At 59.0% G+C, this 55,961-nt stretch carries 53 protein-coding genes (2 of these 53 only partly in view); 30 read left to right on the top strand and 23 right to left on the bottom strand.

Going from position 1 to position 55,961, the window contains the following annotated elements:
- A protein-coding gene (locus ACQZ6D_RS06505; protein WP_003513625.1) for a sugar kinase crosses the window boundary here: on the bottom strand, positions 1-246 show its 5' end (the start). Its footprint begins 675 nt before the window's first position; 246 of the gene's 921 nt are visible here — the first part of the coding sequence; its start codon is at positions 244-246; its stop codon lies off the left edge, out of view.
- Between the two features lie 155 nt (positions 247-401).
- On the opposite strand from ACQZ6D_RS06505, the gene bglA reads away from it, so the two are divergent.
- The 3 genes from bglA (at position 402) to ACQZ6D_RS06490 (ending at position 3,450) form a co-directional block, all read left to right on the top strand.
- On the top strand, positions 402-2,066 hold the full coding sequence (bglA, locus tag ACQZ6D_RS06500) for a beta-galactosidase BglA (RefSeq protein WP_065687128.1): 1,665 nt from the start codon (positions 402-404) through the stop codon (positions 2,064-2,066).
- A complete protein-coding gene (gene aac(6') / locus ACQZ6D_RS06495) occupies positions 2,063-2,518 on the top strand; it encodes an aminoglycoside 6'-N-acetyltransferase (protein ID WP_065702289.1) in 456 nt (151 codons plus the stop codon). Before bglA ends, aac(6') begins: the two co-directional genes overlap by 4 nt.
- A gap of 377 nt (positions 2,519-2,895) precedes the next feature.
- A complete protein-coding gene (locus ACQZ6D_RS06490) occupies positions 2,896-3,450 on the top strand; it encodes a hypothetical protein (protein ID WP_026330763.1) in 555 nt (184 codons plus the stop codon).
- Positions 3,451-3,519: 69 nt separating this feature from the next.
- On the opposite strand, the gene ade is transcribed toward ACQZ6D_RS06490, so the two are convergent.
- Complete coding sequence (gene ade / locus ACQZ6D_RS06485; RefSeq protein ID WP_019565181.1) at positions 3,520-5,214, bottom strand: adenine deaminase; 1,695 nt, start codon at positions 5,212-5,214, stop codon at positions 3,520-3,522.
- A 277-nt stretch (positions 5,215-5,491) separates the two neighbouring features.
- Here ade and ACQZ6D_RS06480 point away from each other — a divergent pair, with 277 nt between their 5' ends.
- Entirely contained in the window at positions 5,492-6,436 is a 945-nt protein-coding gene (locus ACQZ6D_RS06480; RefSeq protein ID WP_065702290.1) for an HD-GYP domain-containing protein, read from the top strand.
- A 76-nt stretch (positions 6,437-6,512) separates the two neighbouring features.
- Here ACQZ6D_RS06480 and ACQZ6D_RS06475 read toward each other — a convergent pair whose 3' ends face one another.
- The gene (locus ACQZ6D_RS06475; protein ID WP_003513614.1) at positions 6,513-8,702 is read right to left on the bottom strand and encodes an anthranilate synthase; all 2,190 of its coding nucleotides are present in this window, start codon (positions 8,700-8,702) and stop codon (positions 6,513-6,515) included.
- 282 nt (positions 8,703-8,984) lie between these two features.
- Here ACQZ6D_RS06475 and ACQZ6D_RS06470 point away from each other — a divergent pair, with 282 nt between their 5' ends.
- Positions 8,985-9,881 carry an extensin-like domain-containing protein gene (locus tag ACQZ6D_RS06470; RefSeq protein ID WP_065702291.1) on the top strand — a complete coding sequence of 299 codons (897 nt, stop codon included), beginning with the start codon at positions 8,985-8,987 and terminating at the stop codon, positions 9,879-9,881.
- 55 nt (positions 9,882-9,936) lie between these two features.
- On the opposite strand, the gene ACQZ6D_RS06465 is transcribed toward ACQZ6D_RS06470, so the two are convergent.
- Complete coding sequence (locus tag ACQZ6D_RS06465; protein ID WP_065662203.1) at positions 9,937-12,177, bottom strand: TonB-dependent hemoglobin/transferrin/lactoferrin family receptor; 2,241 nt, start codon at positions 12,175-12,177, stop codon at positions 9,937-9,939.
- Positions 12,178-12,535: 358 nt separating this feature from the next.
- Between ACQZ6D_RS06465 and ACQZ6D_RS06460 the strand changes: the two genes are divergently transcribed.
- Positions 12,536-13,057 (top strand): TIGR00645 family protein, encoded by a 522-nt coding sequence (locus ACQZ6D_RS06460; protein ID WP_013636634.1) that lies wholly within the window; start codon positions 12,536-12,538, stop codon positions 13,055-13,057.
- Between the two features lie 100 nt (positions 13,058-13,157).
- Positions 13,158-13,874 (top strand): helix-turn-helix transcriptional regulator, encoded by a 717-nt coding sequence (locus ACQZ6D_RS06455; RefSeq protein ID WP_013636633.1) that lies wholly within the window; start codon positions 13,158-13,160, stop codon positions 13,872-13,874.
- 26 nt (positions 13,875-13,900) lie between these two features.
- Here ACQZ6D_RS06455 and ACQZ6D_RS06450 read toward each other — a convergent pair whose 3' ends face one another.
- The 3 genes from ACQZ6D_RS06450 to ACQZ6D_RS06440 form a co-directional block, all read right to left on the bottom strand.
- Positions 13,901-15,058 (bottom strand): DUF2333 family protein, encoded by a 1,158-nt coding sequence (locus ACQZ6D_RS06450; RefSeq protein WP_013636632.1) that lies wholly within the window; start codon positions 15,056-15,058, stop codon positions 13,901-13,903.
- Positions 15,059-15,296: 238 nt separating this feature from the next.
- Complete coding sequence (locus ACQZ6D_RS06445) at positions 15,297-15,749, bottom strand: pseudoazurin (RefSeq protein ID WP_065702292.1); 453 nt, start codon at positions 15,747-15,749, stop codon at positions 15,297-15,299.
- 114 nt (positions 15,750-15,863) lie between these two features.
- The gene (locus ACQZ6D_RS06440; protein ID WP_003513599.1) at positions 15,864-16,445 is read right to left on the bottom strand and encodes a thymidine kinase; all 582 of its coding nucleotides are present in this window, start codon (positions 16,443-16,445) and stop codon (positions 15,864-15,866) included.
- Positions 16,446-16,732: 287 nt separating this feature from the next.
- Here ACQZ6D_RS06440 and ACQZ6D_RS06435 point away from each other — a divergent pair, with 287 nt between their 5' ends.
- The 4 genes from ACQZ6D_RS06435 to ACQZ6D_RS06420 all read left to right on the top strand — a co-directional run bounded on the left by ACQZ6D_RS06435 (position 16,733) and on the right by ACQZ6D_RS06420 (position 20,667).
- Positions 16,733-17,635 (top strand): choline ABC transporter substrate-binding protein, encoded by a 903-nt coding sequence (locus ACQZ6D_RS06435; protein ID WP_233283658.1) that lies wholly within the window; start codon positions 16,733-16,735, stop codon positions 17,633-17,635.
- A 292-nt stretch (positions 17,636-17,927) separates the two neighbouring features.
- On the top strand, positions 17,928-18,779 hold the full coding sequence (choW, locus tag ACQZ6D_RS06430; protein ID WP_003513593.1) for a choline ABC transporter permease subunit: 852 nt from the start codon (positions 17,928-17,930) through the stop codon (positions 18,777-18,779).
- Positions 18,776-19,822, top strand: coding sequence for a choline ABC transporter ATP-binding protein (gene choV, locus ACQZ6D_RS06425; protein ID WP_065702293.1), 1,047 nt, complete (start codon positions 18,776-18,778; stop codon positions 19,820-19,822). Before choW ends, choV begins: the two co-directional genes overlap by 4 nt.
- A 521-nt stretch (positions 19,823-20,343) precedes the next feature.
- Complete coding sequence (locus ACQZ6D_RS06420; RefSeq protein ID WP_003513586.1) at positions 20,344-20,667, top strand: ArsR/SmtB family transcription factor; 324 nt, start codon at positions 20,344-20,346, stop codon at positions 20,665-20,667.
- 119 nt (positions 20,668-20,786) lie between these two features.
- On the opposite strand, the gene ACQZ6D_RS06415 is transcribed toward ACQZ6D_RS06420, so the two are convergent.
- The gene (locus ACQZ6D_RS06415; protein WP_065702294.1) at positions 20,787-21,962 is read right to left on the bottom strand and encodes a DUF3095 domain-containing protein; all 1,176 of its coding nucleotides are present in this window, start codon (positions 21,960-21,962) and stop codon (positions 20,787-20,789) included.
- Between the two features lie 287 nt (positions 21,963-22,249).
- Between ACQZ6D_RS06415 and ACQZ6D_RS06410 the strand changes: the two genes are divergently transcribed.
- The 4 genes from ACQZ6D_RS06410 (at position 22,250) to queF (ending at position 25,395) form a co-directional block, all read left to right on the top strand.
- On the top strand, positions 22,250-23,356 hold the full coding sequence (locus tag ACQZ6D_RS06410) for a branched-chain amino acid ABC transporter substrate-binding protein (RefSeq protein WP_003513582.1): 1,107 nt from the start codon (positions 22,250-22,252) through the stop codon (positions 23,354-23,356).
- Positions 23,357-23,425: 69 nt separating this feature from the next.
- A complete protein-coding gene (locus tag ACQZ6D_RS06405; RefSeq protein ID WP_065659137.1) occupies positions 23,426-23,854 on the top strand; it encodes a glyoxalase superfamily protein in 429 nt (142 codons plus the stop codon).
- A gap of 156 nt (positions 23,855-24,010) precedes the next feature.
- Complete coding sequence (locus tag ACQZ6D_RS06400; RefSeq protein ID WP_065702295.1) at positions 24,011-24,913, top strand: cation diffusion facilitator family transporter; 903 nt, start codon at positions 24,011-24,013, stop codon at positions 24,911-24,913.
- A 17-nt stretch (positions 24,914-24,930) separates the two neighbouring features.
- Complete coding sequence (gene queF, locus ACQZ6D_RS06395) at positions 24,931-25,395, top strand: preQ(1) synthase (protein WP_013636627.1); 465 nt, start codon at positions 24,931-24,933, stop codon at positions 25,393-25,395.
- Positions 25,396-25,420: 25 nt separating this feature from the next.
- Here queF and ACQZ6D_RS06390 read toward each other — a convergent pair whose 3' ends face one another.
- Both ACQZ6D_RS06390 and ACQZ6D_RS06385 read right to left on the bottom strand, forming a co-directional pair.
- Entirely contained in the window at positions 25,421-26,176 is a 756-nt protein-coding gene (locus ACQZ6D_RS06390; protein ID WP_038491837.1) for a DUF2076 domain-containing protein, read from the bottom strand.
- Between the two features lie 100 nt (positions 26,177-26,276).
- Positions 26,277-26,867 (bottom strand): HupE/UreJ family protein, encoded by a 591-nt coding sequence (locus ACQZ6D_RS06385; RefSeq protein WP_003513569.1) that lies wholly within the window; start codon positions 26,865-26,867, stop codon positions 26,277-26,279.
- 233 nt (positions 26,868-27,100) lie between these two features.
- Here ACQZ6D_RS06385 and ACQZ6D_RS06380 point away from each other — a divergent pair, with 233 nt between their 5' ends.
- Positions 27,101-27,682 (top strand): ATP-dependent Clp protease proteolytic subunit, encoded by a 582-nt coding sequence (locus tag ACQZ6D_RS06380; RefSeq protein ID WP_003513567.1) that lies wholly within the window; start codon positions 27,101-27,103, stop codon positions 27,680-27,682.
- 116 nt (positions 27,683-27,798) lie between these two features.
- Here ACQZ6D_RS06380 and ACQZ6D_RS06375 read toward each other — a convergent pair whose 3' ends face one another.
- Positions 27,799-28,047 carry a pentapeptide MXKDX repeat protein gene (locus ACQZ6D_RS06375; protein WP_003513561.1) on the bottom strand — a complete coding sequence of 83 codons (249 nt, stop codon included), beginning with the start codon at positions 28,045-28,047 and terminating at the stop codon, positions 27,799-27,801.
- Between the two features lie 218 nt (positions 28,048-28,265).
- Here ACQZ6D_RS06375 and ACQZ6D_RS06370 point away from each other — a divergent pair, with 218 nt between their 5' ends.
- The 4 genes from ACQZ6D_RS06370 to leuA all read left to right on the top strand — a co-directional run bounded on the left by ACQZ6D_RS06370 (position 28,266) and on the right by leuA (position 32,707).
- Complete coding sequence (locus ACQZ6D_RS06370) at positions 28,266-28,781, top strand: sigma-70 family RNA polymerase sigma factor (RefSeq protein WP_065702529.1); 516 nt, start codon at positions 28,266-28,268, stop codon at positions 28,779-28,781.
- The gene (locus tag ACQZ6D_RS06365; RefSeq protein ID WP_019565192.1) at positions 28,778-29,422 is read left to right on the top strand and encodes an NrsF family protein; all 645 of its coding nucleotides are present in this window, start codon (positions 28,778-28,780) and stop codon (positions 29,420-29,422) included. The genes ACQZ6D_RS06370 and ACQZ6D_RS06365 overlap by 4 nt, the downstream gene beginning before the upstream one ends.
- 88 nt (positions 29,423-29,510) lie before the next feature.
- Positions 29,511-30,698 (top strand): benzoate/H(+) symporter BenE family transporter, encoded by a 1,188-nt coding sequence (locus ACQZ6D_RS06360; RefSeq protein WP_025594186.1) that lies wholly within the window; start codon positions 29,511-29,513, stop codon positions 30,696-30,698.
- A 299-nt stretch (positions 30,699-30,997) separates the two neighbouring features.
- A complete protein-coding gene (gene leuA, locus ACQZ6D_RS06355) occupies positions 30,998-32,707 on the top strand; it encodes a 2-isopropylmalate synthase (RefSeq protein ID WP_065702296.1) in 1,710 nt (569 codons plus the stop codon).
- A 209-nt stretch (positions 32,708-32,916) separates the two neighbouring features.
- Here the strand turns inward: leuA and ACQZ6D_RS06350 are convergent, their stop codons facing one another.
- Complete coding sequence (locus tag ACQZ6D_RS06350; RefSeq protein ID WP_013636620.1) at positions 32,917-33,867, bottom strand: metallophosphoesterase family protein; 951 nt, start codon at positions 33,865-33,867, stop codon at positions 32,917-32,919.
- A gap of 66 nt (positions 33,868-33,933) precedes the next feature.
- On the opposite strand from ACQZ6D_RS06350, the gene ACQZ6D_RS06345 reads away from it, so the two are divergent.
- A complete protein-coding gene (locus ACQZ6D_RS06345) occupies positions 33,934-34,425 on the top strand; it encodes an NUDIX domain-containing protein (protein WP_013636619.1) in 492 nt (163 codons plus the stop codon).
- A gap of 17 nt (positions 34,426-34,442) precedes the next feature.
- On the opposite strand, the gene ACQZ6D_RS06340 is transcribed toward ACQZ6D_RS06345, so the two are convergent.
- Positions 34,443-35,435 carry a glutathione S-transferase family protein gene (locus ACQZ6D_RS06340; protein WP_065702297.1) on the bottom strand — a complete coding sequence of 331 codons (993 nt, stop codon included), beginning with the start codon at positions 35,433-35,435 and terminating at the stop codon, positions 34,443-34,445.
- Between the two features lie 296 nt (positions 35,436-35,731).
- On the opposite strand from ACQZ6D_RS06340, the gene ACQZ6D_RS06335 reads away from it, so the two are divergent.
- On the top strand, positions 35,732-36,301 hold the full coding sequence (locus ACQZ6D_RS06335; RefSeq protein WP_013636617.1) for a GNAT family N-acetyltransferase: 570 nt from the start codon (positions 35,732-35,734) through the stop codon (positions 36,299-36,301).
- Positions 36,302-36,543: 242 nt separating this feature from the next.
- Positions 36,544-37,857: an MFS transporter gene (locus ACQZ6D_RS06330; RefSeq protein WP_065659143.1), complete on the top strand. Its 1,314-nt coding sequence runs from the start codon at positions 36,544-36,546 to the stop codon at positions 37,855-37,857.
- Positions 37,858-37,890: 33 nt separating this feature from the next.
- Here the strand turns inward: ACQZ6D_RS06330 and ACQZ6D_RS06325 are convergent, their stop codons facing one another.
- From ACQZ6D_RS06325 to ACQZ6D_RS06305, 5 genes are all read right to left on the bottom strand, one after another.
- Positions 37,891-38,304, bottom strand: a complete 414-nt coding sequence (locus ACQZ6D_RS06325) for a GNAT family N-acetyltransferase (RefSeq protein ID WP_065659144.1) — start codon at positions 38,302-38,304, stop codon at positions 37,891-37,893.
- 87 nt (positions 38,305-38,391) lie between these two features.
- Entirely contained in the window at positions 38,392-40,479 is a 2,088-nt protein-coding gene (locus ACQZ6D_RS06320) for a membrane protein (protein WP_019565198.1), read from the bottom strand.
- Between the two features lies 1 nt (position 40,480).
- Positions 40,481-43,291 carry a DUF4159 domain-containing protein gene (locus ACQZ6D_RS06315; RefSeq protein ID WP_448729737.1) on the bottom strand — a complete coding sequence of 937 codons (2,811 nt, stop codon included), beginning with the start codon at positions 43,289-43,291 and terminating at the stop codon, positions 40,481-40,483.
- Positions 43,288-44,202, bottom strand: a complete 915-nt coding sequence (locus tag ACQZ6D_RS06310; protein WP_003513542.1) for a DUF58 domain-containing protein — start codon at positions 44,200-44,202, stop codon at positions 43,288-43,290. The genes ACQZ6D_RS06315 and ACQZ6D_RS06310 overlap by 4 nt, the downstream gene beginning before the upstream one ends.
- A 111-nt stretch (positions 44,203-44,313) precedes the next feature.
- Complete coding sequence (locus ACQZ6D_RS06305) at positions 44,314-45,324, bottom strand: AAA family ATPase (RefSeq protein ID WP_003513541.1); 1,011 nt, start codon at positions 45,322-45,324, stop codon at positions 44,314-44,316.
- A 175-nt stretch (positions 45,325-45,499) separates the two neighbouring features.
- Between ACQZ6D_RS06305 and ACQZ6D_RS06300 the strand changes: the two genes are divergently transcribed.
- Genes ACQZ6D_RS06300 through ACQZ6D_RS06290 form a run of 3 tightly spaced genes read left to right on the top strand, consistent with a single transcriptional unit; the run spans position 45,500 to position 48,017 of the window.
- Complete coding sequence (locus ACQZ6D_RS06300) at positions 45,500-46,129, top strand: DUF1285 domain-containing protein (protein ID WP_065702301.1); 630 nt, start codon at positions 45,500-45,502, stop codon at positions 46,127-46,129.
- A complete protein-coding gene (locus ACQZ6D_RS06295) occupies positions 46,126-46,764 on the top strand; it encodes an NUDIX hydrolase (RefSeq protein WP_065702302.1) in 639 nt (212 codons plus the stop codon). Before ACQZ6D_RS06300 ends, ACQZ6D_RS06295 begins: the two co-directional genes overlap by 4 nt.
- Positions 46,761-48,017: a CCA tRNA nucleotidyltransferase gene (locus tag ACQZ6D_RS06290; RefSeq protein WP_065702303.1), complete on the top strand. Its 1,257-nt coding sequence runs from the start codon at positions 46,761-46,763 to the stop codon at positions 48,015-48,017. The genes ACQZ6D_RS06295 and ACQZ6D_RS06290 overlap by 4 nt, the downstream gene beginning before the upstream one ends.
- Positions 48,018-48,043: 26 nt before the next feature.
- Here ACQZ6D_RS06290 and ACQZ6D_RS06285 read toward each other — a convergent pair whose 3' ends face one another.
- The 3 genes from ACQZ6D_RS06285 to hemF all read right to left on the bottom strand — a co-directional run bounded on the left by ACQZ6D_RS06285 (position 48,044) and on the right by hemF (position 49,650).
- Positions 48,044-48,229 carry a DUF1059 domain-containing protein gene (locus ACQZ6D_RS06285; protein ID WP_003513537.1) on the bottom strand — a complete coding sequence of 62 codons (186 nt, stop codon included), beginning with the start codon at positions 48,227-48,229 and terminating at the stop codon, positions 48,044-48,046.
- A gap of 120 nt (positions 48,230-48,349) precedes the next feature.
- Positions 48,350-48,616 (bottom strand): hypothetical protein, encoded by a 267-nt coding sequence (locus tag ACQZ6D_RS06280; RefSeq protein ID WP_003513532.1) that lies wholly within the window; start codon positions 48,614-48,616, stop codon positions 48,350-48,352.
- Between the two features lie 122 nt (positions 48,617-48,738).
- The gene (gene hemF, locus ACQZ6D_RS06275) at positions 48,739-49,650 is read right to left on the bottom strand and encodes an oxygen-dependent coproporphyrinogen oxidase (RefSeq protein ID WP_111803779.1); all 912 of its coding nucleotides are present in this window, start codon (positions 49,648-49,650) and stop codon (positions 48,739-48,741) included.
- 129 nt (positions 49,651-49,779) lie between these two features.
- Between hemF and ACQZ6D_RS06270 the strand changes: the two genes are divergently transcribed.
- The gene (locus tag ACQZ6D_RS06270) at positions 49,780-50,055 is read left to right on the top strand and encodes a hypothetical protein (RefSeq protein WP_013636608.1); all 276 of its coding nucleotides are present in this window, start codon (positions 49,780-49,782) and stop codon (positions 50,053-50,055) included.
- 3 nt (positions 50,056-50,058) lie between these two features.
- Here the strand turns inward: ACQZ6D_RS06270 and ACQZ6D_RS06265 are convergent, their stop codons facing one another.
- Positions 50,059-51,711 carry a Na/Pi cotransporter family protein gene (locus ACQZ6D_RS06265; RefSeq protein ID WP_065662220.1) on the bottom strand — a complete coding sequence of 551 codons (1,653 nt, stop codon included), beginning with the start codon at positions 51,709-51,711 and terminating at the stop codon, positions 50,059-50,061.
- Between the two features lie 172 nt (positions 51,712-51,883).
- Positions 51,884-52,357: a tRNA (cytidine(34)-2'-O)-methyltransferase gene (locus tag ACQZ6D_RS06260; RefSeq protein WP_003513525.1), complete on the bottom strand. Its 474-nt coding sequence runs from the start codon at positions 52,355-52,357 to the stop codon at positions 51,884-51,886.
- 225 nt (positions 52,358-52,582) lie between these two features.
- Between ACQZ6D_RS06260 and ACQZ6D_RS06255 the strand changes: the two genes are divergently transcribed.
- The 3 genes from ACQZ6D_RS06255 to ACQZ6D_RS06245 form a co-directional block, all read left to right on the top strand.
- Positions 52,583-52,738, top strand: coding sequence for a hypothetical protein (locus ACQZ6D_RS06255; protein ID WP_162995199.1), 156 nt, complete (start codon positions 52,583-52,585; stop codon positions 52,736-52,738).
- A gap of 383 nt (positions 52,739-53,121) precedes the next feature.
- Positions 53,122-54,972: an ABC transporter ATP-binding protein gene (locus ACQZ6D_RS06250; RefSeq protein ID WP_065702305.1), complete on the top strand. Its 1,851-nt coding sequence runs from the start codon at positions 53,122-53,124 to the stop codon at positions 54,970-54,972.
- 253 nt (positions 54,973-55,225) lie between these two features.
- Positions 55,226-55,961: the 5' portion of an ABC transporter ATP-binding protein gene (locus ACQZ6D_RS06245; protein ID WP_003513518.1), read on the top strand. It continues 1,241 nt past the right edge of the window; only the first 736 of its 1,977 coding nucleotides appear in the window; it begins with the start codon at positions 55,226-55,228; its stop codon lies beyond the right edge, outside the window.

Genomic DNA, 55,961 nt, shown 5'->3' with positions numbered 1-55,961 from the left:
GCCCTTGATGCGGCGGATTTTTTCCGTGCCGATACCGGCATCTGCAATGAAGGCCAGCATGTCCTGCGAAAGAGGATCGTCGCCGAGTGCCGTGAAATAATCGACGGACCAGTCTTCTGGCAGACAGGCACGTGCATACCATGCCGTATTGAAGGTATCACCGGCAAAACCCTTGCGCAGCAGCCCGTTTCCGGCCTGCGACAGTTCCACCATACATTCGCCAATCGACAGAAACCGTCCGCCCACGCCGTCATCCTCCACTTACTTTACCTTCGGGATTACGACGACAGGAGGTGCCTGACAAGCCCGCTTCGAGGTGATTTTGGGCATTTGCGAAGTTCCGGTTTACGCAGGGACAGCTGCTTTATATTCTCGGACCAACCCTCATCAGGAGATCGCTCATGCCGACAACCCATGCCCCGGTCCACAAATCCCAAGCGCAATCGGACTGGTGGAAGGGGGCGGTGATCTATCAGGTATATCCGCGATCCTTTCAGGATACGACCGGGGACGGTTACGGCGATCTTGCCGGGGTGACGAAGCGGCTGTCCTACATCGCCTCGCTCGGCGTCGATGCCATCTGGCTCTCGCCTTTCTTCACCTCCCCCATGGCCGATATGGGCTATGACGTTTCCGATTATTGCAATGTCGATCCGATGTTCGGCACGCTTGCCGATTTCGATGCATTGATGGCCGAGGCGCACCGGCTGGGGCTGAAAGTCATCATCGACCAGGTGATTTCGCATACATCCGATAAGCATCCCTGGTTCGTGGACAGCCGTGCAAGCCGCATCAACAGCAAGGCGGACTGGTATGTCTGGGCCAATCCCAAACCGGATGGCACGGCGCCCACCAACTGGCTTTCCGTGTTCGGCGGGCCGGCATGGGAATGGGATGGCGTGCGCAAGCAATATTACATGCACAGCTTTCTCGCCTCGCAGCCGGATCTCAATTTTCACAATCCGGATGTTCTGGATGCGCTTCTGGAAACCGTACGGTTCTGGCTCGATCGCGGCGTGGACGGTTTTCGTCTCGATACCGTCAATCACTATTTCCACGACAAGCTGTTGCGCGACAACCCGCCGCTTTTGGACGACGAAAGCTTTGGCCTCGATGCGTCCGACGTCAATCCTTACGGCATGCAGGATCATCTCTACGACAAGACGCGGCCAGAAAACGTGGCCTTCCTCCAGCGCTTCCGCGCGCTTCTCGATGAATATGAGGGCCGCGCCACCGTGGGCGAGGTGGGGGACGGCGCACGCTCGCTGAAGACGGTCGCGGCCTACACATCCGGCAATGACAAACTCAACATGTGCTATACCTTCGATCTGCTTGGCCCGGATTTCAGCGCAAAACACCTGCGGGGCTCGGTCGAGACCTTTGGCAAGGTGGTGACGGATGGCTGGGTTTGCTGGGCCTTTTCCAACCACGATGTGGTGCGCCATCTGAGCCGGTTTTCCGAAGGCTCCGAGGAGCAGACGCAGGTTGCGAAGCTCGCCATCTGCGTTCTCGCCAGCCTGCGCGGCTCGATATGTCTGTATCAGGGTGAGGAGCTGGGCCTGACCGAGGCCGAACTGGCCTTCGAGGATTTGCGTGACCCCTACGGCATTCGCTTCTGGCCCGCCTTCAAGGGGCGTGACGGGTGCCGCACGCCGATGGTGTGGGAAACCGGCAAGCCGAATGCGGGTTTTTCAAGCGCGGAAAAGCCGTGGCTGCCGGTGCCCTATGCCCACGCCATGCAGGCGGCGGATGCGCAGGAGCGCAAGCCGGACTCGGTTCTTAACCACTACCGCGCGGTCTTGTCCTTCCGCAAAACCCATGGAGCATTGCGCGACGGCGATATGGACTTCATCAAGACCAATCTCGATGTGCTGGCCTTCACGCGCCACAAGGGTGACGAAAAACTACTTTTCGTTTTCAACCTGACCCGTGAGGCGGTGGAATTTCCTGTCCCGAAGGGTATGGAGGTCACGGATATCCTGCCGATGCCAAGTTTTGAGCCGCTGTTCGACGCCGGGATCGTGAAGCTTGAGGGGTTGGACGTGTTTTGCGGGGTCGTCGCTTGAGCCTGCAATTTTCCATCAGGCACGCCGCAGCATCTCTGGATGACTGGTCCCTTTTGCGCCACCGTTTATGGCCCGATGCCTCTGTTGCCGAACACAGGGCGGAATTGCAGAACCTTTCCGACAACGACGCCGGTTTCATTGCCTATGATCTGGTCGGAATGGCCATCGGTTTTGCCGACGTCAGCCTCCGGCGTGATTATGTCAACGGATGCGATACCTCGCCTATTGCGTTTCTGGAAGGCGTTTATGTGGAAGAAGAATTCCGCGGTCAGGGCGTTGCTGCGGCATTGATCGCCGAGGTCACCCGCTGGGCGATCAGCCGGGGCGTGAGCGAGCTTGCCTCCGATGCCGATATTGCCAATGTCGATTCACACCGCATGCACGCGGCGCTGGGGTTTGAGGAGACCGAACGGGTGGTTTATTTCCGCAAGCTGCTGCCATCGCATTCATGACTTGCCGATGCTGTAAGTCAGCCGATTTAGCAATCCGTCCGTTTCGCCTTGTCTGAGCCGGTGTTTTTTATGCGGACGTCGCTCGGCTCTTTTATGATCATTCCGGGAGCTTGCGCCACGCTGGACTTGGTGACGCGATGCAAATTGCCCATAGGCGATAGTACATATTTTCATACTAATTAATGTATTAATTTATTTAAAAATATGAAAATTTGAATTAATTTATGTAATTCATCATTTTTAATCTAATAAAAACGAAATATTCTGTTCATTTTTATTTCTTATGAATTTGGCGAGCTTTGCGCAAGTTTGGATTATTATTGACTGAATAGTTATATATTTTCGGATAATAACTATAAAGCGAAGTAGGGATTGTCATGTCCGTTTCGATCAAGAATTCGAGTCAACTTACCACCGCTAGTTCCGCATCCTCACGTTCCAAGGTTCAGACTGCCCCCGCGACATCCATCAGAAGCGTTTTCGCTTCCGGACAATCGTCAGTCCGCGCATCCACAACGAATGCAACGCCAAAAATGTCGTCAATCGAATATCTCGCGTCATCAGGCTTTATGCGAAATCTGAAGGTCAAGCTTTCGACAGCGGGGGACGACCCGGCGCAATACCTGCGTTCCCAATCGATGATGAGTGCTCTTGCGGGCGGGCGCTTGCAGATCTCGGACCCCACGCAGGGCAAATCTATAAGCGCATGGGATCCGAGTCAGAAAAACGCCAGGTCGACAACTGCTACGGATATCGCCAAGACCAACTGGGCGGATTTCCTGAACTCGCAGCTCAAACGTAACGAAAGCGGCCTTCTTTCCAAGGATGCAAGTGGCAGCTATGTCGACAAGACGACTGGCAACCACGCCTATTTTGGCAGGGTCGCGGGCAAATATTACTACGTGACCTGGCCTGCAGAAACGAAAACCTGAGACGGCTCGCGCCGTCTCAGAAACGCGGCATAAGTAGATTACGCTGTTTCCGGCCGATAAACTCCATCGTCAGATCAGTGCAAACCGATCCACATCCACCATGCCCATGTCGGAAATCTTCAGGTGCGGGATGACGGGTAGCGGCAGGAAAGCCACCTGCAGGAAAGGCTCCTCGAGCGTCGTGCCGAGCGCATAGGCTGCCTTTCGCAGGGTGTGGAGCGTGTCTCGCACCGTTTCGTAAGGTTCGAGGCTCATCAACCCGGCCACCGGGAGCGCAATCTCGCCCGTCACCTTGCCGTCTTCGACTACCACAAAACCGCCCTTGATTTCGCCGAGCCGGTTGGCGGCCAGCGCCATGTCGTCCTCGTTAACGCCGACAACGCAGATATTGTGGCTGTCATGACCGACAGTGGAGGCGATGGCACCCTTCTTCAGCCCGAAGCCCTGCACGAAGCCGTTGGCGTGGTTGCCGTTCTTGCCATGGCGCTCGATGACGGCGACCTTGATGATGTCGTTTGCGAGATCGACAGTCGTCTGGTTGCCGTCCGTCGGCAGCGTGTAGCGGCGATGTTCGGTGATGATCTTGCCGGGGAGCACGCCCATCACCGGGGTCTCGCCTTGCGCGACCGGCACGCCGAAATGGGCGGCGAGCACGGGTCTTGCCTTGACGCTGTCAAGACCGACGGGCGCGACCGGCTTGCGGGTGGCAAACAGCGCGTCATCGACGATACGGCCGCCGGAGAAGACCATGCCGGCCTTGCAGTTCTGCAAGGTATCGATCACCACGAGGTCGGCGCGCCAGCCCGGTGCGATAAGACCGCGATCGCGCAGGCCGAAGGCCTTTGCGGCGGAAATCGAGGCGGCGCGGTAGATGGCGAGCGGTTCCACGCCGTTGGCGATTGCCGTGCGGATCATATAATCGAGATGACCCTGTTCGGCGATGTCGAGTGGGTTGCGGTCATCGGTGCAAAGCGCAAGATAAGGCGACAGACGCTCGGTGATAACAGGCATCAGGGCGTGCAGGTCTTTTGAGACCGAGCCTTCGCGCACGAGAATATGCATGCCCTTGCGGATCTTTTCCAAAGCCTCGGCAGCACTGGTGCACTCATGTTCGGTGCGGATGCCGGCTGCCAGATATCCGTTCAGCGCCGTTCCCGACAGAAGCGGCGCGTGTCCGTCGATATGCTGTCCCTGAAAGGCTTCGAGTTTTGCCATGCATACCGGGTCTTTGTGGATGACACCCGGAAAATTCATGAATTCGGCAAGGCCGATAACCTTCGGATGATCACGGAACGGCAGCAGTTTTTCGATCGGCAGATCGGCGCCCGAGGTTTCCAGATGGGTTGCGGGCACGCAGGACGAGAGCTGCACGCGGATGTCCATGATGGTTTCCATGGAACTGTCCAGGAAGAACCGAAGCCCCTCCGCGCCCAGAACATTGGCGATCTCATGCGGGTCGCAGATGGCGGTGGTAACGCCGTAGGGCAGAACGCAGCGATCGAATTCGTGCGGCGTGACCAGCGATGATTCGATGTGGAGATGGGTATCGATGAAACCTGGAACGACGATTTTCCCCGAAATGTCGATTTCCCTGCGACCCTTGTAGCTTTCGCAAGTTCCAACGATGGTATCGCCGCATATGGCGATGTCGGAGGCAACAAGTTCTCCAGTTACGAGGTCGAAGAATCGTCCGCCCTTGAGAACTATATCTGCCGGTTCACGGCCCGTACCCTGATCGATGCGCGTTTCAAGTTTCGAATTCATGCGGCTTTTCTTCGGCTCCTGGTTTACGTCGTTCGCGAGAATTTTCAGTATTTACATTCTTAGGTTGTTTCTTGGCTTAATCGAATTGATTCTTTGCGTTTTAAATATATCCAGAGTAAAAAATTTTCATATTCGTGCTATCTTATGTTTAAGTTCCAAAATTGAACAATGTTAGGAATGCGTAACTTACCCTTGGAGGGATACCGGTTGGTTCCCGGTCTTTTCAGCAATTGCCAGCGGAGGTTACCATTCCCGGGAAGGAAAATAAAAGCGTCTGATGCTCAAACGAATTTCTACCCAGCAATTGACGGTTGGCATGTTTATCGAAGCGGTCGAGGGAGCGCTTTCGAACAGCGAATTTTTGCAGCGATATCGATTTCTTCTGCGCCATGAAGAGTTGATGCGTCAATTGAAATTGAGCGGCGCTGAAAGCATCATCATCAATACGGCCAAGGGAAACGATATCGAGGGTAGGCCGTACTCTGGAACCGTCCCGCCGCGATTAAACAATGGCCCCGAAACCATGGCTGCCATCACCCATGCCGTGCGCTCCGCCGCCGATGCCATTGCCGAGACATTTGCCGTTGCCGAAGCCGGTGGCTGCGTGTCGCTCAAGGGCATGACAGCGGCGGCCGGCAAGATTTCCGATGCGGTCCAGTCGAACCCGGCGATTTTCATCGGCGTTACCCGGTTGAAGTCGAAGGACGAGACGACCTTCGTGCATTTGGTTTCCGTCAGCGGGTTGATGATCCATTTTGGCAATTATCTCGGGCTGGACAAGGAAACGGTCGATCTGCTCGGCATCAGCGGCCTGCTGCACGATATAGGCAAGGTGGAAATTCCTTCGTCGATCCTCAACAAGGCGGAAGGGTTAAGCGCCACCGAGCGGGAAATCATCAATCTTCATCCAACGTTCGGCCGGGATATCTTGTCGCGCAACGAGCAGATGCCGGCCATGGTTCTGGATGTCTGCTTCAATCATCACGAGCGCATTGATGGCGGCGGTTATCCCAGCGGCTGCGCCGGAAACGAGATCAGTCTTCACGCGCGCATTGCGGCGATCTGCGATGTCTATGACGCCGTAACCTCGGTTCGGCCCTACAAGAAGCCGTGGACGGCAAACGAAGCGCTGACGTGGATGTTGCGCCGGGAAGGCCACTTCGACATGCAACTTTTGAAGAAATTCGCGCTGTGCATTTCCACATCGCTGCCGCGTAGCTAGGCAGCAGGCGATCTCGAAGTCGCGATGTTTGAGGCTTGCCCGACGGCGCCGAAGTGACGCCGCCGATGCAGGATGTTTACGCCGCCTTGGTTTTCGCCTTGCGGGTGAGATGCACCACGACGTTCTCGATCATGCGCATGCCGGCATCCTGGCCGAGAGTCATGATCGATTCCGGGTGGAACTGAACGGCGGCTACCGGTTCCTTGGCGTGTTCGATGCCCATGATCGTGCCGTCTTCACTTTCCGCGGTGATGATGAAATCACGCGGAAGGGTGGAAGGGTCGGCGAAGATCGAGTGGTAGCGACCCACGGTCACTTCCTTGCCGAGACCGGAGAAGACCAGGCCTGGCTCCAGCACGCGGATGCGTGAGGGCTTGCCGTGCATTGGTACCGCAAGTTGACGAAGTTCGCCGCCATAGGCTTCCGCCAGCGCCTGAAGACCGAGGCACACGCCGAAGATTGGCAACTCGCGGGCGCGGGCGGCCTTGATCGTCGCCTTGCAGTCGAAATCCGTCGGGCTGCCCGGTCCGGGCGAGAGCACGACGAGATCGGGCTGGAAGCGGTCGAAGACCTCCGCTGCAACCGGCGTTCTGACGGTGGAAACCGTGGCGCCCGTCTGGCGGAAATAATTCGCCAGCGTGTGCACGAAACTGTCTTCGTGATCGACCAGCAGGATCTTGACGCCGGTGCCCACCTTGGCGGCATCGCGCTTGGTGGCGGCGGAGTTTGTGGCTTTTGCATCGCGAATGGCCGCGATCATGGCGGATGCCTTCAGTTCGGTTTCGGCTTCTTCTTCCTGCGGATTGGAATCATTGAGAAGCGTCGCACCGGCGCGGACTTCCGCGATGCCATCCTTGATACGGATGGTGCGCAGCGTAAGCCCGGTATTCATGTCGCCGTTGAAACCGACCATGCCGATTGCACCGCCATACCAGGCGCGCGGGCTCTTTTCATGGCTTTCAATGAAGCGCATGGCCCAGAGCTTCGGTGCGCCGGTGACGGTGACGGCCCAGGCGTGGCTGAGGAAGCCATCGAAGGCATCCATGTCGTCGCGCAGACGGCCCTCGATGTGGTCGACCGTGTGGATGAGGCGCGAATACATCTCGATCTGGCGGCGGCCGATGACCTTCACCGAACCCGGCTCGCAAACGCGGCTCTTGTCATTGCGGTCCACATCCGAGCACATGGTCAGTTCGGACTCGTCCTTCTTCGAATTCAGCAGCTTCAGGATCTGCTCGCTGTCGGCAATCGGGTCGTCGCCACGCTTGATGGTGCCTGAAATCGGGCAGGTCTCAATGCGACGGCCGGAGACTCGCACGAACATTTCCGGCGAAGCACCGACCAGATATTCCTGATGACCGAGATTGATGAAGAAGGAATAGGGCGAGGGGTTGATCGCCTTCAGGCGGCGGGAGATCGCCGATGGATTGCTTTCGCAGCGCTCCATGAACTTCTGGCCGGGAACGACCTCGAACAGATCGCCGCGTCGGAAGCTTTCCTTGGCCTTCACCACCAGCTCGGAATATTCGCCGGGACGGTGATCGCCCTTGGGCGGGATCGTGTCGGTGGTCTTGAAGGGATCGGGCGCGATCTCTGAGGACTTGCCGTCCGTCGTTACACCGTCCTTCTCGAAATCGTAACGGTCGATCCAGGCCTTGGCGGAATAATGGTCCACGACGAGAATTTCGTCGGGCAGATACAGCACCATGTCGCGCTGGTCTTCCGGGCGCGCGAGCGAAAGCTTGATCGCGTCGAACTGGAAAGCGAGATCGTAACCGAAGGCGCCGAACAGGCCGATGGCCGAATCCGCATTCGAATAGAACAGGTCGACGATGGCGCGCAGCGCCGTGAAGACGGTCGGGATTTTCGAGCGTTCTTCTTCTGTAAAGACGCGGTCCGGCTCGTTGACCGTGAGGTCGAGACGGCGGACGGAGGATGCGCCCAGCGTCAGATCGGGTGTCGCCTTCAGCTTTTCGGTGATGAAGTCGAGCAGCACTTCGCCGCGACCGTTATAGGCTTCGATCCACATCTGGCGACCGAAGCAAGAAATGCCGAGCGGCGGATCGATGATGGCCGTATCCCAGCGCGTGTAGCGGCCCGGATATTCGTAGTTGGACGAGAAAACCGCGCCGCGATGGGCATCGAGCTTTTCGATGTAGTTGTCGATGGCGCTGGCATATTCGGCGGCGCGACGCTTTCGGCTGACCTTTATGCCGCCTTTCGTCTCGTAGGTTTCCGCTCCGTCATCCTGAATGATCGTTACCATTTCTTTCGCACTTCCCGTTTTTCAGGCCCGATGACAGGCGGCAGAATAACAAAAAAGCCGCCTGAAAATTCGGGCGGCTTGGACTTTGTCTGAAGACATGACTGGTCAAGGCCGCGTAAAGCTGCTCCACCACCAGTTAGCAATGTTCATAGACACGATGTTCATGGGAAAATTGTTAGCCTGCACAATTCGCCTTGGCAAGCGGATTCCGGCGACGGAATGAACCTTACCGGCGCGAGTTGCGTTCCTGTCCTGCCGAAACAGTCAGGAGTGCCCCGGAAAATGCTTCATCGCCTGTGTCTTCTGATGACGAGTCTCGCCCTTATTTCCGCTTCCGAACCGCCGCCACAGGTGCCGGTGCCACAGCCGAAGCCTGGCGAACAGCAAGCACCTGCCACAACGGAAAAGCCGGCCGATAAGGGCGCGCAAACGCCCGAAGACACACCGAAACCGACCCCCAAGCCGCAAACGCCTGAAGAAGGAAAATCCGGCGCGGAAGTGAAGGGTGCCGAGGACAAGAAGAAAGACGACAAGGGGCAAAACGGCGGTGAGACGGTAGCTCCGGCTGTCGAAGCAACGAAACCCGAGGAAAAACCGCCGGAGCCTGTGAAGCCGGAAGACCCGGCAGAGCTTCAGGCCTGCCTTGGCGCGTTGAAGGAAATCGGCGCGGAATTCAAAGAGCTCGAGCCGATCCGCGACGAAGAGCAGGGGTGCGGTATCGAAGCGCCGATCGAGCTTTCCGTGGTGCTGCCGGGCATCAAGCTTGAACCATCTGGCACCATGCGCTGCGAAACCGCCCTTGCGCTATCGCGCTGGACAAAGGAGATGATGCTGCCGGCTGCGGCTCTCGCCCTGCCGGACAAAAAGGTAACGGCGATTGCCAATGCCTCGACCTATATTTGCCGCAACCGCAACAGTGCCGAAACCGGCAAGATTTCCGAACATGCCAAGGGCAATGCTGTCGATATTTCCACCATCGCCTTTGACAAGGGCGATCCGCTGGTGATGAAGCCGCGCGGCGAGGATGGAACGGTGGAAGGTGCCTTCCAGCGGACGATTACAGCCGCCGCCTGCCTGTTCTTCCGAACCGTTCTTTCCCCCGGCAGCGACGCGACCCATCAGGATCACCTGCATCTCGACGTGCTGGAGCGAAAGGGAGGTTATCTCTACTGCCGCTGATAAAAAAGGGGCGACCCGAAGGCCGCCCCGACTGGAGATGATGTTCCGACCGGGTTTAGAATTTCTGGGTCAGAGAGATTTTGAAGGTGCGTCCCGCTTCCGTATAGAAGTCGACAGGCTGGTTGACGGTGCTGACGGCATTGGGGTTGACGTCACGAACGCCGACGGCGTTCCAGTATTGCTTGTCGAACAGGTTGTAGACGCCGGCCTGAATACGCAGGCCCTTGGTCTGTTCCGGTTCCCACCAGCCGGTCAGGTTGAAGATGCCGTAACCGGGTGCGTCGTAGGTTGTGGCCACCTTGTCGTCACGCATATGCGAGGAGAAGATGCCGGTGAATTCCGTGCCCCATGTCTCCTGTGCGTAGCCGACGCCGAGGACGGACTTGAACGGCGCCACCGTGCGGATGAATTCGTTGCTGTCTGTGTCTTTGCCATAAGCATAAGCAAGCGACGCATGGGCGAAGAAGCCGTTTGCGAGTTCCTTGCGGACCTTGGCTTCCACGCCGGAGATTTCAACATTGTTGCGGTTGCGATAGGTAAAGAGCGATCCGTTGCCCCTGCCGCCGAAGCCGGGGAACAGCGTCGTCGAGGTCGTGTATTGCTCGATGAAGTTCTTGTACTTGTTGTGGAACAGCGTCAGGCTCCCCGTCAGATCGCCGGATGCGTAATTGGCGCCGATTTCAAAGCCGTTGCTGGTTTCGGGGTTGAGTGCGGAGTTGCCGACCACGGCATAACCGGAGCTGATATTCGAGAAGTTCAGATAAAGCTCGTTGATGGTCGGAGCGCGATAGGCCATCGACCATTGCGCGAAGAGCTGCAATTCCGGCGTCACGTCGTATGTCGCGAGCAGCTTCGGCGAGAAGCGCGAACCGCTATTGCCGCTTGGCAGGCCGAAGGTGTTGTAACCGCTGTTGCTGGATACCGAGCCATCCGGATCGTAATCGTAGGAATCGAAGCGCAGTCCGGGGGTCAGCCTGAAACCGTTTCCAAACGCGATTTCGTCATCGAGATAGAGGCCAAGGCTCTTGCCGCTCACGTCAGGCATGTCCGACTGTGACGATGAGGTCACTCCGCCTGTGTTGGCATAAAGCGCCTGGCTGAAATCGGTTGTCATGGCGTTGCCGCCGAAGCGCACGGTGTGCTGCACGCCGCCGAGTTCGAAACCGGATTCAAGGCCGCCGACGATGCCGAAAGCGCTGTTGCGCATGCTGTCTTCGCGGATATAGAGCGAGTTGTTGGTCAGCCGGTTGCCAGCGCCGGATTCCTTGGAGAGGCGCGTCCAGTAGAGCGACAGATTGGCTGCATCGATCAGGCTGTCTGTCGACGGCGCTTCATATTCGTAATCAAGCGACACGCGGTCGCGCTCCGTATCCTCGTAGCCGCTGTAGTCGCCAATGCGGTAAGTCGATCCCGATACGCTGACGCCTTGCAGGGTTCGCATGTCGCTGCGATCTCTCAATGAATAACGCTCGGCCGTAAGTCCGATGCGGTGGCCGCCTTCCAGATCCTGGCGGATCTTGAACATCAGGTTGCTTTCGTAGGTATCTGCCGGGTTGGGCTTGGTGCGGCGGGTTCCGTAGATATCGGCGAAGCCCTTATTGTCCGTTTCGTTGCCGCGCTTGTAGGAGCCCTGGAACAGAACCGAGGTGTTTTCGATCTTCTTTGCAACGGCGAGCGATCCGCCGACGCTTCTGTCCTCGCTGTCATAGGTGGTCTTGGCAACACCGCCCCAGTCCTTGCCTTCACCGATCAGGTCTTCCGGCTCAAGCGTGCGCAGAACGAGTGCGCCGCCAAGAGCGCCGGAACCGATGCGGCTGGAATCGGCGCCGCGTACAACGTCAACCGTGGAAAGCGATGAAAAATCAAAGCTCGAACTGGTATCACTCAGGGTCGTCGTGGCCTGTCCCTGACGGGCGAAATTGTTGAAGAAGGGAACGGGAATATTGTCGATCAGGGTCACGACACGGGCGCCGCCCAGACCGCGAATGAACAGGCCGCCGGGCCTGCCGGGCTTGGCATCCACATAATCGACACCCGGCTCGGTGGAGTTTCCGAGGTCCTTGATGCTGCCGATGTCTTTCTTCCTGATGTCTTCCGCCGTCGTCTGGCTTGCAAGCGGTGTGTCGGCGGCTGCATTCGCGCTTTTGACACGCTTGCCCTTGACCACGATCTTCTCCAGCGTGGTGGTGTCGTTCGTCTGCGACGCGGCATCCTGCGATTGCGCAGGTCCGGCAAAGGGCAGAAGAGACATGGCAGTGCACAAAAACAGCGCCGAATGTGTGCGCGAGATGGACATTAAATACCCCCGGATAGGCGCGCGCAGAAGCTATGGCGCGCAAAAACGCGCCGCGCTTGCTGTCGCGGCTGAAACTGTTTTGATTTGTTACGGGCAAGCCGATTGCTGAGGACTAAAAAACATGATCATAACTGTCAACATATTATATATGACTTTTATCATCATGTTTTAAAGCATAACGGTGCGTGGCAAAAATGTGACGCTCCGTGAAACTGCATCCGGACCGGTGGAGAGGCCCGAAAATGCCGGGTTCCGGCCAAAGTCCCGACATTGACGCTTGCTAGGATATTCGCAGCCAGTTTAGATGGCGGAAGAATGCATGCTCCAACAATATACAAAAAAGTAATCGGATACGGAAATGAAGTCACTTGAACTGCTCGTCGAGCGGATCATTCTCTCCAGCCGCTGGCTGCTCGTCGTGTTTTATCTCGGGCTCGTCGCGGCGCTGGCGGTTTATGCATTTTCTTTCGTGCTGAAATTCCTGAAGGTCGCCAAAAACGTTTTCACTTACGACGAATCGGACATGATCCTCGCCATGCTCGGGCTGATCGATGCGGCGCTGGTAGCGAGCCTTATCGTCATGGTGATGATCTCCGGCTATGAGAATTTCGTCAGCCGTTTCGATGAGGCGGATGACGAGGTTTCATTTCTGGGCAAGCTTGATGCCGGCAGCCTGAAAATCAAGGTCGCATCGTCGATTGTGGCGATTTCGTCGATCCACCTGCTACAGATATTCCTCAACGCCAGTCAGTATACGGATAGCCAGTTGATGTGGTTCACCATCATCCATCTGGCATTTGTCGTCTCGGCGGTCATGCTCGGTTTCCTGGAGAAACTGATGGCCAAGCCGAAGGATAAACCCGAAAAACCGGCACTTTAGTCAAGGTGGTCCGCCCGATATGAAGGTTGCAACACTGTTTGCCCATGCCGCCTGGTCGGCGCTTCTGGGTGTCCTGCGCCCACCGCCGGGCGGCGCCTGAATGCCAAAGACGGAACGCCAGGCCAGACTTTGCCGCGACCTTTCGGCTGCCATTGACAGACCCCAATGGCTGGCGGCGCTGCAGCAGGTGATGCAGGCGTTCAGTTATTCCTACGTGACGTTGCTGAAGCTGCCGAGCATTCGCAATGCCTATGCCCTGCCGATAGTGGTGGAAAGCAGCCTGCCGGTGTGGGTGGTGAATGCGATGACCCGGGACGGTGAACTTGCAGATTGTCCCGTCATAAAGCGCGGCGCTTCATCGATGATGCCGCAATACTGGTCTCTTGACGATAAGGACATCAACTGCGGCTCGCTGCTGGAAGTCTCAACCCTGCTGCGCGGCATGGGCATCACCTCCGGTCTTCTGGTGCCGGTGAACGGCATGGACGGAAACCGGCATCTGATGAATTTCGCGGGCGATTGCGATGTCCTGTCGCAGGGTTCGCTGAACGAGCTGTGCATGATCGCCCTTCACGCCCTGGAGGCCTATGACCGGCTTTGTCGTGCAGGCTCAAAACTCCCCTCACCACTGACGAAGCGGGAACTCGACGTGGTTCGCTGGACTGCGCAGGGCAAGACCTCCGTGGAGATTGCCGAGCTTCTGTCCATCTCGGAGCACACCGTCAATACCTATATGAACAACGCCATTCGCAAGCTGGATTGCGTCAACCGCGCGCAGCTGGTGGCCAAGACAATACGCCTTGGCCTGATAAGCTGATTTTCATGCCGGTCCAAGCCGTTGACTTACCTGTCGAGAACGGAGCGGAGCTCGACGAGGTTGGAGCGAACGCGCAGAACGTAAAATCCCATGGTGGCAAGGTGCGAGGGCATGATCCAACCGCTTTCGTCGCCGTTGGAAATGATTGCCGGCTGGATGCGTAGCGCCGCACGGGTCTGTCCCAGGGTGTCATTCCACAGATTGGTCAGATTGCGTTCACGAATAACCTGCGCGAAGTCCGATCCGGCTGCCGACAGCACGCCGTAATAACCATAGAGCTGGCCATAGGCGAACCAGAAACGGTCGTCGGCGCGAGTGTCGAACCAGCCGCCATTATAGTTTTCCGAACGCTCGCGCAGAATGGCCGATGTCGAACCGATATCGCCGGCAATGCGGTCGATGAACTGGATGAGGTTATCGGCGCGGGTATCGAAGACGGCCTTGCAGGCGGTCAGTTCACCGTTAAATGCCTGGAAGCTGCGGATGGCGGCGCGATAGTAGCTCGGTGTCGGTGTTTTGGGGCCAAACGGATCGAGGCCGAAATACCAGGAATATTCGCTGAACTGCATGTTCCCGCGCGCTTCCTGGAGATTGTTGTTGATACCGGATGTTCCACGAACGCGACCGAGCGTATCCACCAGTTCCACCGCGGTGCGGCGCACCGCCTGGTTCACGCCGCGCTGGAAGGACGCCTTGTTGTCCAGAAATGGCGTGCTGTCCCAGTCCATGCCGAAAAGGCCGAGACGATAGAGCAGCATGGAGGAAATCCATGCATTCTGATTGACGTTGAAATCGGTGAGATCGGCGGCGGCATCGACGATAGCCGAGCGCTGGCATACCGGTGCGGAGGTGTTTGCGGCAGCACCGGTGGCGCCGGCGGCGGCCGTGGGTGTCGCAGCCGGCAATTCCTGCCCGGGCGGCACCGTGCGTTCGGCAAGCTTGTAACGGGAAATATAATCCGGGTCGAAATTCGTCCAGACCTGCGTTTGCCAGAAGAAGTATCCGTAAAAGCCGGCCAGAAGGATGAGCACCAGAGCGATCGGACCCTTGATGATCCAGTTGCGGTCGCGGTACCAGCCGTGGGCGGCCATGAAAGGCCACAGAAGCCAGGCGACGACGAGACCGGCGGCCTTGCCGATGGCGTTGAAGGCTGCCTGAATCAAAGCGGTTATCCGGTCGATCATGTCGTCATAGTCTCCTCTGCCCGTGGGGCTGAACGCCGGAAGGAACAACCGCGGTTCGGCCATGCGCCTTTTGGCGCTTCGCAACAACCGCGGTCGTTTACTGTCTTCCAGATATGTCCCTACCCACCGGGATACAACATGATTGCGAAACTTTTCTCAACCTGCGGTCCGCGCGGCTCGTTCCCGAGTTCCTGGACTACGCGCGGAGCATGTATCGCCCGGACAAGGTGACAGGCGGTTACAGACCGAGCTTGGCAATTTCGGCGTCCAGCCGCTCCCGCGCCTTTTTCGGCAGCTTGCCGGTCTTTATGGCATCGAGATTGGCCGGTGCGGCATCGCCGACCACAACGAGGGCGACCATGCCCATGCCGAGATGCGGCGTGCATTTGACGACGTATGCGCCGTCCTTCTCGACGGTCAGTTTCACCGTCTCGTTCATCTTGCCCTTGAAGTCCGCAACGCCCTCGGGAAGCATTTCCTTGACGGCAGCCGCATCATGACCCTTGTCGACGGGCACGAAGGAAATGACGTCGCCGACAGCTGCCTTGACGGTTGCCGGTTCAAAGACCATCGCCTGGCCATCGCTGCCCTTGTTGAGCATCTTCACCTCGATTTGGGCCGACAGGGCGGGAAAGGCAAGGAGGGCAGCAGCGATGGCAAGGCTGGCGACGGTGGCAGTTTTGTTGTGCATATCTTTTGCTCCTGAGAGAAAGCACATCCACGCGAATGTGTCCGCATGGTCTTAGCGCAGGAGCAGGGGAGCCATCCTTGCGAAAAATCAAATGCGGCAACCGGCCGCAGACGGTCAGTCGCCCTTGACCGTTTCGACCCAGTGGCGGCGGCAGAAGGAGACGTATTTTTCGTTGCCGCCGACATCGATCTGCGCGCCTTCCTTGACCACATTTCCTTCATTGTCGAAACGGGCGACCATCGTCGCCTTGCGGCCGCAATGGCAGATGGTGCGGATTTCGCGAAGCTCGTCGGCAATGGCGAGCAGTTCCCTGGAGGCTGGGAAAAGCTTGCCCTGAAAATCCGTGCGCAGGCCGTAGGCCATCACCGGAATGTTCAACCGGTCGGCAATACCGGCAAGCTGCCAGACATGGTGTTCGGACAGGAAGTTGGCTTCATCGATGAAAACGCAGGCAACGGGCGCTTCGGCATGCAGGGCCTCCACTTCGGAGAAGATATCGGTGTTTGCGTCGAAGGTCCGTGCGTCGGACGACAGGCCGATGCGCGACGCGACCCGGCCGAAGCCGGCCCGGTCGTCAAAGGCGGCCGTGAAAATCAACGTGCGCATGCCGCGCTCGTGATAATTATAGGATGCCTGTAACAACATGGTCGACTTGCCGGCGTTCATCGCCGCATAATTGAAATAGAGTTTTGCCATCGTCCACTCCCTGTACACCTTCGCGTCTTTTGACGGCGAAGGGTCGGGTTGAAAAGTGCCGCAACGGGAAAAACACAGATTTCCGCATGCCGCAGCTGTCCGTATCGCGGACTAAAAAGCCGGAGATTTTCATCGTCGTGTCGCAAACGGCGGGCCAAAGCACGCAAATGCACGCGAGTTGATTGTGTCCGGCAGATATTGATAATGGCAAGGGAACGAAAAAAAGGGAGCAAGCGATGTTTGCAAATAGAAGTCGCTGTCTGGCTTTGGCCGCAGCAATCTCCGTCATGACGTTCAATGCAGCCGGCGCTGCGGAGCCGGCAAGTTGTGGCAAGGTTCGTTTTTCCGATGTGGGCTGGACCGACATCACTGCCACCACAGCGACTGCCACGGTGCTGCTGAAGAGCCTCGGTTATGAAACCGACGTCAAGCTTCTCTCGGTGCCCGTTACCTATACATCCCTGAAAAACAAGGACATCGACGTCTTCCTCGGCAACTGGATGCCGACCATGGAAGGCGATATCGCGCCTTACCGCGACGACAAGTCGGTTGAAACGCTGCGTGAAAACCTGACCGGCGCGAAATACACGCTCGCGACCAATGCCAAGGGTGCTGAACTCGGCATAAAGGATTTCAAGGATATCGCGGCCCATAGCGGCGATCTCGGCGGCAAGATCTACGGCATCGAGCCCGGCAATGACGGCAACCGCCTGATCCTCGACATGGTCGCCAAGGACACCTTCGGGCTGAAGAGTTTCGAGGTGGTCGAATCCTCCGAACAGGGCATGCTGTCGCAGGTTGCCCGCGCGGGGAAATCCGGCGAACCGATCGTGTTCCTCGGCTGGGAACCGCATCCCATGAATACGAATTTCAAGCTAACCTATCTGACCGGCGGTGACGAGGTTTTCGGCCCCAATCTCGGCGGCGCGACGATCTACACCAATGTCCGCAAGGGTTACACCGAGGAATGCCCGAATGTTGGCGTCTTTCTCAAGAACCTGGAATTCTCCCTGCCCATGGAAAACGAGATCATGGGCAAGATCCTGAATGATGGCCTCGAGGGCGAAGCGGCGGCGACTGCCTGGCTGAAGGCCAACCCGGCCGCGATCGAACCCTGGCTTGCCAACGTCAAGACCAAGGATGGCAGCGCTGACGCCTTGCCCGCCGTCAAGAAGGCCTTGGGCCTCTAGGTTGCAGACAACGCATGTATCCGGCCTAACCTTGTAAACAGGCCGGATACTGCAGGAAATTACGATGTCCTTTGCATGATCTCGGTCGGCGAATTTTTCTCGCATCCGGGGTCACGCGCCATCCCGGTGTCCGGCAATGCTGTTGCCGGCCGTCGTTTCTGCATTAGCGGCATTTCCGGTGAAACGGGATCACCTTCAATGCCTGTTCTTCTTATTTTTTGCAATTCCGGGCCCAAAACCGTTACGCATTTTTACTGGAATTGCTCTGGTTCACGAAAGGTCTTGTCTTACCGTGGAATGGCTCAGCGCTCCTGAAAACCGCCTGCCCGTCGGCCGATATGCCAAGGAGGCCATTGACTGGCTGACCGGCAATCTCGCTTTTTTCTTCGATTGGCTTTCTTTCATTTTCCAAAGCGTCATTAACGCCCTGCTTTACGTTTTGCAGGCGCCGCATCCGCTGGTCATCGTCGCGATTGTGACGGCTCTTTCAGCCTGGACAAGGCGGTCGGTCGGCATGCCGGTCTTTACGGCGCTTGGTCTGCTGTTCATCATCAATCTGGGGTACTGGAAGGCGACGACGGAAACGCTGGCGCTCGTTCTTGCCTCCAGCGCGGTCTGCATGATCATCGGCATACCGCTTGGAATACTGGCGGCGCGGCGCAAATGGATCTATGCCGGCATGCGCCCGGTGCTGGATCTGATGCAGACCATTCCGACCTTCGTCTATCTCATTCCGGCGCTAGTGCTGTTCGGCCTCGGCATGGTTCCCGGGCTTATCGCCACCGTCATCTTCGCCATTCCCGCGCCCGTGCGACTGACCCGTCTCGGCATCGTTTCGACGCCGCCGGCGCTGGTAGAAGCGGCCATCGCCTTCGGTGCCACGCCATCGCAGGTTCTGCGCAAGGTGGAGCTTCCCTTCGCTGCGCCGCAGATCATGGCGGGTCTTACCCAGACGATCATGCTTTCGCTTTCGATGGTGGTCATCTCCGCCCTCGTCGGCGCCAACGGCCTGGGGGTGCCGGTGGTACGCGCCTTGAACACCGTCAACATCGCCATGGGCTTCGAAGCTGGGTTGTGCATCGTCATATTGGCGATCGTTCTCGACCGACTTTTCCGCCTTCCCGGCACGGAGCATGATCTATGAGTGATGCAATCATCTTCGGAAATGTCGATATCGTCTTCGGCGACCGGCCCGAGGCGGCGCTGGCGCTGATCGACAAGGGCAGCACGCGTGACGAGATCAACGAGCAGACCGGACTGGTCCTCGGCGTTGCGAATGCCTCGCTTTCGGTAAATGAGGGCGAAATACTCGTGCTCATGGGGCTTTCGGGCTCCGGTAAATCGACGCTGCTCAGGGCCGTTAACGGCCTGGCGCCTGTGGTGCGTGGCAATGTCAGCGTGAAGACGGCGGCCGGCTTTGTCGATCCCTATCGGGCGACGGCGAAGGCGCTGCGCGATCTGCGCATGCATACGGTTTCGATGGTCTTCCAGCAATTCGGCCTGCTGCCCTGGCGAAACGTTGCCGACAATGTCGGTTTCGGGCTGGAGCTTTCCGGGACGCCGGAAGCGGAGCGCAAGCGCATGGTGGCCGAGCAGCTTGAGCTGGTGAACCTGTCCGCCTGGGCTGACCGCAAGGTGGGGGAGCTTTCCGGCGGCATGCAGCAGCGCGTGGGGCTGGCGCGCGCCTTCGCGACCGGAGCGCCCATTCTCTTGATGGACGAGCCGTTCTCGGCGCTCGACCCGCTCATCAGAAGCCGCCTTCAGGACGAACTTCTGGAGTTCCAGAGCCGGTTGAAGAAAACCATCCTCTTCGTCAGTCACGATCTGGACGAGGCATTCCGCATCGGCAACCGCATCGCCATGATGGAGGGCGGGCGTATCATCCAGTGCGGCACGCCGCAGCAGATCGTCAAGCAACCGGCTACGCAATATGTCGCGGATTTCGTGCAGAACATGAACCCGATCTCCATGCTGACCGCCGCGGACGTGATGAAGCCAGGCGTGGACGAACAAAACGGCCGGTTGAACGTGGCCGCCACCGCCCGTCCGACATCGCCGCTGATCGATATCCTCGATGCGCTCTCGAAACATTCCGGCGCGATCGGTGTTGTCGATAATGGCGCAATTATAGGCACGATTTCCGCAGACGAAATTGTGACAGGCCTCACTCGCCACCGCAAGAAATGAGAAACACTCGCATTGGTCGAGAAAACGAAAGGCCTTCCTCCCCGGAAGGCCTTTTTGTATTACCTAATGCTGGTATAAAGAAAAAGAATACCCAAGACATTATAAGTTATGCATTAAAATAATTACGAATAAAAAGCATATTGCAAACTTTGAGAAAATTGCGCAAAGTAAAACTAGATTCTGTACCTCCTTGCTAAATTTAAGGTGGTGTAAGGTAGTGGTCACGAAGCCAGACATTGGAAGACAAGATTTGTGTGCTCAATTTTTGATTGTTTTTTGCTCCAAATACTACTGAGAATGTAGCAGTTTGTTGCTAAAATGACGAAAAACAGGCGAAAGTCTGAAAATTTGATCAAGATGTCCAGGTAAATGATCAATGAAGAATAGTCTTGGAGGGGGACACGATATAAGCAAGATTTAGGTATATACAACGTATCGACTGAATTATAAAAAACACCTTTTGGACCACCTATAATAGCCACCATGACGGTCTTCCGACTGTCATCAGGAGACTTGAGCGTATGGATAACCAATCTCTGTCGGAACATAGCATCGCCGCTGCAGACTTGCTCTCAGCGATGGCAAATCCCAAGCGCCTGATGATCTTGTGCACGCTGGTGGATACGGAAGTGCCGGTCGGTGTTCTCGCCTCCCAAGTTGGTCTCAGCCAGTCCGCGCTCTCGCAACATCTTTCGAAATTGCGTGCCCAGCGGCTGGTGAAAACAAGACGGGATGCTCAGACCATCTATTATTCCAGCAATTCCGAATCCGTCAAAAAAATCCTCGCTTCCCTCGAGGAGATTTATTGCCAGGTGCAGAAGAGCAGCAAGACTGCTGCCGCTTGATCTAACGGCCATCCCACGGCCCGGCGGTGCCATTCCGTTGAAACCGGCGCATGACGCCGGTTTTTTCTTTTTTTGGCGTCTGGCTCGCATGTAATGCGGTGAAAAGTCGCCCGCCCCACTCACGGCGAAGACGCAGCCTGTATCTGTTGCTTTAGCCGGCTTGCCGCAGCCGCATATCCACCGTCGGCACCATCGACGAAATGCATATGGTCCTTCGAAAGCGGGGAGGGCACGATACAGGTCATCAATGCGGCGTCCTGCTCGTGCAGGCCGAAATAGCAGGTGCCGGAGAGGCGCCCCAGCTCCAGCCGCGCACGGATCTTTTCGAGCCTCTCGGCGTCGATATCAACCGTCATTTTCAGGCCATCGTCGAATTTCCTGAAATCGGTGTTGCTGGCAACCGAGCGCCGATAGCGATCCGCATTAAACCGTCCGAGCGACAATCCCGTCATGCCTAGGAAATTCACGAGGAAGCTCTCGCCGAGAATGCGCAGCGAACGGCGCACCTTGCCCCAGCTATCGTGATAGGCCGCACCTGCCCTGGCTTCCAGACCGAGGCCTTCCCGCACGAAGCCCAGTTTCGGCCCATCCTCCGGCACGGGGTGGCCTTGTCTTGCGTCCTGCGTGGCCAGATCGACGAGATCGATGACCAGCTGGCGGAATGCCGGCATATCCAGTGAGGGTCCCGGCATGGCGATGATCGACACTACCTTGCCATGGGTCGCCGGAATGGGGTTCCAGCGGCATGAAAGGCCGGTCAGGTCCGGCCGACCGCCTGTCGCAACCGTAGGCAGGGCATATTGCCCCTCCTTCATCCGCGCCTCGGCCCAGCTGTTGCCGCCGCCCGAAAACATGGCGTAGGAAACATCCTCGCTTGCCTGAAAGCGCGCGACGCGCACATCGAAACCGTTGTTGCGTATGTCCTCCACCGGAACAAGCGCCACACGCATCGAAAGGTCGAGATCGTCCTTCACCCAGCGCTGCACGTTCGAAAGGGCGGTGCGCGCAAGGGGTATCCCGTTCGGTGGCACCGCAACGGCGGCTCCATCGCCACCGAACACGAAGGGCAGGTCGTGACGCCCGAGGCTGTTCGATATGCCTGAGATGACCGCAGCGCCCGCCATGTTGACGGACTTATATCTGCCGGTGCCGATCGCCCCTGTCGAATCGATGATATCGGCAATGGCCAGCGCCCATCCCGGCGGCAGGGCGCGATAAAGCGCCGGGTCGGCCACGTCCTCGAAATGTCGGAAGACGGGCAGACCCGTCAGAAATTCGTCATCTGCTGTTATCATGCCGCCATTATCCTCCTGCGGCGACCAAACGCCAAGCGTTTACGCCGTTGCGCTCGCCCGTTTCGATGACACGATCGAGGCTGGCCTGACGATAGATTTACCGCGAATAGACCTTATCCAGCAAAGGTGACTTGCATAAGCCATCAAACCTTCCGTATGAGTTGAAATGAAGGCTCGGAATTCAAAAATGGAACGGGTTTTCGCCGGGAGGCGTCCGCGAAGTTTCATTCGGTCGGCGCCCAAGGCGCTCATCGGGGCTGAGACCCCATTTCCAAGGAGACACCAGGATGAAACTGAAGACATTGACCAGCGTGACGCTTGCAGCGTCCTTCGCATTCGCACCGCTTGCCCATGCCGAAATCGTCATCGGCCTGATTGCGCCGCTTACCGGTCCCGTCGCCGCCTATGGCGACCAGGTCAAGAACGGCGCCCAGACGGCAGTCAATGAAATCAACAAGAAGGGCGGCATTCTCGGAGAGCAGGTCGTTCTGAAGCTTGCAGACGATGGCGGCGAGCCGAAGCAGGGTGTGTCGGCCGCAAACCAGCTGGTTGCCGAAGGCATCCATTTCGTCGTCGGTCCGGTCACGTCAGGCGTTGCCATTCCGGCATCGGACGTGTTTGCTGAAAACGGTGTCCTGATGATCACCCCCACGGCGACCTCGCCGGGCCTGACGAACCGTGGCCTTACCAATGTTTTCCGCACTTGCGGTCGGGACGACCAGCAGGCAGAAGTTGCGGCGAAATACGTTCTTGCCAAGCTTAAGGACAAGAAGGTCGCCATCATTCACGACAAGGGCGCTTACGGTAAGGGTCTGGCGGATGCCTTCAAGACCACGCTGAATGCCGGTGGCGTTACCGAAGTTCTCTATGACGCGCTGACACCAGGCGAAAAGGATCTCGGCGCGCTGACGGCCCGCCTGAAGTCTGAAAATGTCGATATCGTCTATTTCGGCGGTTACCATCCTGAAGCCGGTCTTCTGGTGCGCCAGTTGAACGATATCGGCGCCAAGGCTGCCGTTATCGGCGGTGACGGCCTGTCGAACAGCGAGTTCTGGAACATCGGTGCCAAGGCTGGTGAAGGCACGATCTTCACCAACGCCTCCGACGCCCTGAAGAACGAAGATTCCAAGGCTGCTGCCGAAGCTCTAAAGGCCGCCAACATTCCTGCGGAAGCCTTCACCCTTAACGCTTACGCTGCCGTCGAAGTGCTGAAGGCCGGCATCGAGAAGGCTGGAAGCGCAAAGGATTCCGAAGCGGTCATCACGGCTCTGAAGAGCGGTGACGCTTTTGCCACGGCGATCGGCAAGGTCACCTATGGCGAGAGTGGCGACCTGTCGTCGCAGGCTTTCTCGCTCTACAAGTGGCAGGACGGCAAGATCGTCGCAGCCGAATAAGGATAAGGCGTACCGGCCGCATCCGTTGCGGCCGGTACCATCTCCGTCGCCTGACAAGGGGCAAGCAGAATGGGCAGTGACGTGGACGCCCGGGATGCAAGCGCGGCGGGTGGGGAAAACCTTCCTCACATTGGCTTTGCGCGGATATTCCCGATTCTCAGAATTTTCGATGAGGCCAAGGCGCGGGAATTCTATGTTGATTTTCTCGGTTTCAAGGTCGACTGGGAACACCGCTTCGGCGAAAACTTCCCGCTCTACATGCAGGTTTCGCGGGCCGGAATGGGGCTTCACCTCAGCGGCCATCATGGCGACGCGACGCCGGGCTCCAATATCTTCGCCACCATGCACGGCGTGCATGCCTTCCAAAAAGAGCTGGTCGGCAAAGACTACCGCTTCCTGAAGCCTGGTGTCGAAGAATTGCCCTGGGGCGATGTCATGGAAGTCATCGATCCATTCGGCAACCGTATCCGTTTCTGTGAGCAGAAAAGCGAGGGGTGACGTCTTCGACGTGACCTCATGGGTCTTGACCTCGGCTGCGGTTTGAACGATAGGAAGCGCAAATAGCGAGCCGCGTGCACGGAGACCCCGTGCGCGCGGTTCGTGCGTTTTGGCGGTCAGTTCTGCAATTCGTTCGCATCCGCACGGGGGCAAAAAATGAACACTGAAGGCAATGCACTGGTAAGGAAGCTCGCATTCTGGGGCATTCCACTTTCTTTCGGCGTGCTTGGCCTCAAGCTCGTGGCGTGGTGGGTCACAGGGTCGGTAGCGCTGCTGTCGGACGGTCTGGAATCGACCGTCAACGTTGTTGCGGCCTTCATTGCCTATTTCGTCATCCGTTATGCGCAGAAGCCCGCAGATGACGATCACCAGTTCGGCCATCACAAGGCGGAATATATCTCGGCTGTCGTCGAGGGCGTGCTGATCGTCGTCGCCGCACTTCTGATCGTGCAGGAAGCCTGGGGTGGTCTCTTCAACCCGAAGCTGCCGGAAGCGCCGGTTCTCGGTCTTGCCATCAACGCGTCAGCGGGCGTCATCAACGCCGTCTGGGCGACAATCCTCATCCGCGTCGGCCGGAAATACGCTTCACCAGCCCTCAAGGCGGATGGTCATCATATCATGTCGGATGTCATAACGTCCGCAGGGGTTCTGGTCGGTCTGGTTCTGGCGCTTCTGACGGGTTACGCCATTCTCGATCCGCTGCTCGCCATTCTGGTGGCCATCAACATCCTGTTCCAGGGATCGAAGGTCATTTTGCATTCGCTCGGCGGGTTGATGGACCGGGCGGTGGAACCGGAAGAAGACGAGGCGATCAAGAAGGCGATCGCCGAAAATTCCGTCGGCATCATCGGCGTGCATGATCTTAGAACCCGCCGCGCCGGTTCGGCCGCCTTCATCGATTTCCACGTCGTTGTTCCCGCCCCGATGACGGTGCGGGAGGCGCATGATATTTGCGACCGCCTTGAAGATGCCATAAGGGAAGTCATACCGGGTGCCAGCCTTGCCATTCACGTCGAGCCGGAAGGCGAAAAGGCGCATGGCGTCAAAGTGATTGTTTGAATAAGCAGGAGTTTTCCATGTCCGTGACGGATGTTTCCAGCCTGTCGCAGCTGGGCGCGAAGGTCGATACGCCCGAGAGCCCGGAAAAGGCAATTCTCGAAAAGGTGCCGAACGGCAATGCCGGTACCGATTATGTGGTGCGGTTCACAGCACCCGAATTCACCTCGCTTTGCCCTATGACCGGACAGCCAGATTTCGCCCATATCGTCATCGACTATATTGCCGGTGATTTTCTGGTGGAATCGAAGTCGCTGAAGCTGTTCCTGCAATCCTTCCGCAACCACGGCGCATTTCACGAGGATTGCTCGGTCTATATCGCCAGGCGGCTGGTGGAGCTGTTGCAGCCGAAATGGCTGCGCATCGGCGCTTACTGGTATCCGCGCGGCGGTATTCCGATTGACGTTTTCTGGCAGACCGGACCGGTGCCTGAGGGCGTGTGGTTGCCGGATCAGGGTGTGCCGACCTATCGCGGCCGCGGCTGATCCGGCTTTTCACTGTTGAAAACGTTCAGGCGAACGACCCGTCGTCGCCTTGATCGAAATCGTCATCGGCGCTGTCGTCGTAGTCGGCCTGCTGGACATCGTTACTATTGTCCGGCTGGGAGGAACTGTCGCCGTAGTAGTTGTTGATGACGGTTTCTTCGACCGGTGCATTGTTGCCCAGCGGATTGCCGCCGCCGAATGGCGAGCCAATGCCGAGCGACGATGCGTGGTTGCCGAAAATACCGCTCAGCGAATTGGCGAGCAGCATGCCGCCGGCAACACCTGCAGCAGCGCCGAGCGCGCCTTGCAGGAAACCGCCGCCGGAGCGTCCGGCTGCTGCGGGTTGCTGGCTCCAGAGACCACCGGGCTGCTGATCAGGTGCGCGGCCGGCTGGTGAGCCCCAGGGACCGGCTGTCTGGCCTGCGGTATCGTTGCGCCATGATGTCTGGGGCGGTGGCGAGACGGGCGCCGGAGCAGTTGATTGCTGTTGGCCGGTGCCGAAGATCGAACTCAGAAAACCACCCTGTGCGGCTGCTTGCGGGGCCGCATTACCGCTTTCCAGCGCATGGATGCGGTCTTCGAGCTGTTGGATGTGTGCTGCTGCCGCTTCCAGACCCTTTTCCTGAACGATCACAGCCTGGGCGAGATAATAGGGGGCTGCGGGCTGATCGCGCACGGCATCTGCGATCAATATTTCCGCCTCGCGGTCGCGCGGGGTGGCGGATGCGGCTTTTGTCCTGTCGAACAGGGCCTTGAGAAGTTGGCTTTCTTCCGGTGACATATGATGCCTCCTTACCGTGAAGCGGAAATCAACGATAAGGAGGTAGGTCCAAATTCAGGCTTTTCAAAGCGGCCGAAACTTTAAATTTCGGTAATGATCGTCACCCGCCGAAGGCAAGCGAAAGGCCCGCTATTGCCGTCAGCGCGCCGGCGGTACGGCTTGCGGCCGAGCCGAAACGGGCAATGCGCAGGCCAAGCACGATGCCTGCGAGATGCAGGATCGCGGTTGCTATCATGAAACCGATGCCGAATTGCAGGGCGCCGGCGCTGCCGAGTTCACCGCCATGGGCATGGCCGTGGAAAAGGGCAAAAGCGCCGACCACGGCCGCAGCGGCTGCCGTCGGCAGCTTTGCCGCAATCGTGACCAGCAGGCCGAGGCCGATGACGGAGGCCAGGATGGCCGGTTCGACAAACGGAAGGCCGATGCCATAAACGGCCATCAGGAAACCAATGGCCATGGTGCCGACGAAGGCGGCAGGCACGATCCACAGGGCCTTGCGGTCATTCTGCGCCATGGCGATCTGCGATGCCCAGAGACCGACGGCAACCATTGCCAGAATATGATCCGCACCGAAGAAGGGGTGGGAGACGCCAGCCATGAAGGAGCCGTGTTCTTCCGGGTTCAAATGGGCGAAAGCGGGCAGGGCGGTGGCGCCGAGCGCTGCGGCAGCAAGGCTTAGTCTTTTCAGCATGATTCCCTCTTTTGATTATCGCCGCCAGCAAGGGGATCTTGGGGTTCCCGCAATCGGCGGCACTGCAATGAGGACCTGACGATACCGCGAACCCTGAGAGGCTGTCCATGCGTCATCTGCCGGGGGCGATGTTTATTGTTGGGGCGCAAACCTTGCCTTTTTTGCTCATTGCCTTACGTAACAAGTCGCACTATGTCCGAAGGGCATGCATGAATTACGCTGGAGAGCCGCTGATGAACGAAGACGAAGACGACAAGAGCAAGGAACTGCCGATCGGCAAGGAAACGGAAGCGAATCTTTTCAAGTCGCGTTCGATCTTCATCTATGGTGGCATCACGCAGGAACTGGCGCAGAAGGTCTGCACGCAGCTCGTGGCACTTGCCGCCGCCAGCGACGACGACATTCGCGTTTACGTCAATTCGCCGGGCGGCCATGTCGAATCGGGTGATTCGATCCATGACATGATCAAGTTCATCAAGCCGAAGGTTTATATCATCGGTACGGGCTGGGTCGCTTCCGCTGGCGCGCTGATCTATGTTTCGGTGCCGAAGGAACGTCGTCTTTGCCTGCCGAACACCCGCTTCCTGCTGCACCAGCCCTCCGGCGGCACGCGCGGCATGGCATCCGACATCGAAATCCAGGCCCGCGAAATCATCAAGATGAACCAGCGCCTGATCAAGATCTTCGCCAAGGCCACCGGCCAGAGCGAAGAAAAGATCGCCAAGGACATCGATCGCGATTACTGGCTCGGCGCTGAAGAAGCCAAGGGCTACGGCCTCGTCGGCAAGATCGTCGAGAGCCAGTCGGAAGTCTAAGGTTTTGATTTTTAGTTGAGAGAGCCCGTGCCGGTGGAAACCGGCACGGGCTTTTTTCATTCAGGCAAGATGATACGTGCCGCTCCCGGTCATGTGCATTGAATGTTCGGCCGGCATCACTTCATCGTGTTGCAGGCCTTCATCATGTCGGCTTTTTTCATCTTGTTCATTTCCATGTCAGCCTTGTGCATGCAGTCCTTTTTGGATGCCATGGACATGTCGCCTTTTTTCATCGTCTGCGTCTTCATGGTGTCGTTGTGCATTTTCGTCATATCGGTCTTCATGCCGTCGGCATGGGCGATGCCTGCGAAAGAAAGAACAGACAGCATGGAAGCGGTGGCGATGGTGGTAAAAATGCGGGTCATGAAAGATCTCCTCTGGACGTCATTAAATGTCCGCCGGCGTTGCACCGGGGCTCACGATTGTCCATTCGGTGGGGATCCGTGTGTCGTTACACGCTCACGCGTTTGTGACATCATATTCGGGCGAGATTCTTTTCACGCCATTATGTAACAATATCCCGCCGATTGCGAATAACCCGATAGTGACGATGACAGGCAGCCTTTCGGAAGAGACATTAAAAATGCTGATGCTGCGTTCCCTCGATGGGGACGAGGGCGCTTACAGGCATTTGCTCCATGCCCTACGCAGGCTGCTGACAGCCTATTTCGACCGGCGCATGAGGACCGCTTCACGGGGGGATGTGGAAGATCTCGTTCAGGAAACCCTGTTGTCGCTTCACGCCAAACGCGAGACCTATGATCGAGCAAGGCCGTTTACCGCCTGGTTCTTTTCGATAGCGCGCTACAAACTCATCGATCACTACAGGGGCAGGGGTGCGCGCCAGCTTTCGGAAGTGGAACTTGATGAGACGCTGGAAGCGGGATCGTCCGTCGATCAGGTCACGGCACGTATGGATGTGGAACGGTTGCTCGACGAGTTGCCGAAGCGGCAACGCGACCTCATTCGCAGGGTAAAACTCGAGGGTCAGTCAATCGCCGAAGCGGCCCAAAAATCCGGCCAGACCGAGCTTGCGGCGAGGGTCGGCATTCACAGGACGCTTAAAATGCTGGCGGCAAAGTTGCGAGGCGAAACGTGAGGAAGACGGAAGACATCATTGAACAACTGGCAAGCGGACTCAAGCCCGTGCCTGCCTTGTCACTGGAGCGTCGGCTGGCGCTGGCCGTCCTGCCTGGCCTTGGCGTTTCGCTGTTGCTGATGCTTGCCATTCTCGGGCCGCGGGTCGACATGCACGACGCTTTGACCGAGCTGGGTTTCTGGATCAAGTCCGCCTATAACGCCCTGCTGGCCCTGACTGCGTTTTTCGCGGTCGGCCGCCTTACCCGCCCCGAGGGGAACAGCGGCTGCCTTTTCGTTTGGCTTGCGCTAATTTTCGTTGTGATGGCGGCGATAGCGCTAGTTCAGCTGGGGTTTGCCTTTCCGGACAATTACAGGACGCTTGTTCTGGGGTCGTCCGCGCTGCATTGCCCGTTTTTGATCGTCGCTTTCGCGCTTCCGGTATTCCTGGCGAATTTTTCAGTTCTCAAACGCTCAGCCCCGGCTGATCCAGCCCTGGCAGGTTTTGTGGCGGGCATTGCGGCGGGTGCAGCCGGAGCCTGGGTTTATTCCTGGTTCTGCACCGAAAACGGCATGGCTTTCGTGCTGATCTGGTATTCGCTTGGCATTTTCATCACCGGCCTGATCGGCGCTTTTGCCGGTTCGCGTTTTCTGCGCTGGTAAAAGGCGTACCTGTTCAGCCTGCGGGCATCTTGCCAGCGGTTGGGTTTTTTGATCTTCAAGGGAAACAGAAGATCCGGGAACCGCCATGTTGATGAAAGACCTTTCCGTACAGAGCCTGTTCATGGGGTGCCTGACCGCCTTTGTCGGCTTTGCCAGTTCTTTCGCCGTGGTGTTGCAGGGCCTGAAGGCTGTCGGTGCGACGGATTTCGAGGCGGCGTCTGGGCTGATGGCGCTTTCGGTGGCGATGGGGGTTTGCGCTATAGCGCTTTCAGTCGCGACGCGGATGCCTGTCAGCATCGCATGGTCGACACCTGGTGCAGCCTTGCTGGCGACCACGGGCGTGATCGAGGGCGGTTTTCCGGCCGCCGTGGGCGGGTTCATCATCTGCGCCATATTGATCATCATTGCCGGCCTGTTCCGGCCGCTCGGAAAGGCGGTGGCCTCCATTCCAGCGCCACTTGCCAACGCCATGCTTTCCGGGGTCATCATCGGCCTGTGTTTTGCGCCGATCAAGGCGATCGGCTTTAACCCGGCGCTCGGATTGCCGATCATTCTTGCCTGGATCGTGGTGGGAGCCTTTAAACGACTTTTCGCCGTGCCTGCGGCACTTGCCGCTTTCGTACTGGTGATGATCTTCGGTGTCGATATTCCGGCGGGGGCGCTTGACCGTGTGGCGCAATCGCTGACGCCTCCGATGGAGTGGGTGACGCCCGTCTTCAGCCTGCACGCCGTCATTTCCATCGCGCTGCCGCTCTTCATAGTCACCATGGCGTCGCAGAATATTCCCGGTATCGCAGTGCTGAAGGTCAATCACTACGATCCGCAGCCCGGACCGCTTTTCGCGGCGACCGGCTTCTTCTCACTGCTTTCCGCACCCTTCGGCGGCCATGCGGTCAATCTTGCCGCGATTACGGCGGCGATGTGCGCTGGCGAGGACGCCCATCCCGATCCGAAACGGCGCTATTGGGCGGCGATCATCGGCGGTGTCGGCTACATCGTCTTCGGCCTGCTGGCGGGCGCGGTCACGGCTTTCGTGGCACTGGCGCCGCCTGTCCTCATTCAGGCGGTGGCGGGGCTTGCACTGGTGGGCGCCTTTTCCGGCTCTGCCGTTGCGGCTTTCAAGGATCCGGAAACACGCGAGGCAGCGGCGATCACCTTCCTCATCACCGCCTCCGGCCTTTCCTTCGCCGGTGTCTCCGGTGCCTTCTGGGGGCTGATCGGTGGCGGGTTGATGATGGCTTTGACTGGTTTCGTAAAAGGATTGAAGAGACAATAGCCCTTGCATCCAAATATTTCGCCGATTATAAGCTTGCCCATGAGCAACAGCATCGCAACCATTTCCGGCATGAGCGCGCAGATTTCTGCGATTGCCTCTCCGTGCGGTGCACTCTCGCTTCTTAGCCTCGACCTTACACGCGGTTGCCGGGTCCAGTGAGGAGCGCCCGGCGGCCGAAAGCCCGCTGGCGCAAACGCTCCTCATCTCGAAATCTCATTTTATACTGGATTTAGGCCCTTGAGGGCCGCGCATCCGCCGATGGCTCGAGAAGCCCGCGGAATGCGCAAGGAGGAAGCGAAATGGACGGCAAGATCACCAATATTTCCAAAGGCATGTCGGACGCGAACGTCAAGTATCGCCCTTACCCGACCATCAATATTCCTGACCGCACGTGGCCGGGCAAGACCATCACCAAGGCGCCGATCTGGTGTTCGGTGGACCTGCGTGACGGCAACCAGTCGCTGGTCAACCCCATGGGCCACGACCGCAAGGCCCGCATGTTCAAGCTGCTGCTCGAAATGGGCTTCAAGGAAATCGAGATCGGTTTCCCCTCCGCTTCGCAGACGGACTTCGATTTTGCCCGCTGGTGCGTGGAGCAGGGCAATGTGCCTGAGGATGTTTCCCTGCAGGTGCTGGTGCAGTGCCGTCCAGAACTGATCACCCGTACCTTCGAAGCGCTGGAAGGCGCCAACAAGCCGATCATCCACTTCTACAACTCCACCTCGGAATTGCAGCGCCGCGTGGTATTCGGCAAGGATGTACACGGCATCAAGCAGATTGCCGTCGATGCCGCCAAGATGATCACCGACATGGCGGCCAAGGCCGGCGGCGGTTTCCGCTTCGAATATTCTCCGGAAAGCTTTACCGGCACCGAGCTGGAAGTGGCGCTGGAAATCTGCAATGCCGTGGTCGAGGTGGTGAAGCCGACGGCGGATAACAAGCTGATCCTGAACCTGCCTTCCACAGTCGAAATGGCCACGCCGAACATCTATGCCGACCAGATCGAATGGATGTGCCGCAATATCGACAATCGCGAAAACGTCATCATTTCGCTGCATCCGCACAACGACCGCGGCACTGGCATCGCTGCGACGGAGCTGGCTCTGATGGCCGGTGCGGACCGTGTCGAGGGCACGCTGTTCGGCAATGGCGAGCGCACCGGCAATGTCGACGTCGTGACGCTGGCGCTGAACATGTATACGCAGGGCGTCGATCCTGAGCTGGATTGCCGCGATATTGAGCGCATCAAGGCGGTCTACGAATATTCGAACGAGATGACGATCCCCGAGCGCCACCCTTATGTCGGCGAACTGGTCTATACGGCGTTTTCCGGCTCGCATCAGGATGCGATCAACAAGGGTATGAAGGCGATCAAGGTTGCCAATCACCCGGTATGGGAAGTGCCCTATCTGCCGATCGATCCGAAGGATGTCGGCCGCTCCTACGAAGCGATCATCCGCATCAATTCGCAGTCCGGCAAGGGCGGAATCGCCTATATTCTCCAGCAGGATTACGGCATCAACCTGCCGCGCAACCTGCAGGTGGAGTTCCGCGAAGACATCCAGCGCATCACCGATGAAGAGGGCGTGGAACTGCCGGCCAAGCGCATCTACGAGCGCTTCTTGGAGCGTTACGTGACGCAGCCGAATGCGCGCATCAAGTTCGTCGATCACCACACCTATCCGGCGGGCGATTTCAAGGGCGTGCGCATTGTCGCCGCCGAAATCACCGATAACGGTGAGGTGAAGCGCATCGAGGGCAAGGGCACCGGTCCTATCGACGGGTTCATCAATGCGCTGTCGGTCTATCTCGGCATCGATCTGTCGGTGAATGACTATTCCGAGCATTCGCTGCAACATGGGTCCAATGCTTCCGCCATTGCCTATGTCGAGATGGAGCATCCGGGCGGAAAATTGTTCGGCGCCGGGGTGAATACGAATATTGTTGGCGCTTCGCTGGAAGCGATTGTTTCGGCGGCCAATCGGGTGCTGGAAGAGCGGGTTAAGTAAAATTGGCGTTTGGGGGTGGGGCTACCCCCTCTGTCCTGCCGGACATCTCCCCCACAAGGGGGGAGATCGACCTGAGGTACGGTCTCGCCCATCTCAACGTTCAGAATGAATTGACGAAAGAGCGTCTTGCCGATCTCCCCCTTGTGGGGGAGATGCCCGGCAGGGCAGAGGGGGGTGAGCCACAGACTCTAACCTCAACACTCCGGAGTTTATCGCCCCAGCCGCGAGAACCCCAACGGCCTACCATTCTCATAAAATACCCTGATATCTTCAAGCCCGATACCCGTTCCGGTATCGTTGAGGCTGTGGCGTTCACAGGCGACATTCCAGGTGCCGGGGCCACCGGAAATATGGAAGAGATTATAGGCCGCGCGCGGTTTTTCACCGCCCGGTCCCTGGCTGGCGGAGGCGATGCCGACGACCGGGATGTGCTCTTGCCCGTGGTGAGTATTCAGCCAGTATACGGTGTTCAAATGGGTGTGGCCATGCAGCACGAGCTCGGCGCCGCCAACGCCAAGCGCTGCCGCGAAACGGCGAATGCCGAACATGCGCTTGTGCGCAGCCGCCGCACCGCGGATCGGTGGGTGATGGATCATCACCACGCGGAACAGCCCCTGTTCACCGGCTTTTTTTAAGAGTTCCGCGGTTGCGCGTGCTTGACGGTTGCCGAAATAGCCGGTGGCCGAGAAGGGCGGCGTTGCAATCGAGGTGGAGCAGCCGATCAGTGCGACGGGACCGCGCACGCGCATATAGGGGAAAATCTTGCGGTCATCGTCCCATTCCGCCGGGTCGCCATCGCCCCGCACATAAGGATACCAGGCGCGCATGGCCTTGTCGTGCGCGCCGGAAACATAGGCGTCATGATTGCCGGGAACGACCGAGATCTTTTCAGGGTCGCCGACTTCTTCCAGCCAGTCGGCGGCGGCGCGAATTTCAATGCCTGTCGCAAGATTGACGAGATCGCCGGTAATAGCCAGATGATCCGGCGATTTGGCTTCGAGATCATCGAGCAGCTTTTCCAGCGTGTCGGTGAAAAGGTGCTTGCGGCGGTTGCGGTGCCAGTTGACGAAACCGGTGATACGCTTGGATGCAAGTTCCCGGAAAGTGAGTTTTGGCAATGGCCCGAGATGGACGTCTGAAATATGCGCAAGTTTGAACATGGCGGCAGAGATAACCTATGATATGCGGCACGTCCAATAAAAGCCTGCCGGCAAGGAGAAACCAGGGTGAATGACGAGAGAACCGAGCGGCAGGCCCGTCCGTTCCACACGCGTATCCTTATCCGCCTGCTTCATTTCGTTTTTCTGTTCACACGCGGTGCCACCCTCGGTGTGCGTGCGCTCTGCTTCGATGATGCGGGACGGATTTTTCTGGTGCGGCACACCTATCTGCCCGGCTGGTATCTGCCCGGCGGCGGGGTGGAACGCGGCGAAACGCTGCTGATGGCGCTCAACAAGGAAATCCGCGAGGAAGGCAATCTCGAGGCTACGTCGACCCCCGAGCTTGTCCATGTCTACCTTAATCTGGAAGGCAGCAACCGCGATCATGTGGCGCTCTACCGGCTTCAGGTTACCCAGACCACGCCGAAAAAACCGGATCATGAAATCACCGAAAGCGGTTTTTTCGATCTCTCGGACCTGCCGGAAAATGTGACGCCCGCCACCCGCCGCCGCCTTGCCGAACTTTCCGGCAAAGCGGCGATTGCCGACTACTGGTAGCGGCGGCGTCTCTGCCGTCAGGAAAGCGTCTCACGGCCATGGGCCATGGTAAGGTCCAGTTCCGGGCCAACGGGCACGATACCTGTCGGGTTGATGGTGAGGTGGCTGCGGTAATAATGTTCCTTGATGTGGCGGATATCGACTGTGTCCGGCACGCCTGGTGTCTGGTAGAGGTCGCGGAGGTAACCCGTGAGATGCGGGTAATCGTGAATGCGGCGGATGTTGCACTTGAAGTGGCCGACATAAACAGGGTCGAATCGCACCAGCGTGGTGAAGAGACGCCAGTCTGCTTCCGTCTGTTCTGCACCGAACAGGAAACGGCGGTCCTCCAGCCGGTCTTCCAGCATATCAAGCGTTTCAAACACCTTCACGGCATTTTGCTGATAAGCATCCTGGGTGGTGGCGAAACCGGCCTTGTAGACGCCGTTGTTGACGGTGTCGTAGATAACGTCGTTTAGCGCATCGATGTCGGCGCGCAGTGCTTCGGGATAATAATCCGCCGCCGATCCGGTGAGGTCGTTGAAGGCCACGTTGAACATGCGGGTGATTTCGGCCGATTCATTGGAGACGATGGTGCCGCGTTCTTTGTCCCACAGTACCGGCACGGTCACCCGTCCCGAATAGTTGGCATCCGCTTTGGTATAGACCTGCCACAGCGTGGAGAAGCCGAAGAGGTGGTCCTCGGTTGCACCCGGAGTGCGTTCGCCTTCCGGTCTGAACTCCCAGCCGTTTTCCAGCATCAGCGGATCGACGACAGAGACGGAAATCAGGTCTTCCAGCTTTTTTAGTTTACGGAAAATCAGGGTGCGATGCGCCCAAGGGCAGGCGAGCGACACATAGAGGTGGTAGCGATCCTTCTCGGCCTTGAAGCCACCTTCGCCGGAAGGCCCGGGCGCGCCATCCACCGTTACCCAGTTGCGAAATTGCGAGGCGCTGCGCTTGAAGTGCCCCTTGGTTTCCTTGGTGTCGTACCAGACGTCTTTCCATACGCCTTCCACCAGCATGCCCATGATGATCTCCTTGATTGTTTCCTTGACCGCAATCCTAACCGTTTAGCGCGGTGCCGCGAACCCGTGGCGCATTGAACAATGCGTTTCCGGTCTCGCATGGGCTGAATGGGATAGTGCCGAGATTTGTTCTGGACGGGTGGGAATTTTCCTGATAATTGCGATTTTCACAAATCTGAGGAAATCGTAGATTATGATCGAAACACGGATGCTCCGACGACGCTGACGCTCCTGAACGCCTTTACCGGCGCAGCCGTCATCTATTGTCGCATCCGCATTTTGGAAGTTTCGGTCTCTTCATGTCCAAGCACGATCTTGTCTACCTCACCGAGGACGCGTCGCACGACGCCATCATCGAAATCATCAACGAAGAAGCATTCGGTCCCGGTCGGCACACCCGTGCCGCCGCGCGCATTCGCGAGCAGGGTCCGCATGACCGGTCGCTGTCCTTCGTCTGCGCCGATGATGGCGAGACGATCGCTTCGGTGCGCATGACACCGGTTCTGGCCGGTGGGGTGAAAGGCCATATGCTCGGCCCGCTTGCCGTGCGGCCGTCGCACAAGAACATGGGCATCGGCCGTGAACTCGTCCGGATTGCCATCGCTGCCGCCCGGCGGAAGGGTTCGGAGGCCGTCATTCTGATCGGCGATCCGCCCTATTACATGCCGCTTGGTTTCGAAAAGGTCGCCTACGCCGCGCTTGATTTTCCGGGCCCGGTGGATCCGAACCGGGTGCTGGTCGTGCCTGTTGGTGACGACGTGCACCAGCGGCTGAAGGGCAAGATCGGCTGGCGCAAATGCGAGGCCGCCATGCCTGCAGCCCAGGCGGAAGACGACGGCTTCGAAGAGCCTCTTCGGGTTTACGGCTGACGGATTTTGTTACGTCGGATTTTCCGCCCCTCACCAGTGCGTCCTTTTCCCTCATTCCTGTGACAGGCACAGAAATGAGGGACGGAGCGTTGAGTCGCCCATACACTGGCCGGTTATTTCGCTAAAGATGACGGGATGGTGTTCTGCCTTGAAACCATGCATCGTACTTCGCAAAATTCAATTCCGTTTCTTTCCCCTATGCGATAGCACTCGATAGTCGATTTCGGCACGGGGGCGAGCATATGACGGCAATCACCATGAACGATGCGCTGGAACGCGCAGGTGCGGGCGCCTATCAGCGGCGGTTGATGGGTATTTTCGGCCTCGTCTGGGCAGCGGATGCCATGCAGGTGCTGGCGGTCGGCTTCACTGCCGCCTCGATTGCCCTAACGTTTGGCCTGACTGTTCCGCAGGCCCTTCAAACCGGGACGGCCTTCTTCTTTGGCATGCTTTTAGGCGCTGCCGGTTTCGGGCGTCTGGCGGACCGTTACGGTCGCCGCCGAGTGTTGATCGTCACCGTGGCCTGCGATGCCGTGTTCGGTGTGCTTTCCGTCTTTGCGCCGAACTTTGCCATTCTTCTTGTCCTGCGTTTTCTAACGGGTGCGGCTGTCGGCGGCACCCTGCCGGTGGATTATGCGATGATGGCGGAATTCCTGCCCGCAAAGAACCGGGGCCGCTGGCTGGTCATGCTGGAAGGCTTCTGGGCCATCGGAACCCTGATCGTGGCGCTTGCAGCGTGGGGCGCCAGCCTTGCCGGTGTTGCCGATGCCTGGCGTTATATTTTCGCGGTTACGGCTTTCCCAGCCGTTGTGGGTCTGGGTTTACGGTTCATGGTGCCCGAATCGCCGCTTTACCTCGTGCGGAGAGGCCGATCGGACGAAGCCAAGGTCATCGTCAACCGTATGCTGGTGGTAAACGGCCGCGCGCCACTTGATGCCGGGACAGGGCTTTTTCAGCCGGAGGTTTCAAAAGGGCAGGGGATATTTTCGCCGGCGCTCAGACAGCGCAGCATCATGATCCTTGCCATCTGGTTCCTTGTCTCCGTTTCCTATTATGGCGTCTTCACCTGGATGCCGGCAAAACTGGCGGGAGACGGTTTCGGCTTCGTGCGCGGTTATGGTTTCCTCGTGCTGGTGGCACTGGCGCAGATCCCCGGTTATGCGCTTGCGGCCTATGGCGTTGAAAAATGGGGCCGCAAGCCGACGCTTATCGGTTTCTGCCTGCTGTCCGCCCTCGGTTGCCTGCTCTTCACGCTCGCTACAGGCGGCGCAATGATCGCCACGTCGCTTCTGATCATGAGCTTTGCGCTGCTTGGCACCTGGGGTGCGCTTTATGCCTTCACGCCCGAATTGTACCCGACGGAATCGCGTGCGACCGGCATGGGGGCTGCGGGCGCCATGGCAAGGCTGGGCGGCCTTCTGGCGCCGTCGTTGCTGGGTTATGCCATCGCGCAGGGCTTCGGTTTCGCCATCGGCATTTTCGCCGGGCTGCTGGTGCTGGCTGCGATTGCCGCAACGATGATCAATGCGGAAACGCGGCGGGTGGCGCTCTCATGACACTGCTGCGCCAACCGCTTTCTTTCGAACGGATTAGAACCGCTTTTCAAGCCATGTGATCGCCTGGCCGCTGGAGAGCGGGGCAAGCGAGCCGATCTTGGTGAAACCGCAGCGCTCATAAAGCCTCAGCGCATCCGGGTTCATCGTGTCGATATAAGCGCCCATGCAGCCGCGCTTTTTCGCTTCCTCTTCCGCCATGCCGAGAAGCTTCGCGCCTGTGCCTTGACCGCGTAAGGTCTCGGGGATGAAGAGAAGCTGCACATAAAGCCAGCCGCGGCCGGTATAGCCGACAAGACCGCCGATGACGGTGTCCTCATCGTCGCGGATGGTGATGATGAGTTCGCGTTTGTCGCTTTCGCCAAAACGGGCGAGATTATAGGCCACCAGGGGATCGCGGATGGCCTTTTCAGCTTCTGCATCCGCGATGTCGCTCAAAACGAAATTCATGATTATCTTTCCCAGGTCGCCGAGCGGCGGCCGTTTCTCGTTTCCACTGCGAGACGTGAAAGCGCCTGAGCTTCCACCGGAAAGTTCCTACCGGCCCTCACGCCACCAGAGCGCGGAGAAAGCAAGGAGCAGGGCGGCAAGCCCGGCAAAACCGGCAAACAGCGGTAGGGTGTTGACACCTTTCAGCACAGTCTCGTCGGTCATGCGTATCAGCATGCGATCCTCATCGGCAACCCTGATATTACCCCTGACAGGCAGGATATCGGGCAGTGCCACGCGGCCCGAATTGTCGGCGACACGGTGCACGCTGCCCTTGGTGGCGTCGGCAAGCGGCTTCAGCGTTTCGGTTGTCGAAATCATTGCCTTGAATTCCGGCGCATCCACCGCGCCGACATGGACGAGCGTAGTGAAATCGCCGTTCTTGATTTCGAACAGGCCGGTCTCGTCCATGCGACGCTCGATCTTGTAGAGACCGGGCTCGGTATTGTTGAAGGCCATGTTTTCGGTTTTGCCCGAGGGGAAATGCACGCTTGCCTGACCGGGGTCGTCGCCGATGGTCTGGCGGGTAATTTGCAATGTGCGGCCGTTGGCGCGCGCCGTCAGCGCCTCTTCCTCAAGCTCCGGTTCCTTCATCAGCCAGTGGGCGATGCGCCGGTAAAGTGCCACATGCGGGCCGCCGCCTTCGTAGCCACGCGCCCAAAGCCAGCCCTGATCGGAAAGCAGCATGGCGACACGGCCTTCACCCTGGCGGTTCAGCACCAGCAGCGGGTCCTGCCCGTCACCCAGCATCACGGTCTGGCCCTGCGGCGGCTCGACGCTGACGGTGCGGAACCAGCGGCCCCAGTGCGGCGGCTCATCGCCCGACCCTTCCAGCCCACGGGTAACGGGGTGTTTCTTGCCCGCTTCCGAGAGGCGGGGATAAAAGGCGGACTGATGCACCTGGCCTGTCGGCTGGGCCGGCAGCACGGATGCAAGCGGCGTCATGGCGATCGAATCCTGACCGGCATGTTCCGGGCCGGCTGCGATCAATAGCGCGCCGCCCTTTTCGACATATTGCGCGATGTAATCGTAATAGAGGATCGGCAGCACGCCGCGATGCTGGTAGCGGTCAAAGATAATGAGGTCGAAATCCTCGATCTTTTCCACGAACAATTCGCGTGTGGGGAAGGCGATCAGCGACAGCTCGTTGATCGGCGTGCCGTCCTGTTTTTCCGGCGGGCGCAGAATGGTGAAATGCACCAGATCAACCGAGGCGTCGGATTTCAGGAGGTTGCGCCAGGCGCGCTCGCCCGCATGCGGCTCGCCGGAGACCAGCAGCACGCGAAGGTTCTGGCGGATGCCTTCTATCAGGTGAACCGCACGGTTGTTCGCGGCCGTCACTTCGCCGGGAAGCTCGGCGACGGAAAATTCCATGACATTGTTGCCGCCGCGCGGAACCTTGAAAGTAAAGGGTGTCGGCTGGCCGGGTGTGGCCTGCAAGGTGGCGATTTCTTCGCCGTTCATCTTCACGGTTACTTCCGCCGAACCACCGCCTGCGGCTGCACGGCCATCATCGAAGACGCGCAGCGTCAGTTGCTGTTCCTCGTTGACGATGCCAAAGCGGGGCGCGCGGACAATCTCGATACGGCGGTCGAATTCATCGGCCTTGCCGGTGATCAGCCCGTGGAGGGGAGCGCGGAAACCAAGCGCCTGTTCGGCATTGGGCAGAGCATTCGGAATATCGTGGATCTGGCCATCGCTGAGGAAAATCGCACCGCCGACGCGGGAGGGCGAAACATCGGAGACGGCGGAGGAGAGGGCCGAGAAAAGCTGCGTCGAAGGTGAATCGCTCTCACCATCATCACGCACTTCCACGATGCGCGGTTCGATGCGCGGGAAGCGCGACAGCCGGTCTTTCAGCGCGGCAAGCGCCGTATCCGTCATCTGCGGTCGGTCCTGCACGTCCTGGCTCTGCGATCGATCGACGATAACGGGGACGATTGTGGAGAGAGGCTCGCGTTCCTCCTGGGTCAAAAGCGGATTGGCGATGGCGGCAAGCAGGGCGACAAGCGCCAGCCCGCGCAGCCATGCGCCGCGCACGCCGCGCCACAGGCCGATGAAGGAGAGAAGAAGGGCGGCGACGGCCAGAACGGCAATCACGATCCACGGCAGGAAGGGGGCGAATGTCAATGTCATGTCACTGCCCCAACCGTTCGAGAAGTGCGGGAACGTGTACCTGATCGGCCTTGTAGTTGCCGGTCAGCATATACATCATGATGTTGACGCCAGAGCGAAACGCATGTTCGCGCTGCAACTCGTCCGGCGGCACAGTGGGCAGCACCGGTGCGCCCTGCGCATCGACGGCCCATGCGCCGGCAAAATCATTGCCTGTTATCATGATCGGCGTTACGCCATCGCCGGAGGAAGAGAGGCCGGAGGTAGTCTTTGCCGCCCCCTGGCGCGATTCCACCCAGAGCGGCGAGCCGTTGTAACGGCCGGGGAAATTGGTGAGCAGGTAGAAAGACCGCGTCAGGACGTGGTCTTCCGGCACGGGCTCCAGCGGCGGAATATCGATATTGGCGAGGATCGCCTGCAAACGTTCGCCATTGGGGCTGGTCGCGCCAGTGTCGAGCGACGAAAACTGATCGCGCGTGTCGAACAGAACGGTGCCACCGGCGCGCATATAGGCATCGATACGCGATATGGCAGCGCTCGACGGCATGGGGGCGGAGGCCGACACCGGCCAGTAGATGATCGGGTAAAAGGATAATTCGTCCTTGGATATATCGAGGCCGACCGGCTGGCCGGGCTCCAGCGTCGTGCGCCAGGTCAGGAATTCGCTCAATCCCTGCAAACCCTGTTCGGAAATGCGGTCGACATCGTCCTCGCCGGTGCGGACATAAGCGAGATGCGTCGTGTCCAGCCGCTCGAAAATCTGCTCGTCACCGGGTTTGGGGTCGTCGGCGCGCGCATCGCTCGGGGACATCGCGGCGAAGGCGCCAATGGCCAGCAGCACGGTGGCAGCTGTGGCGCTGCGGGCTTTCGGCAAGCGTGCGAAGGCGCCGTTCATAAAGAGCACGATGAGACTGTCGGCAATCAACATCAGGAAGGCGGCGATGAACAAGGCCGGGCGCAGCGATTTCGCCGTTTCGCCGATCAGTGCTTCGCTAGTGGTGTTGACACCGGCGAGCGAGGTATCGAGCGGGCGAAGCGTGGCGCCAGCCGGTAGAAGATTGAGAGCCACGAAACCATCCTCTGTGCCGTAAAGGCCGGGGGGATTGTCGAAACCGGTGCGGGGAGCCTGACCGGGGCGCATTTCCAACGGCCGGGCGGAGCCGACATCGGCTGACAAAGCACCTTCGGCCGTCAGTAGCCGGAAGGGCGGTAATGCTGCGGCCGGGGCATTCGCGGAGGTGGAAGCACCGCCTGCCTTGGACAATTGCACGATACGGCGCAACATATCGACGAAGTGGCCTGATATCGGCAGGTCGGACCAGCTTGCCTCGGCGCTGACATGGAACAGCACGATGCGGCCCGCCTCGACATTGCGGGTGGTGACGAGTGGCGTGCCGTCGGCAAGGCTCGCCCAGGTGCGCTCGGCGAGGTCCGGTGTCGGTTCGGCCAGAACCTGCCGTTTTACGAGCACGCCATCAGCCTTCGGCATTCCGGCAAAGGCGCCGAAATTCGGGAAATCGGCAAGCGGCTGTGGCTCGGCCCATGAGAGCGCGCCGCCAAGTGCGCGTTCACCCTGCCGCAACGTCACCGGCACCAGCGGATCATTGGTGGGGGCTGCGGCAAGGCGCGGTCCGGCAAAACGGATCAGCGTGCCGCCGGCGGCAAGCCAGCGCTGCATCGGCTCATAGGTCTCCTGCGGCAGACGTCCGATATCGGCCATGACGATGACGGAAGGATTGGATTGCAGGATTTCCGGGATTGCCTGCGCAAGATCTGCCTGTCGTTGCGGGATGAGATCGACAAAAGGCTGAAGGGCGCGGCTGATGTAATAAAGCGGCTGCAGCAGCGGCTGGAAATCATTTCCGGTTTCACCGGCCAGCAGCGCCACGCGGCGGCGGCGGAAACCGTCATCCAGAAGATGCACCGCGCCCGCCGTCGAGACTGCCTCGATGGAGAGGCGGGCGAAGTCGTTGCGCAATTCGAAAGGCGCTTCCACCGTCGCCGTCGTTTCCGCTTCGCCGGGGGCGAAACTGGCGGTGCCAGTGGCAAGGATGCGGCCCTGGCTGTCCTGCGCATTGACGGTCAACCGGCTGGGGGAGGCCGTGTCGAGCCGCGATAGCGTGACGCTCATTGCATCGGCATTGTTGGCGGCGCCGGTAATGGCGGCGATGGATTTCCCATCACCCGTGACGATGCGGAACTCGGCAGCTGAGAGGCTGGCCAGCGTTTTGAGTGCGCTTTCATCCTGCGCGGTGGCAACGCCGTCGGCAATATAGGCGAGCGTGCCGGGGGAGGTGCCGTTCAGCGCTTCGGTAATGGCTTCCGCTGTGCGCACGCGGTCCGGCGCAAGCGGCTTCGGCTTGGCGGCGGCGAGCTTGTCCAGCGCCACCGCCGTTGTGGCTGGCACGGCGTCGTGTTCGGCATCTGCGGTGAAGCTGATGGAAACGGGGCGATCAGCCCTTTCCGCATCGCCGATCAGGGCCTGAGCGGTGTCGACGCGTCTCTGCCAATCAGTTGCGGAGGCCCAGCTATTATCGACCACAAGCACCAGGGGACCAGTGCCGGCAATGCTGTTGTTGCGGGGGTTCACCACCGGATCGGCCAGCGCGAAAATCACGGCGGCGGCGAGCGCGATGCGCAGCAATGTCAGCCACCACGGGCTTTTCGAGGGCGTTTCTTCGCGCTTCAGCACGGTGGCCAGAATTTTCAGCGGCGGAAAAACCTCTGCCTTGGGGCGCGGCGGGGTGAGCCGCAGCAGCCACCAGATGGCTGGAAGCGCCAGAAGGCCGAAGAGAATATAGGGGCTGGTGAAGACGAAGGGCAATGCGCTCATCGGTTGCCACCGCCTTGCGCGGGCGCACCGGACAAATACATGTGAACAGCCACAAGCGCCTCGGAGGCGAGATGATCGGTGCGGTGAAACACGAAATTCCAGCCTAGACGGCGCAGCGACGAAGACAGCGCTTCGCGGCGGGCGAGATAGGCGCGGGTATAATCCTCGCGAATGGTTTCCGCGCGGCCGGAGACGAGTTTTTCACCGGTTTCCGGGTCGGTAAATTCGGTGCGGCCCGAATAGGGGAAGGTTTCTTCGGCCGGATCGGCGATTTCCACCACATGGCCGCGCAAGCCGCGCCGCGCGAGTGGCGAAATCCGCTCCATAACGTTTTTCGCATCGTCGAGAAAATCGCCTATGAGGACGATGTCGCTTGCACCGCGGATCATGCCCGTTTCCGGCATGCCTGTGGTGAGCGGCGCGTGCATGATGGCGGCAGCCAGACGTTCGGCGGCGTTTCTGGCCGAGATGGGCTCCATGATACCGGGACAACCTATGCGCTCGCCCGAGCGCGCAAGGATTTCCGCCAGCGCCAGCATCAGCACCAATGCGCGGCTTTCCTTGGAAACGGAGCCGAGGGTGGATTTGAACATCATCGACGGCGACATGTCGGCCCACAGCCAGATGGTGTGGGCAGCTTCCCATTCCCGATCGCGCACATAGGTGTGGTCGTCGCGGGCCGAGCGTCGCCAGTCGATGCGCGACAGGCTCTCGCCTTCGGCATAGGGGCGGAACTGCCAGAAATTCTCGCCAATGCCGCGCTTGCGGCGGCCGTGCCAGCCGGCGGTGACGGTGTTGGCGATGCGCTTGGCTTCGACCATGCAGTCCGGCACCAGTGCGGCACGCTGGCGCGCGCGCGCCAGGACTTCGCTACCCGGTGTCTTATCTACGATCTGGCCGATGGATGCCACAGGCACTCCTTTCGAGAAAGCTTAGGCAGATGTCAGAGCGGCGGGCCGCTCCGAGTTTTTGTCGAGCATCGGATTTTCCGAAAACAGCGTCACACTTTTCGGTCCGATGCCTTAGTTCTTCGCCTGCTCCACAAGGGCTGCGATGACATCGCGCACCGACATGCCTTCGGCGCGGGCGGCGAATGTCAGCGCCATGCGGTGCTCCAGCACCGGTTCGGCCAGCGCATAGACATCGTCCAGCGACGGCGCGAGCCTGCCTTCGTAAAGCGCACGGGCGCGTGCCGTCAGCATCAGGGACTGGCCGGCGCGGGGACCCGGGCCCCAAACAACGTGTTTGTCGGTCAATTTGTTGCCGTGGCCGGGGCGGGCAGAGCGGACAAGCGAAAGAATCGCGTCCACCACCTTGTCGCTGACCGGCATCTGGCGGATGAGGGCCTGGATTTCCATCATGCGTTCGGCGTCGATAACCTTGCGTGCCTCGCCCGATGCGGTGCCTGTCGTGTCGAGCAATATCTGGCGTTCGGCGGCAAGCTCGGGATAGCCGACATCCACCTGCAGCAGGAAGCGGTCGAGCTGCGCTTCAGGCAGTGGATAGGTGCCCTCCTGTTCCAGCGGGTTCTGGGTTGCGAGAACGTGGAAGGGTTTCGGCAGGTCGTAGCGCTGGCCGGCCATGGTGATGTGATATTCCTGCATGGCCTGCAGCAGCGCGGACTGCGTGCGCGGGCTGGCGCGGTTGATTTCATCCGCCATCAGCAATTGCGCAAACACCGGACCTTTTATGAAGCGGAAGGAGCGCCGCCCGTTTTCATCCTGATCCATGACTTCGGAGCCGAGAATATCCGATGGCATGAGGTCCGGTGTGAACTGGATGCGGTTGGCATCGAGCCCGAGAACCGTTCCGAGCGTGGTGACGAGCTTGGTCTTGGCAAGCCCGGGAACGCCGACGAGCAACGCGTGGCCGCCCGAGAGTATTGCGAGAAGCGTGTTCTGAACCACTTTTTCCTGGCCGAAGATGACCTTGGATACCTCCGCGCGGATCGCGGCAATATCCGAAAGCGCCTTTTCGGCCGAGGCGACGATGGCTTTTTCGTCGAGGGTTTCGCCGGTATTCATCACGCCCATGTCGCTCTCCTCATACCTTTGCCGCCGACCCATTCCTGCTCCGATCTTGATGGCCATTGGCCGGAGCGGATTTCGCGCTGCAACTAGCTTATTGCTCTCTTGGCCGCTGACAAGCGCCATTCGAATGACTATGTCGTGACTTAGTATTTCCTTATCGGCAAAGCGAGACTCGAATATGGCAGCGGAGACGATAAATTCGGCAAGCGATGCAGCAGGGCTGGCGGCGATGATTTCACGCGCCGCCGAGCAGACCGGCGACGCCAAACGTGGACCTGCGCCGGTGGAGCGCTGGAATCCCCCCTTTTGCGGCGATCTCGACATGGAAATCCGCGCAGACGGCACCTGGTTCTATATGGGTACGCCCATTGGCCGGGCGCCGCTGGTGCGGCTGTTTTCCACGGTCCTGCGCAAGGATGACGACGGCAAGACCTATCTTGTAACTCCTGTGGAAAAAGTCGGCATCCGCGTGGTGGATGCTCCTTTCGTGGCCGTCGAGATGAAGGTGACGGCGGGCGAGAAAGATGGCGGGCCGCTGCTGACCTTCCGCACCAATGTCGGCGATGTGGTGGAGGCCGGGCCGGAGCATCCGCTACGCTTTACGATTTTCGGAGAAAACCGCGAATTGAAACCCTATATTCTGGTGCGCGGCAGGCTGGAGGCGCTCGTCTCGCGGGCGGTGATGTATGATCTCGTGGCACTCGGCGAGGTGATCGATGTGGACGATGTCGAGATGTTTGCCGTGCGCTCGGGCGGGGTTGTCTTTCCCGTGATGCCCGCCAAAGAACTGGAACGGCTTTCGCAATGACAATAACGACAACCCGCCTTGAAACTTTTACCGCCGCCGATTTCCGCCGCCGGGTGCTGGAGGAAGGCGAGGGCGTGGCGGAACGCGAGAATGGCGATCATCTGCTCAATCCGGGCGTGGTGCTTTCGGGAAACGGCATAAGGCTGAAGGACGCCGCCGTGCTGGTGCCTGTCATCGACGACGGCAACGAAGCGCGGGTGATCTTCACCCAGCGCACCGCAACCCTGCGCAAACATTCCGGCCAGATTTCCTTTCCGGGCGGTGGCATCGATGCCGGGGACCGCACACCGGAAGAGGCGGCCCTGCGCGAGACGGAAGAGGAGATCGGCCTCTCGCGATCTTTCGTGGAAACGGTCGGGCGTCTGCCGGATTATATTTCCGGTACCGGTTTTCGCATCAAGCCGGTGCTGTCGGTCGTTCGTCCCGGCTTTGACCTGACGCTCAATCCCACGGAAGTGGATGAGGTTTTCGAGGTGCCGCTGTCTTTCCTGATGGACCCAGCCAATCACGGGCGCGGCAGCCGCATCTTTCAGGGGAAGGAGCGGTTTTTCTACGAAATGCCCTATGGCGAGCGCTACATTTGGGGCATTACGGCGGGCATCGTGCGGACGATTTACGAGAGGTTTTATTCATGAGCAGCCTTGCCGGGCGGGACTGGTTTGAAAAGCCGGCGCTGAAGCGCATCTTCGCGCTGTTGAACGCCGATGGCGGCGAGGTGCGGATCGTCGGCGGCGCCGTGCGCAATGCGCTGATGGAACAACCGGTCGTCGATGTCGATATGGCGACGACGCTTACCCCCGATGTGGTGGTTGAGCGCGCCAAGGCGGTGGGCATCAAGGCGGTACCGACCGGCATAGAACACGGTACGGTGACGCTGGTGATCGACGGCGAAGGTTTCGAGGTGACGACGCTGCGCCGCGATGTCGAGACCAATGGCCGCCATGCGCAGGTCGCTTTTGGCACAGACTGGCAAACCGACGCCGAGCGGCGCGATCTCACCATCAACGCACTTTACGCTGACGAGAAGGGCGAGATCATCGACCTCATCGATGGCCTTCTCGACATTGAAACCGGCACGGTGCGTTTCATCGGCGATGCGGCAATGCGGATTTCGGAAGATTATCTGCGGATTCTTAGGTTCTTCCGCTTTTTTGCCCATTATGGTTCCGGTCGTCCTGATGCCGATGGCTTGCGCGCCAGTGCGCGGGCCAAGGACAAGCTTGGGACGCTCTCGGCCGAGCGGGTGTGGAGCGAGCTGAAAAAGCTGCTTTCCGCGCGCGATCCCTCCCGCGCCTTGCTGTGGATGCGGCAATCCGGCGTGTTGGCGGAAATTCTTCCCGAAACGGAAAAATGGGGTATCGACGCCATTCACGGGCTGGTGGCAACCGAACAGGCGCTTGGCTGGACAGTTGACCCGATGCTGCGGCTTGCTGCCATAGTGCCGCCCGACAGGGAGAGGCTAACGGCGCTTGCTGCGCGGCTGCGGCTGTCGAAGGCTGAAGCTGCATATCTCGCCCACTGGGCTTCCGCGCCGGTGATCGATCCGGAGATGAAGGAGACGGCGCTAGACCGGCTGCTTTACCGGCAGGGCGTTGACGGTGTGAAGACGCGCCTGAAACTGGCGCTTGCCTCGGCCCGCGCCGACCTTTCGGGCGGTGAGGCGGCGATGCAGAAAGTCGCGCGACTTTCGACGCTGCTGACGAGAGCGAACAAGTTCCACAAGCCCGGCTTTCCGCTGAGCGGCGCTGATGTGATGGCCGCGGGCGTGGAGTCCGGTCCGAAGGTAGGCGAGGTGCTGAAAAGCCTCGAAGAAAAGTGGATCGACGTCAATTTCTCGCTAGACCGGGCAGCGCTGACCGCCCGGCTGAAGGATATGCTGGAGAATTGAGATCGCAGTGCCGGAGGCGTTGCGGCTCAGGCCGCATTTGCCTCGTCGCGGATGCGGGATTTGATGTTTTCGATCATGTTTTCGCGGATGATGGTTTCGCCGTGGGCCGATCGCATATGTTCCACGGTGCGGCGCACGACTTCCGCGTCGTCATCCGCGCGGGTGTGCCAGGCACAGCCGGGCACGAGCGTTCCACATTCAAACAGTCTCATGGTCTTGCCTCCCTGTTTTAGACAGAGGGACAGCCTGCAAATGCCTGCTGTCCCTCTGACAAGAAACGAACGGTCGCCGCTAATGTTCCAGAGCGGCGTTCCGCTGACCCTGTTCAGGCCCTATTCGGGCATCGCCCAGCACTGGAAAACAGAGGATGTGCCGGCTGCCGGGATTTTTGTACGAGGCATTTCGTCATTGTCGGCCCGCGTCACCGCTTTTCCGGCAAGCGTGCGTTTTACCTGTTCGACATAAAAGGAATGCGGCAGTTCGCGATCGCCGGTGGCACGCATTTCCGCTGCCATGCGGTCGATCAAATCAGGGGTATCGATGGAATGCGAGGCTCCCTCAGCGGAAGCAGATATAGGCATGCTGTTCGAAGTAATCATGACGATAGCTCCTCCAGTACGTCTGCACGCAGGAGATTATCATTGCCTTTATTTTTCCATAAGTCCTAATTTGCGCGATTTGCGCCCAAATTCATGACGGGCGTCAAATTTACGTGAGTATTTCAGGGCCAGCGGACCACGGGCGGCAGGGAAGACAGAATCGATTCGACATTGCCGCCGGTCTTGAGGCCGAAGATCGTGCCGCGGTCGTAAAGCAGGTTGAATTCCACATAGCGGCCACGGCGAATGAGCTGCTCGTCGCGGTCCTCTTCCGTCCAGGGCTGGTTGAAATTGGATCGCACGATTTTTGGGTAGACCAGGTTGAAGGCGCGGCCAACATCCTGCACGAAGGCGAAATTGGCGTCCCAGCCGCCCTTTTCCTCTTCCGGGTGCAGCCAGTCGAAAAAGATGCCGCCGGTGCCGCGCGGCTCGTTGCGGTGCTTGAGGAAGAAGTACTCGTCGCACCACGACTTGTAGCGCGGATAGTCGGCCACGGGATGGCGGTTACAGGTGATCTCGAAGCCGCGGTGGAAAAGCTGGGTGTCCGGATCCTGTTCCGTCCGCCGGCGTCCAAGCACGGGCGTCAGGTCCGCGCCGCCGCCGAACCAGTGGCTGGTGGTGACGACCATGCGGGTATTCATATGAACAGCCGGCACATTGGGATTGACCGGATGGGCGATCAGCGAAATGCCCGAGGCCCAGAAGCTGGGGTCTTCTTCCGCACCCGGTATCTGCTGGCGGAATTCCGGCGAAAACTCACCATAGACGGTGGAGGTGTGGACGCCGACCTTTTCGAAGACGCGGCCCTCCATCATCGACATCTTGCCGCCGCCGCCCGCGCCATTGTCGCGCAGCCAGTCCTTCTGCACGAAGCGTCCCGGTTCCTGATCGGCGAGCGGGCCGCTCAGCTCGTCTTCAAGGGTTTCGAAGGAGGCAACGATGGTGTCGCGCAGATGCTGGAACCAGGCCTGGGCGGCGGCCTTCTTGTCTTCTATGTCCTCGGGCAAGCCCTTCGGCAAAGATGGCCGTTCCATGCATGTTCTCCTTTGGTGAAGTCGATTCCCTGTCGCATCTAGCAGGTGCTGGCCTTGCGCACAAATTCGACTCGCCAAGTTCACATGCGGGCACTATCTTTAGCGATGTAGGTGCCAGAGGTGAATATCATGACGAAATTTGCCGGACCGCCGCCCCTGGACGGGCTGAAGCGCAGGATCGCCAATCACCGCAAGGCGCGTGAAAGTGACGGCGGCGATCCGATGCGCAACGGCATGTTCGTGCGGCAGACCTTTTGTCTCGACCGTGAAGAAGCCCGTGCCAAGGCGCGCGAGTGGTTCGACAGTTTTCCGAAGGCCGCCTATTGGACCGAAGTGGAAAGCTGGCGGCAGCTGGAAGGCGACCGCATCGAATTCACCATGCGGCGGCTTCCTTCGGCAGACTAAGCTTTAAGCACGCGGTTCGGCGTAACGCAGGCGGCTTTCGATCAAAACGCCGCTTTCATCCAGAATGGGATGGGCAACAGAGACGATATGGGCGTTTATGCGCTTCAGATCGCGCAGCATGTCGAGATGCAGTGAACTCGTCTGCATGCTTTCCGTCAGCCCATCGCGCAGCCGCTCCAGATGGCGGTTGGACGACTGTTTTTCGAGGCGGCGTATATCCACCTTGCTTTCCATCAGCCGGCGGGCGAGATCGAAATCGCCGGTCACCAGAATGCTCTGGGCGGCCCGCAGATTTTCGATTGTCATGTCGAACAGCGTCTTCAGCTCCTCATAACCGTCGTCGGAAAATTTGAAGCTGTTCAGCACCTTCTTGCGGATCTGCTCGCAAATGCCTTTTTCGATGATGTCGCCGATATGTTCGAGATTGATCGCGTAATCGATGATGGCGATCGAACGGCGCGCTTCGTCGTCTGCAAGCCCTTTGCGCCCCAGTTGGGAAAGATAGACCTTCACCTCCTGCTGACGGCGATCGACCTTCTTTTCGAGCAGGGACACTTCCTGAAGGGGTGCCAGATCATTATGCTTGAAGGCGTTTTCGGCGCGGATCAGCATGCGCTCGATAGCATCGCCGACGCTCAAGACCTCACGCGTGGCATTGGCGAGCGCCACAACAGGCGTATCCAGCGCCTGCTGATCGAGGAAATTCGGGCCATCTTCGGCTTTCGGATCGCCCGGCACCAGCTTTGCCATCAGGTCGGATATGAGGGCTGAGAACGGCCAGGCAACCGCTGCCAGAATGACATTGAAGATGAGATGCGCATCAACAGGCAATTTGGCGGGCGAAAGCGGCAATTGCTGCAAAAGCGTTGCGCCATAGGATGCGAGTGGCATGGCGATGAGGCAGCCGATGGTGCGCACCACAAGGTTGCCGATAGTGATGCGCCGCGCCGAGGCCGGGCCGGAGAGCGTGGCGATGACCGGCGGAATGGCGCCGCCGAGATTGGCGCCGAGAATGAGAACGATGATGAGACCGGCGGACAGCGTGCCAGTAGCAGCAAGCGACAGGATAAGCACCACGACAGCGAGGCTGGAGGAGGAGACGAAGGCCAGCACGGCGGAGAAGATCAGCGCGACGGGCCATGCGCCATCAAGCAGACCGATGAAGACGCCAAGGGCTGGCGAGGCACGCATCGGTTCGGTCGCGCCGCTCAACAGATGCAATGACAGAAGCATCAGGCCGATGCCGATGACCGCGGTTCCGCCACCTTGTCGGGCGTTTGAGCTACCCTTTTTGAGAACGATACCGGAGAGGATCAGCAGCGGCGACAGCCACTCCACACCGGCCGCGACAATCCAGGCGGTGACGGCGGTGCCGACATTGGCGCCGAGCAGCACGACCTGCGCCATGCGCGGCTTGATGAGATCGCGTTCTGCGAAGGAGGCGACGGTAAGCGCGGTTGCCGTCGAGCTTTGCAGCGCGACAGTGGCGAAAAAGCCGGAAAAGAAGGAACGCGGGCCGCTCTGGGTGCCCGTCGCCAATACACTTCGCAGTTTCATGCCGAAGGCACGGGTAACCCCATCCTTGACCTGGGCAAGACCAAAGAGCAGCAGCGCGACTGCGCCGAGAAGGTTGACGATGACAATGGTGGATTGCATGCGACGTCTCCTCACACCCGCCGGCGGATGGCTGCGGCGAGGGCGATTTTTGTTGTCCGGCTAATAAGTATAGGAGCCTGAACGCCTTCGGTACAGGCCGGGTTGCGACAGTTTTGAAGCAAAAACGGTCAATTTTTGTATTTGCACGAAAAAATGGCGCTAAAAAAGGCGCTTAAGACCATGCAGTCTGGCGCAAAGCCTCGCCGGTGATCATCGCGGCGGACATTGCGACGTTGATGGAGCGCTGCCCCTCGACCATCGGGATGATGATTCGCTCCTGCGCCTTCTCATGCACGTGGTCCGGCACACCAGCACTTTCACGGCCGAAAAGCAGGATATCGTCGTGGCGATAGGCGATTTTCGTATAGGGCAGGGCGGCCTTGGTGGAGGCGAGAACGAGGCGGCGGCCGGTGGTTGCGCGCCACTCCTCAAACCGGTCCCAGCTGACGTGGCGCGTCAGCGCCGCCGCTGCGATATAATCCATGCCTGCCCTTTTCAGGTTGCGGTCGGAAATATCGAAACCGGCCGGCTCGATGATATCGACGCCGAGGCCGAGACAGGCCGCCAGCCGCAGGATCGTGCCGGTATTGCCGGGAATATCCGGCTGGTAGAGGGCAATCCTGATTTCGGGTCTGATATCGCTCATGGTCTTCTCACCGCGTTTGGAATGCCGGAGCGCTTATCACGGGCGGCGGGTTTGTGACAGATGCAGCCCGAGAGGACCGTTTCGAAGAGTGCCGTATTCATTCGCGTGACACACAGTCGGGCTACCCATTAACCATCGTGCCGTCAGGCCGATCCGGCATATCCGGTTGCGTCGGATCGGCGTTGTTTCGATCCGGGTTCCGCGCAGCAAAAACAGGAAGATATCATGTCCGAACGGGCGAATTTCGTCCATTTGACCGACCTGCATGTCGGCAATCTGCAGGTGCAGGACGATGATCTTTATTCCGACACCTCGGCCACGCTTGCCGATACTCTGGCGCAGATCAAGGCGCTCGGGCAGGCGCAGGACGCCGCCGAGTAAGCTGCGTATCCAGGCCTTACAACGGGCGGAGACCTTTGCCGGGTCTTCTCCGCCCGTTCGGCAGAATCGGTCGCAATCGAGAGCTTTTCTGACGCGTTCGGCATCTTTGCGGCTGGTCAACGATTAATTTTTGCGCTACAAGGCGACATCTTCAACACCAGCTAGGGAGGTTCTGATGCAAAATGACATTCGTATTCGCCTCCCGGCCCCAGTAGTGCTGCTGCTGGCCTAGGTGTTACCCCCGCGGTTCGACCGCGTTTCCCATAGTTTGACTCGTCATGTGGCTGTTGCGGCCATATCCAATACTTTTCTGTTCCGTCGTGAGCCATATTTGCGTTTGCTCACGTTTCACGATGGGGCGATTGCTTGCCGGAGCTTGGCCTATGTTTGGCTGGTTTGAAAAACGCCTTGACCCTTTTCCCTCTTCGGCGCCGTCTGTGCCGCCGAAGAAGCTTTTGCCGTTCGTGTGGCATTATGTGCAGCCCGCATGGCCGTGGCTCCTGCTGCTCGGCCTGATGTCCATGGGCATCGCCGTTGCGGAAGCCATGCTCTACAAATTCCTCGGCAGCATCGTTGACTGGCTTTCCACGGCCAATCGCGAGACGTTTTTTGCCGATGAGGGCTGGCATCTGATGGTCATGGCTGGGCTGGTGCTCTTCCTGCTGCCACTGATGGGCGCTATCCACACCATGACGATGCACCAGACGCTTGCCGGCAATTTCGGCATGATCGCGCGCTGGAAGATGCATCGTTTCCTGCTGCGCCACTCCATGAACTTTTTCGCCAACGAATTTGCAGGCCGGGTTTCGACCAAGGTGATGCAGACGGCACTGGCGATCCGCGAAGTGGCGCTGAAGGTGATCGACGTGTTCGTCTACGCTATCAGCTTCGTCGTCTCGATGCTGTTCATGGTTGCGGCCGCAGACTGGCGGCTGGTCATTCCGCTGCTGGTGTGGCTCGGCATCTATATGGGTATCCTCACCTATTTTGTGCCGAAACTCGGCCGGCTCGCGCAGGAGCAGGCAGATGCGCGCTCGATGATGACGGGGCGTATTGTCGACAGCTATACAAACATCTCGACGATCAAGCTGTTTTCGCATGCGGGCCGCGAGGAAAGATATGCGCGTGAGGGGATGAACGTGTTTCTCGGAACCGTTCACCGCCAGATGCGCAAGATTTCCGGCTTCAACATCCTGATCGACCTCAACAATGCGGTCGTGCTGTTTTCCACGGCCTCGCTCGGTCTTTATTTCTGGATGCAGGGTTCGGTCACGGCCGGCTCGGTTGCCATTGCCATAAGCCTTGCCATGCGCGTCAACGGCATGTCGCAATGGATCATGTGGGAAGTCACCTCGCTGTTCGAAAACATCGGCACCGTCTATGACGGCATGTCGATGATGACGAAGCCGCACGATATCGTCGATGCTCCGAAGGCGCCGCAGCTTGCGGCACCGCAGGGCGCGATCCGTTATGATAACGTCCGCTTCCACTACGGCAAGAACAAGGGCGTGATCGACGGGCTGACGCTGGATATCAAGTCGGGCGAGAAGGTCGGTTTGGTCGGGCGTTCCGGTGCGGGCAAGACAACGCTGATGAACCTGCTTCTGCGTTTCTACGATCTGGAAGCGGGCAAGATCACCATCGACGGGCAGGACATCTCCAAGGTGTCGCAGGACAGCCTGCGCGAGTTGATTGGTGTGGTGACGCAGGATACTTCGCTGCTGCACCGTTCGATCCGCGACAACATCGCCTATGGCCATCCCGAGGCCACCGACGAGCAGGTGATCGCGGCGGCAAAGCGGGCGAATGCCTGGGACTTTGTGGAAACGCTTGTCGATATGCATGGCCGCCAGGGCCTTGATGCCCAGGTGGGCGAACGCGGTGTAAAGCTGTCCGGTGGCCAGCGTCAGCGTATCGCCATTGCTCGCGTGTTCCTCAAGAACGCGCCGATCCTGGTGCTTGATGAAGCGACCTCGGCGCTCGACTCGGAAGTCGAGGCGGCGATTCAGGAAAACCTGTTCTCGCTGATGGAAGGCAAGACGGTTATCGCGATCGCCCACCGTCTGTCGACGCTGACCGAAATGGACCGGCTCATCATCCTCGACAAGGGCCAGATCGTGGAATCGGGCAGCCATGCGGAACTGGCGGCGATGGGAGGTATCTATGCCGATCTATGGCGGCGCCAGTCCGGCGGCTTCATCGCCGACCACGAGGCGGAAGCGGCTGCCGAGTAAGGAGAGCTCGAAGGGCGGGAAGCATGGTTTCCCGCCCTTTCGTTTGCGGTTCGCGTTTATCTATGTAGGCGAGTTAAACCTCTCCTCCGTCATGCCGGCCTTGAGCCGGTTTCCAGCCACGGCGCGTCTGCGCCGTGAAAGGGGTATCCCGCGATCAAAGACTTGAATCGCGCTTTACCCTTGATCTAGTCCTTGGTGACGGAGTGAGGATGCTGCGAGTGCGCGAAATCCAGGTGGATCTATCCAGAGCCCGGTGGAACATTCTTCGCCCTTTTTCATTTCCCGAACGTTACCGAAATATAATCTCTTCCCGAACGCTCTGCGGCTGTTCCCGCTCCGGGAATCCGCCTATATCCGGATCATGGTCATTACCCGCATCTTCGAGTTTTTCGAGAACTGGATAAAGCCCTTCGCCCGAAAGGACGATTTGCGGCCGCCGGAAAAGACGTCCGGTTTCATCTGGTTCTATATCTCGCAGGCCAAGGCGCCGTTTCTTGCCATGCTGGTGCTGGGCGGGTTGACGGCTGCCATTGAGGCTGCGCTTTTCTGGTTCGTCGGGCGGCTGGTCGACATTCTCTCGACCGTCAAGCCGGAAGAGGGCTGGGCTGGACTGCTGGCAGCCCATGGCGGCGAACTCGTCGGCATGCTGGTGTTGATCGGCATCGTGCGTTTTATCGTCACCATGGTGACCGCGCTGGTGGACCAACAGATCATCACGCCCGGCTTTTACAATTTGGTGCGCTGGCAATCCTATATGCATGTGGCGCGGCAATCGCTGACTTTTTTCCAGAACGATTTTTCCGGCCGCATCGTTACCAAGGTCTGGTCGGGCGGGCAGGCGGCAGGCGATCTTGTCACCTCGCTGATGGAAAGCGTCTGGTTCGTCGGCATCTACTCCGTCTCGATGCTGCTGCTGATCGGCGGACTGGACTGGCGGCTTGCCGTCGTCGTCCTCGTCTGGGTGCTGATCTTCTCGCTGCTGGCGCGTT

It is taken from the genome of Agrobacterium sp. 22-3639C2, from assembly GCF_053522105.1.
This window is presented reverse-complemented; position numbering and strand designations above follow the sequence as displayed.

Excerpts from the sequence above, each read along its gene's own strand:
- ACQZ6D_RS06260 (WP_003513525.1), bottom strand. The coding sequence starts at position 52,357 with ATGAGCGATATCAGACCCGAAATCAGGATTGCCCTCTACCAGCCGGAT.
- ACQZ6D_RS06375 (WP_003513561.1), bottom strand. The coding sequence starts at position 28,047 with ATGACCCGCATTTTTACCACCATCGCCACCGCTTCCATGCTGTCTGTT.
- ACQZ6D_RS06435 (WP_233283658.1), top strand. The coding sequence starts at position 16,733 with ATGACGTTCAATGCAGCCGGCGCTGCGGAGCCGGCAAGTTGTGGCAAG.
- ACQZ6D_RS06265 (WP_065662220.1), bottom strand. The coding sequence starts at position 51,711 with ATGCAATCCACCATTGTCATCGTCAACCTTCTCGGCGCAGTCGCGCTG.
- ACQZ6D_RS06305 (WP_003513541.1), bottom strand. The coding sequence starts at position 45,324 with ATGGGCGTGATGAATACCGGCGAAACCCTCGACGAAAAAGCCATCGTC.
- ade (WP_019565181.1), bottom strand. The coding sequence starts at position 5,214 with ATGAATTCGAAACTTGAAACGCGCATCGATCAGGGTACGGGCCGTGAA.
- ACQZ6D_RS06350 (WP_013636620.1), bottom strand. The coding sequence starts at position 33,867 with ATGTTCAAACTTGCGCATATTTCAGACGTCCATCTCGGGCCATTGCCA.
- ACQZ6D_RS06270 (WP_013636608.1), top strand. The coding sequence starts at position 49,780 with ATGACGAAATTTGCCGGACCGCCGCCCCTGGACGGGCTGAAGCGCAGG.
- ACQZ6D_RS06295 (WP_065702302.1), top strand. The coding sequence starts at position 46,126 with ATGACAATAACGACAACCCGCCTTGAAACTTTTACCGCCGCCGATTTC.
- ACQZ6D_RS06315 (WP_448729737.1), bottom strand. The coding sequence starts at position 43,291 with ATGAGCGCATTGCCCTTCGTCTTCACCAGCCCCTATATTCTCTTCGGC.
- ACQZ6D_RS06465 (WP_065662203.1), bottom strand. The coding sequence starts at position 12,177 with ATGTCCATCTCGCGCACACATTCGGCGCTGTTTTTGTGCACTGCCATG.
- ACQZ6D_RS06300 (WP_065702301.1), top strand. The coding sequence starts at position 45,500 with ATGGCAGCGGAGACGATAAATTCGGCAAGCGATGCAGCAGGGCTGGCG.
- queF (WP_013636627.1), top strand. The coding sequence starts at position 24,931 with ATGTCCGTGACGGATGTTTCCAGCCTGTCGCAGCTGGGCGCGAAGGTC.
- ACQZ6D_RS06445 (WP_065702292.1), bottom strand. The coding sequence starts at position 15,749 with ATGCACAACAAAACTGCCACCGTCGCCAGCCTTGCCATCGCTGCTGCC.
- ACQZ6D_RS06455 (WP_013636633.1), top strand. The coding sequence starts at position 13,158 with ATGCCAAAGACGGAACGCCAGGCCAGACTTTGCCGCGACCTTTCGGCT.
- ACQZ6D_RS06490 (WP_026330763.1), top strand. The coding sequence starts at position 2,896 with ATGTCCGTTTCGATCAAGAATTCGAGTCAACTTACCACCGCTAGTTCC.
- ACQZ6D_RS06380 (WP_003513567.1), top strand. The coding sequence starts at position 27,101 with ATGAACGAAGACGAAGACGACAAGAGCAAGGAACTGCCGATCGGCAAG.
- ACQZ6D_RS06440 (WP_003513599.1), bottom strand. The coding sequence starts at position 16,445 with ATGGCAAAACTCTATTTCAATTATGCGGCGATGAACGCCGGCAAGTCG.
- bglA (WP_065687128.1), top strand. The coding sequence starts at position 402 with ATGCCGACAACCCATGCCCCGGTCCACAAATCCCAAGCGCAATCGGAC.
- ACQZ6D_RS06320 (WP_019565198.1), bottom strand. The coding sequence starts at position 40,479 with ATGACATTGACATTCGCCCCCTTCCTGCCGTGGATCGTGATTGCCGTT.
- ACQZ6D_RS06460 (WP_013636634.1), top strand. The coding sequence starts at position 12,536 with ATGAAGTCACTTGAACTGCTCGTCGAGCGGATCATTCTCTCCAGCCGC.
- ACQZ6D_RS06470 (WP_065702291.1), top strand. The coding sequence starts at position 8,985 with ATGCTTCATCGCCTGTGTCTTCTGATGACGAGTCTCGCCCTTATTTCC.
- ACQZ6D_RS06385 (WP_003513569.1), bottom strand. The coding sequence starts at position 26,867 with ATGCTGAAAAGACTAAGCCTTGCTGCCGCAGCGCTCGGCGCCACCGCC.
- ACQZ6D_RS06335 (WP_013636617.1), top strand. The coding sequence starts at position 35,732 with ATGTCCAAGCACGATCTTGTCTACCTCACCGAGGACGCGTCGCACGAC.
- ACQZ6D_RS06415 (WP_065702294.1), bottom strand. The coding sequence starts at position 21,962 with ATGATAACAGCAGATGACGAATTTCTGACGGGTCTGCCCGTCTTCCGA.
- ACQZ6D_RS06285 (WP_003513537.1), bottom strand. The coding sequence starts at position 48,229 with ATGAGACTGTTTGAATGTGGAACGCTCGTGCCCGGCTGTGCCTGGCAC.
- ACQZ6D_RS06405 (WP_065659137.1), top strand. The coding sequence starts at position 23,426 with ATGGGCAGTGACGTGGACGCCCGGGATGCAAGCGCGGCGGGTGGGGAA.
- ACQZ6D_RS06475 (WP_003513614.1), bottom strand. The coding sequence starts at position 8,702 with ATGGTAACGATCATTCAGGATGACGGAGCGGAAACCTACGAGACGAAA.
- ACQZ6D_RS06370 (WP_065702529.1), top strand. The coding sequence starts at position 28,266 with ATGCTGATGCTGCGTTCCCTCGATGGGGACGAGGGCGCTTACAGGCAT.
- hemF (WP_111803779.1), bottom strand. The coding sequence starts at position 49,650 with ATGGAACGGCCATCTTTGCCGAAGGGCTTGCCCGAGGACATAGAAGAC.
- ACQZ6D_RS06340 (WP_065702297.1), bottom strand. The coding sequence starts at position 35,435 with ATGGGCATGCTGGTGGAAGGCGTATGGAAAGACGTCTGGTACGACACC.
- ACQZ6D_RS06480 (WP_065702290.1), top strand. The coding sequence starts at position 5,492 with ATGCTCAAACGAATTTCTACCCAGCAATTGACGGTTGGCATGTTTATC.
- ACQZ6D_RS06325 (WP_065659144.1), bottom strand. The coding sequence starts at position 38,304 with ATGAATTTCGTTTTGAGCGACATCGCGGATGCAGAAGCTGAAAAGGCC.
- ACQZ6D_RS06410 (WP_003513582.1), top strand. The coding sequence starts at position 22,250 with ATGAAACTGAAGACATTGACCAGCGTGACGCTTGCAGCGTCCTTCGCA.
- ACQZ6D_RS06255 (WP_162995199.1), top strand. The coding sequence starts at position 52,583 with ATGTCCGAACGGGCGAATTTCGTCCATTTGACCGACCTGCATGTCGGC.
- ACQZ6D_RS06250 (WP_065702305.1), top strand. The coding sequence starts at position 53,122 with ATGTTTGGCTGGTTTGAAAAACGCCTTGACCCTTTTCCCTCTTCGGCG.
- ACQZ6D_RS06330 (WP_065659143.1), top strand. The coding sequence starts at position 36,544 with ATGACGGCAATCACCATGAACGATGCGCTGGAACGCGCAGGTGCGGGC.
- ACQZ6D_RS06420 (WP_003513586.1), top strand. The coding sequence starts at position 20,344 with ATGGATAACCAATCTCTGTCGGAACATAGCATCGCCGCTGCAGACTTG.
- choV (WP_065702293.1), top strand. The coding sequence starts at position 18,776 with ATGAGTGATGCAATCATCTTCGGAAATGTCGATATCGTCTTCGGCGAC.
- leuA (WP_065702296.1), top strand. The coding sequence starts at position 30,998 with ATGGACGGCAAGATCACCAATATTTCCAAAGGCATGTCGGACGCGAAC.
- ACQZ6D_RS06280 (WP_003513532.1), bottom strand. The coding sequence starts at position 48,616 with ATGATTACTTCGAACAGCATGCCTATATCTGCTTCCGCTGAGGGAGCC.
- ACQZ6D_RS06390 (WP_038491837.1), bottom strand. The coding sequence starts at position 26,176 with ATGTCACCGGAAGAAAGCCAACTTCTCAAGGCCCTGTTCGACAGGACA.
- ACQZ6D_RS06450 (WP_013636632.1), bottom strand. The coding sequence starts at position 15,058 with ATGATCGACCGGATAACCGCTTTGATTCAGGCAGCCTTCAACGCCATC.
- ACQZ6D_RS06290 (WP_065702303.1), top strand. The coding sequence starts at position 46,761 with ATGAGCAGCCTTGCCGGGCGGGACTGGTTTGAAAAGCCGGCGCTGAAG.
- ACQZ6D_RS06400 (WP_065702295.1), top strand. The coding sequence starts at position 24,011 with ATGAACACTGAAGGCAATGCACTGGTAAGGAAGCTCGCATTCTGGGGC.